This is a genomic window from Gammaproteobacteria bacterium (assembly GCA_016195665.1).
Taxonomy (GTDB): Bacteria; Pseudomonadota; Gammaproteobacteria; order SURF-13; family SURF-13; genus JACPZD01.
The window spans coordinates 1-57,671 of the sequence record JACPZD010000039.1 but is presented as its reverse complement, the minus strand read 5'-3'; the positions used below and the strand labels follow the sequence as shown (position 1 = coordinate 57,671).

Genomic DNA, 57,671 nt, shown 5'->3' with positions numbered 1-57,671 from the left:
CGCTGGCCTCTTGCCCGAGACGATTGAACGGCTGGAAAAGTTGTACGAGTTTTTCGGGAGACAATCCTTCACCGGTATCCTGCACGCTGATGCGTATGCGTTTTGCGGTGCTCGCGCTGCAATCCACGATGACCGTTCCCCCCTCCCGGTTGTATTTGATCGCGTTGGAAAGAAGGTTGATGAGAACCTGCTTCAAGCGGGTCCGGTCGGCCTTGATATAGAATGGGCAGTCGGACGGGGGAAAGGTCATGCGGATGCCGCTTTTTTGTGCCTGCGGTTCGATCATGGCCTGGCATTCGAGCATGACGTCAACCAGCGACATGGATTCCAGCGACAGTGACAGCTTGCCGGACTCGATCAGCGCGAGATCGAGAACTTCGTTAATCAACTCCAGCAGATACCATCCCGCCTTAAGAATCTGGCCAATGCTTTCCTTCTGGGTGGGCGTTGGCAGCGGCGAACCGGACTCCATTAATTGGGCGAAACCGAGGATCGCATTGAGCGGGGAACGCAGCTCATGGCTCATACTGGAAAGGAAATCCGATTTCGCGAGGTTGGCTTTTTCCGCCGCGGCCATGGCGTTGGTCAGCTCCGCTTCCACCTGCTTGCGCACGGAATTATCGGCGCCGATCAACAGATAGCCGATAATTTCATCATAATCATCGCGCAGCGCCGTGATCGACACGATCGCCGGAAAGCGGCTGCCATCCTTGCAGATATAGGTCAAATCATAGCTGTCTTCGATCCCGCGCGAAGCCTTGAAGGCCAATGCCTCGAAGCCCGGCGTAATCGGAGTGGCCAGTTCGTGGCTCAAGGCTTGAGCGCGCGCCTTGACCTCCTGCGGATCATGAATGTCGCTGGGGTTGATCTTGTTCACGACTTCAGCGGCCATATAACCCAGCATGCGCTCGGCGCCGACATTGAATAATTGAATGATGCCTTTCTCGTCGGTGGCAATAATCGAGAAGTTGGGGCTGTTGAGAATCGCGTTCTGTAACGCCCCGGTTTTAAGCAATGCCGCTTGGCGCCGAACCTCGGTGAGGCCAGCCGCCGTGCTGGCCTCGTTGTTGGGCATGGCTGAATCGCAGTTTTTTCCGGACATGGCCGACTCCGTGTAAAGCGTGAAATGGTCTGGAGGCAGATCACGCGGACGGGGTCGCGAGAAAGGCACAGAAATACTAGCTGGTGCTCAGTCTACTTATACTCTAATGCCGCCAGATATAAACGTATATTTTGTTTGAGGGTGCCGCGGGATACGCCCAGTCCGTGATCCATTGGAGCGGTCGGCGTCTAGCGAGCGGTGCTTCGAGCGGCTACGCCCTGGTTTCATGGCTATCATCCCCCTCATCCCCACTGCCCTCTGTGCGCTGGCACACATAAGGCTGTTTTAAATGCCTTGGCGGTTCTGTACATCGCAGAGCAAGCGATCGAATTCTTTCTTGACTACGGCGTAGCACTCGCACACGCGCGACTCCAGGCCCGGCCGGTCGAGGACAGTGATGTGGCCGCGGCGGTAGCGAATACACCCCGCTTGCTGCAAATGCCCGGCGGCCTCGGTGATACCTTCACGGCGCACGCCGAGCATGCCGGCAATCAATTCCTGCGTCATGGTCAATTCATTCGCGGGCAAGCGATCGAGGGTCAGCAACAGCCAGCGGCACAGTTGCTGCTCCACCGAATGGTGCCGGTTGCACACCGCAGTCTGCGCCGTCTGCGTAAGCAGCGCCTGGGTGTAACGCAGCAACAAGCGCATCATCAGCCCGGCGCGATTGAATTCCTGCATCATTAATTGCGCCTTCAGCCGATAGCCGTAGCCCGCAGTCTGCACGACAGCCCGGCTGGGCGTGGTTTCGCCCCCCATGAAAAGCGAAATGCCGAGTATGCCCTCATTGCCCACACCCGCGATTTCGGCCGATGCACCACTCTCCATGATGTATTGCAGAGACACGATGGCGGTCGTGGGGAAATAGACATGTTGCAATTTGCCGCCGGATTCGTAGAGGACTTCTCCGAGCGGCATCGCGACCAGTTCCAGATGGGGAGCCAGGCGCTCGAATTCGGCCGTGGGCAGCGCAGCGACAAGATGATTTTGATTTGGGCTATTCGCGTCAGCCATATACAACCTCTACCCTCCAATCCCCCAGCACAAGATTGTACGACGCCAACATGGCCACTACAAACATAGTGTAAACGATCCACCTCCCCTATGCATGACACCGCACAGAGTACATTGGCCGTCAACCTGAGCGAGTTGCCGCTCGCCGGACTTGCAGGACAATCGCGCTATGTACGCCAGCGTACAGACCCGCCAGCGGATCTGGCGCAACCTTTTCACATGCCCACAGAGGAAGTGGGCAGCGTCTTGACAGTTCTCTCCTTGGGTGCGGTTCGCCGCACCATTTTTTACCTGCTCACGGCTCTCTTACACTCACTGTGACGAACCGTAGCCTTATGTACGTCACCGCACAGACTGCGTTTGGTTTTGCGACTAAGGTGCTATTTCCAATTAGGAGGTTCTATGAAAACAATCCAAGTAGTTGTCGCAACGTGTCTCGCCGCGACTGCGTAGCTGGCATCCGCCGGAGTTGACGTTGGAAAGATGCACAGAGCGGGGACACCGGCTGAAATAGAAAGCTCGATCGGCAATTCCGCCCATTGAGTGAGTTACACATGACAGGAGATGGAGATATGAATTGGGATATCGTTGAAGGCAACTGGAAGCAGTTCAAGGGCAAGGTGACTACACGGTGGGGCAAGCTCACCGACGATCACCTCGACGTGATCGCCGGGAAGCGCGTTCAGTTGGCGGGCAAGATTCAGGAAGTCTATGGCATCACCCAGGACGAAGCCGAGAAGCAGATCAAGAGCTTTGAAAGGCTCAATAAGGACTATAGCCCGACAAGCTCCACTTAGCGTCAGCTTTCGACTATGCATTATTCCCGTGTCACCACATAAATATCAGCGATGCCAAGTACCATTGTATGACCGAGGCGAATGCGCCGTACGTCAAGTAGTAAGCCGCACTCGACCGGGTGCGACTCCGTATAACCCGATGTTTAACACAGAGGTATTCCAATGAAAACGATGCAAAGATGTGCAGTCGGTACGGTTGCCGTGGCAGTACTGCTCGGCTTGGGCGGTTGTGAGGGAATGACGACGCGAGACAAGAACACCGCGATCGGGGCCGGGGCCGGGGCCGTCGGGGGCGCCGTGCTTACAGGCGGCAGCGCCATCGGAACGGTCGGCGGTGCGGCGGTCGGTGGCGTCATAGGCAGCCAGGTCGGAAAATAGCACAGCAATAATAAACAGGCGCGCGAGTCGGTCTGCATCCCATGCGGCCGCCTCGCCAGCCGTCTCTTGTATATAGATTCTTATCGTGAAGGAGAATCATATGGGATTTGATCCCCTGGGAAACGGTATACCGGGAACTCCCCTCAACTCAGGGCTGAGCCATTCTTTTCGATCCGGGTCAGACGAGATTTTTTAAGGAAACACTCTGCCCGAATGAATTCGACCCTACACATATTTAGCCTGGGTTTTCGTGGCGAGGCGATTGCAGGGCCGCCTTATGTGCGGCAACGAACATACTGCACAGTGGTTGTTGGACTAAACTGTTTTTAAGGTTTCGCCCACCTGACAAACTCTCGCCGCACGACGAGAGTATTTATTTTAGTCCCTATCGGGACGGTGGATAACCGGTAGCTGAACAGGCTCTTAATTCAGTCAACGGGCGTTCAATGGGCGCTGGGTTTTCTGCGATCAGTTTCTCTGGGGAGGTTCAAAATGAAGCGTAACAATTTTATTTTTTTGGCAGTAAGTATGGGATGGCTCGCGCTGCTTTACGGGCCCTCCTTGGTACATGCCGCGACCGCGCCAAACCTTGGAACGACTAGCACATACGGTGTCGTTTCCAGTACCTTCACCAACTCCAACACCGCGCCGCAAACGATTATCAATGGCACTGCTGGTTTACCCGCAGTTTGTTATACCACGGCGCCCGTAACACCTCCGCTGACAGTTACCGGCACAACGGTTGTACCTTGTCCTCCCGCGACAGGAGTGGATCTACTCGCCGCCTTGGCGGATGTGAATGGTCAAGCCTGTACATTTCTCGGCGCGGGTGCGATTGCCCTAGACTCGGTAATTATCGGGGCTAATCCGCCAGGAACTATCCCCCCGGGTGTTATTTCAGCGGTGGCGCAATGAATGTAACTCTAGGCACGACCGTGACCCTCAGCGGCGCCGGTGTTTACATCTTCAGGCCCGGTGGGGCGCTTAACACAGGAGACAATTCCCTCGTTACCCTGGCCGGCGGGGCCTGTGCTTCCGATGTATTTTGGGCGCCCGTCGGCGCCACGACGCTGGGAGCAAACGCTGCGCTATCGCTTACACCTACGTTCGTGGGAAATATCCTTGATAATGCTGGTATCACGATAGGACATTTTGCAAACTTGACTGGAAGAGCTCTGGCATTTAGCGGAACAGTCACGACAGATGCAAATACCATTACTGTCCCCACTTGCGCCGGATTCGTGGGCGGCACCGGAGCCATCCCTACGCTCTCCGAGTGGGCGATGGTCATGTTTGCCGCGCTCCTGGTTATCGTGGGCTTCGCCGCGATGCGCAGAAGGCAAGCAATATAATCGTCGCGGCTTCTTACCCGGCGGCAAAAAATGCTCGAGACACTAGTAGTCATCTTGATTGTCCTGTGGCTGGTGGGTTTGCTCTCCTCGTACACCCTGGGCGGATTCATTCACGCTCTCTTGGTCATCGCGGTCGTGGTGATTCTGATTCGTGTCATTCAAGGTCGAAAGCCTCTGTAGCAACCCCGGAAGGGATCTATGCGGCGCGGATTCAGAGGTATCACTTTCAGGAGAAGATGAGATGAATGCAATCAAAATCGTGGCAATCGTGTTGATCGTGGCGGGCGCCCTGGGGCTGGCGTATGGCAAGTTCAGCTACACCAAGGATACCCAACAGGCCAAGCTGGGCTCGCTCGAACTATCGATCAAGGACACGAAGACAATCAATGTCCCGGTCTGGGCCGGCGTAGGGGCCATCGTAGCGGGCGCGCTACTGCTGGTTGTGGGCAAGCAGTCCTAGGAATATCCGCCATGAAAAACAAATACCTTACAACGAATCAAGGCGTCCCCGTCACCGACAATCAGAACTCACTGACCGTGGGTGAGCGTGGACCGGTCTTGCTGCAAGACGTACATCTGATTGAGAAGCTCGCGCACTTCGACCGTGAGCGCATCCCGGAACGCGTGGTGCATGCCAGGGGCGCGGGCGCCCACGGTTACTTCCAGGTGTATAAAACAATGGCGAGCTACACGCGCGCAAATGTTTTTCAGGACCCGGCCAAGCAGACGCCGGTGTTTGTCCGTTTCTCCACGGTGGTGGGGGCGCGGGGGTCAGCAGAAACAGTGCGTGACCCCAGGGGTTTTGCTGTGAAATTCTATACCGAAGAAGGAAATTACGATCTGGTTGGTAACAACCTGCCCGTCTTCTTTATTCGGGATGCCGTCAAGTTTCCCGACATGGTACATGCCTTTAAGCCCGCTCCCGATACGAACATCCCCACCAGCTCGTCCGCGAACAGCCGCTTTTGGGACTTCATCTCGCTGACTCCCGAATCCACCCACATGATCGTCTGGCTCTTTTCCGACCGTGGCACGGTCAAGAGCTTCAGGAAGATGGAGGGGTTTGGCGTCAACACCTATAAGTGGGTAAATGCCGAGGGCAAGGCGATCTACGTCAAGTATCACTGGAAACCCGCCGCCGGGATTGAAACGATAGATCGCGGCGAGGCGACCCGGCTTGCCGGGGAAGACCCGGACGTCGCCACCCGCGACCTGCATGACACGATTGCCTCCGGCGCAACGGTGGAGTTTGAGCTGAAGGTCCAGACGATGGAGATCGCCGACGAATTGAAGCAGAACTTCGACCCTCTGGATGCCACAAAAACCTGGCCTGAAGATAAATTCCCGCTGATGCCGGTGGGTAAAATGGTGTTGAACCGCAATCCGGAAAATTATTTTTCCGATGTGGAACAGGCCGCTTTCTCTCCGGCCGCCATCGTCCCCGGCATCGAGCTTTCAGCCGACAAACTTCTGCAAGGCAGGGTCTTCTCGTATACCGATACCCAGCGCTATCGGGTGGGCACGAACAACCTGCAACTTCCCATCAATCGGCCTTTGGCGCCCGTCAATAATAACCAGCGCGATGGAGCCATGCAGTATGCACCGCAGGGTGGCAGAACGGTGAACTACGAGCCCAATACGCTGGCGGGCGGGATGCCTTGTGAGGCGCCGCTGACAGGCACGCCTGCCGTTGATCACGTTGCAGCCGGTATCGTGCGCCAGAAAATCACTTTGGCCAATGACTACACTCAGGCAGGCGAACGCTATCGCTTATTCAGCAAGAAGGAACAAAATCATTTGGTGGATAACATTACCGACTCTTTAGGCAAAGCGGACAAACCCATCCAGCAGCGCATGGTAGATCACCTTACCAAAGCCGACCCTGAGCTTGGCAAGCGTGTTGCCATGGGATTGAAACCATAAAAAGAGAACACTGCGTTCCCAGCGGCGCCGCTGCCCCAGCCGCAACACACTTAATGGATTAGCAGGCTGTTGAAAAACAGCCTGCGAAGCAAAGCGAAAATCGCATTTTTCGCCTTGCGGGTTGAAAAAGCCCATGGACGGGCTTTTTCAACAACCTGTTAGCGCAGTTTCACACTTTACAACCAGCCAGGAGAAGCAACTATGGACCTAAATAAATATCTCGTAGATGCAAGCACTGTAGGTAATTGGGGTGGCCAAGATCAACTTGCTGCAGACAACCTCAATCGTATTTATAAGGCACTCCATCTCCGCATCAGTCCGATACTCATCGTCGGGAAGGAGCGGCAATGGGACCCCGAGCTCTACGATGAAATTATGAGTCATGTACTGGGCGCCTGGATGGACAAAGGCAGGCTGCTTGCTCTCACCGACGAACAAATCGAAGAGTATGTGGAATCCCAGGCAGCGATCTACCATATTCCTCCGGTGCCACCACCCGTACCGGACAACGTTGAGGTTATGAAGGCGCCGGAAGCGGCGAACTGACTTCGCTGTTACAGACCGCGAATACCCATTTCCTGACGCACGGGACCTATCCGAAATTCTGTGTTCAAGGTGACTCCACCAACACGTAAGCAGCTTGAGTACCGACGCCGCAGAGTTTTCGTTCTCCGTATTGGCTCCCGCCCATGGCATCACCGGCAGGCCCACCTTATGTGCGCCACCGCACCGACTACGCCCGGTTGTGCGGCTAGACTGTCTCTAAGGTTTTTCGAAGGAGAAATGAAATGTCATTAGGAACGATACTGTTGGTAGTTTTGATTCTGATGTTGCTTGGTGCGATTCCAACCTGGCCGCACAGCAGGGCGTGGGGTTATGGCCCCAGTGGCGCTCTTGGATTGGTGCTGGTGATAGTTTTGATTCTGTTTCTGCTGGGCCGGATATAACCTGCTAATTCAATTTTTCTTTCCGGCGGCGGATACCCGTCGAAAAGCAAAGCGCGGGGGCGAAGTTCGGATTTTAGCATCGCGACAAGGGTGTGTCGTAGGAACCCTTTATGTTTTCAGCATTGAAGGGTATTTGGCTTAATTATATATTTGGAGGGTTTCACCATGAATCAACTTAAAAATGTTTCTACTTTCTTCTTCGCCCTTATATTGGCTATTATGCTCGGTTGCGCCTCGACGGCAAAACATGAAGGCACCGCAGAGTATATTGACGACTCTATCATTACTGCCAACGTGAAGGCGGCAATTCTCAATGAACCTTCCCTGAAAGTGGCCGAGATCAACGTTGAAACCTTCAAAGGCGTGGTTCAGTTAAGCGGCTTCGTCCATGACAAGGCCGACATTAACAAAGCGGTCGAAGTTGCGCGCAAGGTCAAGGGTGTGAAATCCGTCAAGAATGACTTGCTGCGCAAGTAACAACACTAAATAGGCTGGCCGCGCGCCCTGCTGGACATCCTGTCCAGCAGGGCGCGCGATTATTTGACCACTGGCAAGTGATCGCTGGTGCTGAGTCAGCCGCGAAATGGTTGACTAGCCCAGGCAGCGCTTTCATACAGTAGCTTCATGAAGGGGAAACGTCATGGGTAAATATCTGATTGCGTGGCTGCTCGGTGTTCCGGTGTTTGTGTTAGTGATTGTTTATTTCTTTATGCACTAAACAAACGCTCAATGAGCTTTGGCCGTATAACCACATGGCGAGTGTGTGAAGGCTTGACTCCAGCATCGGAGGGTTTACGCTCCACTAATCCACGCCACCCTGCCTAGGACAAGGTGCCATGAACACCACTGCTATTTCATCTGCTGCACCCATGAACTCTGAACCCCAGGACGGCGCAGAAAACCATGCTGGAGAATCCCTGGCCAGTCAGGAGACGGTCGCGCCGGACGCTACACAGCAGCCCACTGTCCGCATGCCGGTTGACGTGCACAGCCTTTCGCTCGCGCTGCTCACGGTGGTTGCAGTCATCTTCGCGCTGTATTGGGCCCGTGCGTTTTTCATCCCGCTGATGTTTGGCGTGATGATCAGCTATGCGCTTTTCCCCCTCGTCAACTTGATGCAAAAATGGCGAATCCCGCGGGCAATAGGGGCCGCAGTGTTGTTGATGGGTATCGTGGGCGGGATAAGCTCTCTGGCTTACTCACTCAGCGACGATGCCGCCGCGACGATAGAAACTTTGCCCGAAGCGGCGCAGAAGTTCCGCCAGACGCTGCGCAGGGAACGGGGGACGTCCGAAAGCGCGATCGAGAAAGTGCAAAAAGCCACCACCGAGATGGAGAAGGCGGTGAGCGATACACCAACCCCGTCTCCCACCCCCCCGCAGGGGGTGACCCGTGTGCAAATCGAAAAACCCAAGTTTAATATTCAGGACTATCTTTGGGCCGGAACGATGGGTGCGGTCGGGTTTGCCGGTCAGGTCGTCATAGTATTGTTTCTCGCGTATTTTCTGATGGTTTCAGGCGACAGCTTCCGGCGCAAACTGGTCAGGATCAGCGGCCCCACCTTTAGCAAGAAAAAAATCACCCTCCAAGTGTTGGATGAAATCACCGGCCAGATTCAACGTTATCTGCTGGTGCAGGTATTCACCAGTCTTCTTGTGGGGGTGGCGACCTGGCTCGCGTTTATGTGGATCGGCTTGGAGCATGCGGCAATTTGGGGAATCGCCGCCGCGATATTAAATACTATCCCCTACCTCGGTGCGGTTATCGTTACCGGTGGCACGGCACTGGTCGCCTTTCTCCAATTCGGAACAGTAGGCATGGCGATCATGGTCTCCGGGATCTCACTGGTCATCCACAGTCTCGCAGGTTTATTGCTGACGCCGTGGCTTACCAGCCGGGCAAGCCGGATGAACGCGGTGGTGATTTTCGCAGGCGTGCTGTTTTGGGGCTGGTTGTGGGGCGTGTGGGGTTTATTGCTAGGCATACCCGTTCTCATGGCCATCAAGGCCGTATGCGACCATGTGGAAGATTTAAAACGTGTGGGCGAGCTGCTGGGAGAATAACAGGATGTCTACGCAACCTGGATGGAGTGCGAACGAGCTTTCAGGATGGATTGAGAAAAAAACAACCTTTCTTGATATGGATCAATTATTTTTCCGAACCATTTCTGTGAAAATGTAAGCGAGTTATAGCGGCTGCTATGCTACAGTGAATTCTCTCGAAATAGTGACCTGTGTGGCCGCCAAAGAGATTGCTTCGGGAGTGGACTGGCTCGAGCACTGTCCGGGAATTAGATTGAGAGTTGATGATGGTGTTACGTGAATGGCGGCACAACCGGTGTTTTTATTAAACCTGCAAAGAAGACATAAGGAGTAGGATATGGCCATTAAATCAACACAAGTTGTAAGGGATAGACTGATCAATGATTTCAAAACGGTTATGCACGACGCCGAAGAACTGATAAAGGTGACCGCCAACCAGACCGGAGACAAAATCGGCGCAGTGCGCGCACGGGCCGAGGAAAGCCTGCAAGAGGCGCGACGCAAGCTTGAGGAAGTGGAGAGCGACTTGATTGACCGGGCCAAGGCAGCGGCCGAGGTGACCGATGAACTCGTCCATGAAAACCCCTGGCAGGCGGTCGCCATTGCCGCAGGGGTGGGCTTTCTGCTCGGCATGCTGACCTCTCGCCACTAACCTCATGGCATACGACGACACAGATCCGGAACCGGCGCTAAGTCGGGCGACCGGTCTGCTGGCCACGTTGCAGCGGTTACTGGCAACTTTTACGGAGATCCTGCATACCCGGATAGAACTCCTTTCCACTGAGATGGAAGAGGAAGGGCAAAGGGTCCGCCAACTATTCATATACGGACTGGTGTCGTTATTTTTTCTCGGACTGGGCCTGCTGCTCGCTACCGTATTCATCGTGGTGGCCTTCTGGGAAACTCACCGGTTGTATGTGCTGGCCGGCTTCAGCGTCTTTTACCTGGGTATCGGCGCCATCGCCGCACTGGTGGTGCGTCACAAGCTCAGGACCCGGCCACGACTGTTTTCCGCCACCCTGTCCGAACTGGGAAAAGACCGTGAACGGTTGACATCCCGGTCATGAATGCGCGTATGGAATTTCTGCGACGGCGGCGCGAGTTCCTGGTGTCGCAGGCGGCGGCCCAGAGGAGTGAGGTGTCCTATGTCGCGTCCCACCTGCAAAAACGTTTGCGGTTGCTGGATATTGGATTTGCCGTGGTACAGGCGGTGCGTATCCATCCTCTGCTGGCGGTGACCAGCGCTACGTTGCTGTTGCGCACCCCCCGGAACAGGATGCTGCTCTGGGCCAGCCGTCTGTTCACTGCCTGGGAGTTGTTCGAAGCGGTCCGTAAGCAATGGCCGCGGCGCCAGGCCTAGCTCAAAATACAATCTCTGCCCAAAAAATTATCGCGACCTTTAACTGCGTCATAGCTCAATAAGGTCGAGTCCCGGCATGGCTGTTTAACCGCCAAGACGCCAACCGCGCTAACTCGCCTTGGCGGTTGATTTACTCAGGAGTCACAAAGCAAGGCAACAATGCTTATGACGTGACTCCTGAGTAAATACCCTGTTTTACCTACCCCCACCCTGTCCCGCCCCCTACATAGGGGGCGGGGACGTGACGTGAAGTGTAGCCTTACTTATTGACTTATGAGTAAATCGAAATAAGGGGACTCTGAATTGAAAGCGAGCAGCACAGCTATCTTCGGAAATTTACTCCTGTTGAAGACGCGCCTTCGCGGAAGCGGCATATCGCGCAAGCACCCTAATGAAGAGCCACCGCTGCGATCGGAGTTGTTCAGCGCCGATCAGATGAAGCAGCATGGCAAGCATCTCGCGGCCTCGCACACGTTGACATCGGGACGCACTCTGGGCCGGCTATTGATACGGCTGGCTGAAAATGAACGCGTCCTGATTGAAGTCTGCAATCTGCTGACGGCGTCGGTCAAGGCGAACCAGCGGATTACGCCGGCGGGAGAATGGCTGCTCGATAACTTTTATCTGATTGAAGAACAGATTAGCACGGCTAGGCGGCACTTGCCCAAAGGGTACAGCCGCGAGTTGCCCTGCCTGCTGAATGGCCCTTCGGCCGGACTGCCGCGCGTACATGACATCGCGCTGGAAACGATCTCGCACGGCGATGGGCGGTTGGATCGGGAAAGTCTCAGCAGTTTCGTGACGGCTTACCAGACGATCACCGCCCTCAAATTAGGCGAATTGTGGGCCATCCCCATCATGCTGCGGCTGGCGCTGATCGAGAATCTCCGCCGTGTCGCCTCCCGCATCGCCGCCGACAGGATGGACCGGGACGTCGCCGGTCATTGGGCGGACCAGATGACCGAGGTCGCCGAGAAGGATCCAAAAAATCTGATTCTGGTCATCGCGGATATGGCAAGGTCGAGCCCACCGATGACGACCTCGTTTGTTTCGGAATTTGCGCGACGCCTGCAAGGCCAGAGCCCCGCGTTGGCTTTGCCGTTGACGTGGATTGAGCAACATCTCTCGGAATCGAATCTGACGATCGAGCAGTTGGTTCAGTCCGGAACCCAACAACAGGCCGCTGATCAGGTCTCCATCAGCAACAGCATTGGCAGCCTCCGATTTCTGGGGGCGATGGACTGGCGTGAGTTCGTCGAGGCGACCAGCGTCGTCGAGCGGATGCTGTGCGAGGACCCCGGCGGATATTACGGCGAGATGGATTTCGCCACCCGTGATCGCTACCGTCATGTCGTGGAAAAGATCGCCAAGGGCAGCGGCCTGACCGAAGGCGAGGTGGCGCACAGTGCGATCCACCTTGCGCAGGAAGGCGCAGCCCGGAAAGGCAACGACGATCGCACGGCGCACGTCGGCTTTTATCTGATTGATCGGGGATTGCAGCAACTCGAACGAACGGCGAAGGTGCGCGTGTCCATCACCGAGGCGTTGCGTAAAACAGGACGCCGGTTCCCCTTGTTCCTATACGTGGGCGCAATCACGCTGATCACGGTGTTGTTTGCCGGAATCTTACTGGCAAAGGCTCAGGCCAATGGGTTATCTGATTGGCTGCTTGCGCTGATCGGGTTCCTCTCAGTCCTGTCCGCAAGCCAACTGGCGATAGCGCTGGTGAATTGGCTGGCGACGTTGCTGACATCGCCGTATCTGCTGCCGCGCATGGACTTCTCCAAAGTAATTCCCCCGCATTTCCGTACTTTGGTCGTAGTCCCGACATTACTCACCAGCACTCAGGGCATCGAGGATCTGGTTGAGGCGTTGGAAGTCCGGTTTCTGGCAAATCGGGATGAGAACTTGCACTTCGGTCTATTGACCGATTTTCAGGACGCCCATCAGGAAACGCTGCCGGAGGACGAGCCGCTACTGCGGCTGGTTGAAACACGGATCGGGGAGCTGAATGAAAAGTACAGCGGCGCGAAAAGTGACACGTTCTTTCTTTTTCACCGCCCGCGCCGCTGGAATCGGCAAGAGGGAGTCTGGATGGGCTACGAGCGTAAACGAGGCAAGCTCGCAGATCTGAATTCGCTGTTGCGCGACGGCGTGAAAGAGGGCTTCTCTCTAATTATCGGCGAGACAACCATCTTATCAAACATAAAGTACGTGATCACTTTGGACATGGATACGCAATTGCCGCGTGATTCCGCCCGGCAATTCGTCGGCGCCATGGCGCACCCCCTGAACCGTCCGCAATACTACGAAGACAAGCAACGTGTTTGCGAGGGCTACGGCATCCTGCAACCGCGCGTGAGCTCGAGCCTGCCTGGCACGAACCGGTCGTACTATGCCAGGCTGTATGGGGGAGAGTCGGGCATAGACCCATACACACGCGCCGTCTCCGACGTTTATCAAGACCTGTTCGGTGAAGGCTCGTTCATAGGCAAGGGAATCTACGACGTCGCTGCGTTCGAGCAATCGCTCAGAGGCCGCTTTGCCGAGAACCGGATACTCAGCCACGACCTTCTGGAGGGGTGCTATGCGCGCGCCGGGTTGTTGAGCGATGTGCAGTTATACGAGGACTATCCCTCTCTCTACAGTGCGGACGTGAGCCGCCGGCACCGCTGGATTCGCGGAGATTGGCAGCTTGTTCGCTGGCTGTTTCCAAGCGTTCCCGGTCCTGGAGGGCTTCGTCTGAAAAATCCGCTCTCGGCATTGTCCCGCTGGAAGATCCTCGACAACCTGCGGCGCAGTCTCACGCCGGCGGCGCTGACATTCCTGTTACTGCTGGGCTGGACGGTCTTGTCGCCGTTCTGGTTTTGGACCTTTGCGGTGATCGGAGTCGTCCTGCTTCCGGCCTTGCTCGTCTCCATTATGGAGCTGTTCGATAAGCCGGACGATATGCTGTTGCGCCAGCATCTCGCCACCGCCGTCCACTCCGCCGGACGGCGCTTCGCCCAAGCGGCCTTTGAGCTGGTGTGTCTGCCCTACGAGGCGTTCTTCAGTCTGGATGCGATCATGCGGACTGCGTGGCGGCTGCTGGTCACACACCAACGGCTGCTCGAATGGAATCCATACAGTGACCGGGAGCGTCTGAGTCATACCGGTCTCGTTGCTTCTTTCCGGACAATGTGGATCGCCCCCGTTATCGCCTCCGCTACAACGATGGTTCTGGCGCAGTCGAACCCGGCCGCGTTGACCGCGGCCGGGCCGATACTGTTCCTCTGGTTTGCCTCCCCCGCCATCGCCTGGTGGATCAGCCGGCCGCTCGCTCGCCGTGCGGCGAAACTGACGGCCGCGCAGATCCTCTTTCTCCGGAAAATTTCCCGCAAGACCTGGGCGTTCTTCGAGATCTTCATCGGCCCGGAAGATCATTGGCTGCCGCCGGATAACTATCAGGAGTATCGCGGAGCCACGATTGCGCATCGCACCTCTCCGACCAACATGGGGCTTGCGCTGCTTGCAAATCTGTCCGCGTACGACTTCGGCTACATTCCGGCCGGAGTACTCGTGGAGCGCACGGCGAATGCGCTACGCACGATGCAGGCCTTGGAGCGGCACCGCGGCCATTTTTACAACTGGTATGACACGCAGTCTCTGCAACCGCTGTCCCCTCGCTACGTTTCAACGGTGGACAGCGGCAACCTTGCGGGACATTTGCTGACATTGCGGCCGGGGCTGCTGGCGCTTCCCGATGACACGATTCTGGGAGCGCGATTGTTTGACGGGCTCCACGACACATTGGACGTTCTAATGGATGCAGCGGAAGGTGTCACGTCGGCCCCGCTCGCTCAATTCCGGAAGGATCTCGAATCCGTATGCGCTGCCCGGCCGGCCACACTCGCCGCAGCGCAGCGATGTCTGGCCCGGCTGGCAACAAGCGCCGCCCACATCGCCGGCAGCCTCGATGCCGCCCCTGAGAGCGAAGCGATTGGGTGGGCGCAGGCACTGGCCCAACAATGCCGGAGCGCTCTCGACGAGTTGACGTTTCTCGCCCCCTGGGTCGCGCTGCCCGCCGGGCCGAGCGGGATCAGCGATCTTCCCGGCCTCCGCGAGACACCCACGCTGCGCGAACTGGCGAAACTCGAGCTTGAGTTGCTGCCGTTAATCGAGCGCCGGCTCGACTCGGAGGCGACACCGGCGGAACGCGAGTGGCTTACCGAGATTAGCCGGCTGATTGCGGAAGCCGGTCGCCGCGCCCAGGAGCGGATCGCGACAATCGGGCGCCTTGCATTGCAAGCAAGCGAGATCGCAGACATGGAATACGACTTCCTGTACGACAAGGGGCGTCGTCTGCTGGCTATCGGATACAACGTGAATGATCTGCGGCTGGACTCCAGCTGCTACGATCTGCTGGCTTCGGAAGTGAGATTATGCTGTTTCGTGGCGATTGCACAGGGACGCCTGCCGCAGGAGAGTTGGTTTGCCCTGGGGCGCCTGCTCACGAGCATCGGTGGCGAACCGGTTCTACTGTCGTGGAGCGGCTCGATGTTCGAGTATCTGATGCCGCTCCTGGTGATGCCGACTTTTGATAACACGCTGCTCGACCGGACCTATAAGGCGGCGGTGGAGAAACACATCGAGTATGGGAGGCAGCGTGGCGTACCGTGGGGCATGTCGGAATCCGGCTACGACCTGGTGGACGTTCACCTCAATTACCAGTATCGTGCCTTTGGCGTACCCGGTCTGGGACTCAAACGCGGGCTCGCCGAGGACTTGGTCATCGCACCGTACGCCTCGGCGCTCGCGTTGATGGTGGCGCCCGAGGCGGCCTGCCTGAATTTGCAACGGCTCGCCGCCGAACGGCTGACAGGACGATTCGGCTTTTATGAAGCCCTCGACTATACCGCGTCACGGCAACGGCGCGGGCGATCGAGCACAGTGGTTCGGTCCTTCATGGCGCATCACCAGGGCATGAGTCTGTTGTCTCTGGCCTATCTGCTGCTGGACCGTCCGATGCAGAAGCGATTCGAGTCGGATCCCCTGTTCCAGGCGACCCTGTTGTTGCTCCATGAGCGCATTCCAAAAGCCACGGCGTTCTATTCGCACATCACCGAGCTTTCCGATATTCGTGCGACCTCCGGCGCTCCGGAGACGCCGGTACGCACACTCAACAGCCCCAACACGCCGGTACCGGAGGTGCAGTTGTTGTCCAACGGCAGATACCACGTGATGGTCACCAACGCAGGCGGCGGCTACAGCCGCTGGAAAGACCTCGCCGTCACACGCTGGCGTGAAGACAGTACGTGCGACAATTGGGGCACGTTCTGTTACCTCCGCGACGTGGCGAGCGGTTCATTCTGGTCAACCGCCTATCAACCCACCCTGAAGCAGCCCAGGCATTACGCTGTGATTTTTTCGGAGGGACGCGCGGAGTTTCGCCGCCGGGATTTCGTCGGCGATGGCGATTTCGATACCCATACCGAGATCGTTGTTTCGCCGGAAGATGATATCGAACTGCGCCGGGTGCGCATCACCAACCGTTCCCAGACACGCAGGACGATGGACATCACGAGTTACGCGGAGGTGGTGCTCGCAGTGCCCGCCGCGGACGCCCTGCATCCGGCGTTCGGCAATCTGTTTGTTCAGACCGAGATCATCCGCCCGCGGCGGGCCATCCTCTGCACTCGCCGCCCCCGTTCCCTCGGCGAACACACGCCATGCATGTTTCACCTCATGGCCATGCACGGAGCGGACCCCGGAGAGATTTCCTATGAAACGCAGCGCATGCAATTCATCGGTCGCGGACGCACCGTCGCCGATCCCCAGGCATTGACGGATTTCGCGGCGCTCTCGGGTAATGAGGGCTCGGTACTGGATCCGATTGCCGCAATCCGTTATCGAATAACACTCGATCCGGAACAATCGGTGATCATTGATATGGTTACCGGCATTGGCGAAACCCGCGACATCGTCTTAGGCCTGGTCGAAAAATACCAGGATCGGCGGCTCGCGGACCGCGTCTTCGATCTGGCATGGACCCATGCCCAGGTGGTGCTGCGGCAGATCAACGCCACCGAGGCCGACGCGCAACTTTATGGACACCTGGCCAATTCCGTCATCTACGCCAATGCTTCACTGCGCGCCGACGTGAGTGTCCTCCTCAAGAACCGGCGCGGACAATCCGGTCTATGGGGCTACGCCATTTCCGGCGATCTGCCGATCGTGCTGCTGCAGATTGGTGACCCGGACAATATTGATCTGGTACGCCAACTGGTGCAGGCCCACGCATACTGGCGCCTGAAGGGACTGGTGGTGGACCTGGTGATCTGGAACGAAGATCGCGCCGGTTACCGGCAACTACTCCAGGAACACATCATGGGGCTGATTGCCGCGGGCGTCGAGGCCAATATTGTGGATCGGCCGGGCGGAATCTTCGTACGCCCTGCGGAACAGATACCCAACGAAGACCGCTTTCTGCTGCAATCGGTCGCGCGCATCATCATCTCCGACAGCCGGGGAACCCTGGCGGAACAAATCAGCCGCAGTGGCCTGAGAGAAGTGCGCATTCCGCGCTTCAAACCGACCCGGCGTCATCGCCCCGAGGCCCCGGAGGGTGCAGCAAGGCCGCATCGCGATCTGATTCTCTTCAACGGACTCGGGGGATTTACTCCCGACGGACGCGAATACGTGATTACGACCGCACCCGGACAGGTGACGCCCGCGCCGTGGGTGAACGTGCTGGCGAATCCGCAGTTTGGAAGCGTCATCTCGGAGAACGGCCTCGCCTATACCTGGAGCGAGAACGCCCACGAGTTCCGCCTCACCCCCTGGCACAACGACCCCGTGTGCGATTCGAGCGGAGAAGCCTTTTACCTCCGCGACGAAGAGAGCGGCCACTTCTGGTCTCCCACGCCGCTTCCCAGTCGCGGAGCGGGTTCCTACGTCAGCCGGCACGGATTCGGCTACAGCGTCTTCGAGCACGCCGAGGATGGCATCCGCTCGGAGCTGTGGGTATACGTGGCCCTGGACGCAGCGATAAAATTCTCGGTGCTCAAGGTGTATAACGAGTCAGGCCGGCCGCGCCGGCTTTCCGCCACGGGCTATGCGGAATGGGTGCTGGGAGATCTGCGGCCGAAATCGGCCATGCACGTGACCACCGAGGTGGACGCCCACAGCGGGGCGCTCTACGCGCGCAACCCCTACAACACGGAGTTCACCGATCGGGTAGCGTTCTTCGATGTGGACGATACGACGCGGACCTTAAGCGGCGACCGCACTGAATTCCTCGGCCGCAACGGCACGCTCAAGAATCCGGCCGCAATGGGCCGGTCGCGCCTCTCCGGCAAGATCGGGGCGGGCCTGGATCCCTGCGCCGCTATTCAAGTGGCCTTCGAGCTGGCCGCCGGACAAGGGCGCGAGATCACATTCAGGCTCGGCATGGGGCATGACGTCGGCGACGCCGGCAACCTGGTGCGTCGCTTGCGCGGACCCACTGCCGCGCGCGAGGCGCTGGAAAAGGTATGGCAGTACTGGAACCACACTCTCGGCGCCGTGCAGGTGGCAACACCCGATGAATCCCTGAACGTGCTGACCAACGGCTGGCTCTTGTATCAAACGATCGCGTGCCGTCTTTGGGCGCGCAGCGGATACTACCAATCGGGCGGCGCATTCGGTTTCCGCGACCAGTTGCAAGACGTGATGGCGCTTATCCACGCCGAGCCGCAGCGCGTGCGCGAACACCTGCTCCTCTGCGCGGGCCGTCAGTTCCTGGAAGGCGATGTCCAGCATTGGTGGCATCCCCCCATGGGCCGGGGCGTGCGTACGCATTGTTCGGATGATTACCTCTGGCTGCCGCTGGCGACGTGCCGCTACGTTCTGAACACCGGGGACACCGGGGTGCTGGATGAATCCATCCACTTCCTCGAAGGCCGCCCCGTCAACGCAGAGGACGACTCGTATTACGATCTACCCGGCCGGTCTATCGAGACGGCCAGCTTGTACCAACACTGTGTGCGAGCCATCCTGAGAGGACTCAGATTTGGTGAGCACGGCCTGCCGCTCATCGGCTCCGGCGACTGGAACGACGGCATGAATAGGGTGGGCAAACACGGCAAAGGCGAAAGCGTCTGGTTGGGCTTTTTCCTTTGTGAAGTGCTCACACAGTTCACTGGCCTTGCGCGCCTGCATGGTGACCCATCCTTTGCCGAACGTTGCGAAGGGGAGCGGATTCGGCTCACCCGGAATATCGAGCAAAATGGCTGGGATGGCGAGTGGTACCGCCGCGCCTACTTCGACGACGGCACCCCGCTCGGCTCGGCGAGCAATCCAGAATGCCAAATTGATTCGATTGCGCAGAGCTGGTCGGTGCTATCCGGCGCGGGCGATGCCAAACGCTCACGGATGGCAATGAAAGCGGTAGATGAGCGCCTGGTGCGCCGCGACCACGCACTCATCCAACTCTTGGACCCGCCCTTCGACAAGTCGAATTTGGATCCCGGTTATATAAGAGGGTACGTCCCCGGTGTGAGAGAGAATGGCGGGCAATATACCCATGGGGCAATCTGGGCGGCGATGGCGTTTGCCGCATTGGGCGACAGCCGGCGCGCGTGGGAACTGTTGACCATGATCAACCCGGTGAACCATGCAAAGTCTCCGGAGGGTGTGGCGACCTACAAAGTGGAACCGTACGTCGTCGCGGCCGACGTCTATGCGCTCTCGCCGCACACCGGCCGCGGTGGATGGAGCTGGTACACGGGCTCGGCCGGCTGGATGTACCGGCTGATCGTGGAATCACTCCTGGGGTTGAGACTGGAAGTGGACAAACTGCATTTCGCTCCGTGCCTCCCTGTGCACTGGAAAGCGTTCAAGATACACTATCGGTACCGGGAGACGGTCTATCATATTGCCGTGACGCAAACTGAAGCCACCGATGCTTCGCAGCGCGACACCATGCGCGTAACAGTGGATGGCGTCGAACGTCCCGACAAAATCATTCCACTGATAGACGACCGCCAGGATCACGCGGTCGAAGTGAAAGTAATGGCACTATCCTCAGTTCACTCATAACCAAGGAGATAAACATAAACATGAACATGACTCTAAGTCTCGCCCCGCTGGTTTCGCTGATCGCCGGCATTCTCATTCTGGTTGTACCTCGTCTACTGAACTACATCGTCGCAATATATTTGATTATTATCGGCTTGATCGGGCTGTTCGGGGGGAGTGGTTTTCATATCCGGTAATAGCGGGCGCCAATCTGCCGGCAAGGTCGCCACGTGGCAGAACATAGACTGTAAGGGGCCTGCCTTATGCCTCCAAACCAGCCGCGCCCGGTGCCACAACGATATCCCCATGAATCAGAAGATTTTTGATCTTGGCAGGCGATCAATCACCGAGTGCGGAATAATACAGGTGAACATTGGCGTCGATATCAAGGGCAGCCCGACCACTAATCAAGTCAATCTATGTTCGGTAACGCACAGAACAACCTTGGCTTTCAGTGTAAATATGATCATGCGAGCCTTGGATTTTAAGGTTTGCTGATCAGTTGATTTTTTAAGAACAGGATGAAAACTCGCAAGACGTGGACCAACAAATGGGCTGTGATGCGAAAAGTATACGTAAATAGCGGAGCGGTGCCTGCGTGGCGCCACTTGGACCTCAGTAAAACACCCTTTCTATCAATCTCAACGTGGAGACTCAAAAATGAATAAATCACTTCTCATAGCTGTACTAACCACCCTGCCATTATCCATGCCGCTTGCCTGGGCAGATGAGGCTCATCGCTCCGACATGGAAAAGACCCCGTCCAAGGCCATGACAGACCAGGACAAACAGATACAGATGGGCAAAATGCAGGAGCACATGCTCCGGATGCACGAGCAGATGCACAAGATCATGGATGCGAAAAATCCGCAGGAGCGCGAGCGGCTTATGCAAGAGCACTCAAAGATGATGCAGGACGGCATGCACATGAAGCAGGGCATGATGGGCGGCCATGGAATGATGGGCGGCGATGCCAAGGACGGCAAGATGGATGGCGGTATGAAAGGCATGTAAAGGACCCGCACGGCACAGCGTGACGCGCTGTGCCGCTGCCCGCCAGCGGTTTACAAGGGTTGAGGGGCGCAGCACAACGCAAAGTTTTTTTGGAGGCCGCCATGGATGTAACGATCATCGCGACGAAGGCTTGTACGCATCGTAAAAACCTGGAAAAAGAACTCAAATTCTTGCGGATTCCGTACCGCGTATGTTTCGTGGAAGACTGCGACCTTGTTCAAAAATTCGGCATCCGGCATTCGCCGAATCTGATGGTGGACGATGAGGTCGTGTTCCTGAAACAGCCGACAGAAGTGGAGCTGCGCGCCTATTTCGACATCAAACATAAACCCGGCGCGAAATGCCAGATTTATCACTCATAGAATTTTAGTAGAGCCCCATGAAGTCAACACTCCGTCACATCGCTATGCATTGGGCGACATGATCATCGTCGGCGAAGGTACAACAACTTAAGGGCATATTACCATGTAGTTTTTATTCAACCCTTTGGAAAGAGGCATCACCATGCAAACTGAACTTTTAAAAGTAACGGGAATGACCTGCGGCGGCTGCACCAGCAATGTAACGCACGCGCTGAAGGCGATTACCGGAGTCGGTGACGTAAAAGTGTCGCTCGCTGCCGGCGAAGCCACGGTGCAATACGACGAGCGGCTGACCTCGCCTGAGCAACTACAATCGGCCGTGAGAGACGCGGGCTATGGTGTGAATACCACCAATACTACTCCGGAACCTCAAGGCAAGGGTGGCTGCTGCGGCTAACTTGCGCCGAGACTTCTTTACCCACTGTTACAGGAACACGCCATGACAAGTTGTCTCTTCACTCGCACACACATGGGCAACGACATCGTCAGATGAGCAAGAAAGCCCACGAAACTGAATCGAGCGGGCACGCGCCCTCGATTTCGAAAAAGAGCTATAAGAACAGCCTGCGCAAGCTCCAGATCGAACTGGTCAAGCTGCAACGGCACTTCATCAAATGCGATGACAAGATACTGATCATCCTGGAGGGCCGGGATGCGTCCGGCAAGGATGGCACGATCAAGCGCATTGTCCAGCATCTGAGCCCACGCGAAACCCGCGTTGTCGCCCTCGGCAAACCCTCTGACCGGGACCGTACCTCTTGGTACTTCCAGCGTTATGTTCCTTATTTGCCAGCGGCCCAGGAACTCGTGCTGTTTAACCGCAGTTGGTATAACCGTGCCGGGGTGGAGCGGGTAATGGGTTTCTGCACCGAGGCCGAGTACCAAGAGTTCATGGGCTCTGTGTCAGAGTTCGAGCATATGTTAGTGCGCTCGGGAATCAAGCTCCTCAAGTACTACCTTGACATCAGCAAAACAGAGCAAGAGAAACGCTTGGATGAGCGAAAGAGTGACCCACTCACACAATGGAAAGTCAGTACGCTTGACGACCTGGCGCTCAAGAAATGGAAGCAGTATAGCCTGGCTCGCGACGAGATGCTGGCACACACCCACAACGCCATCGCACCGTGGACCCTCGTGCGCGCCGACAACAAACATCTGGCGCGGCTCAACATCATCAAGGATATGCTCGGCCGGCTTCACTACACCGGCAAAGATGAGCGACTGATCCGTCCTGACCCACAAATCGTATTTGCATACGATGTCTCAACCATCGAAAACGGCCAGCTTGCAAAGTGATCGGAGACGTAACAAGATATTTTGAATATGAAGACCATTAAGGAGGCGCGATGAAAACGAGCGTTATTGAAGTGCACGGCTTGCTGTCGGTATTGGGCGGGGACGAAGTGGAGAAGCGGATTGGCAAGGTACCGGGTGTCGAAAGCGCTACAGTGAATTTCGCTGCGGGAAACGCTACAGTGCGCTACGACGAAACCCGACTCGAAGTCGCCGATATCAAGGCGGCCTTCCGTCAACGCGGACACAGTCTGCAGGTGACCGACCCAAGCATGGAAGCGAACACAAGCCAGTACGCAAGCGTGAGGTAGTGCCAACGCCGGACGCGCAGTCTCCACCTCCCTCACCCACTGCGTCGAAAGCATTTCCAGCCGTGCCTGCCGCCTCCGCAGGCAGCGAGCAACGGGACAAGACGATTCTCCTTGTTGGCGACCGCCAGGAACACACTGTCGAGGTGAGCATACACCTCCACGCGGTCATAGAATAACCGCACCCAAAATCGCCGAAGGTGTCTGGCAGAACAACAATGCGGTAATGTCGTTTACTTCCCCCACGTCGCAAGCATGGCGAGCACCGCGAGCGCCATCACGGCCGTCGCCAGCCAGCCGAGAATCCGGAGCCGGCGCGTGACCACAAATTGTCCCATGACATCCGGTCTCGCCGCCATTAGCATCATCACTACCATGATGGGCACTGCAATGACGCCGTTGATGACGGCGCTCCAGAAGAGGGCCTTGATAGGATCAATGGATGTGAAATTAAGCGCCACGCCCAACAGGGTCGCGATGGCCAGTATCGTGTAAAAATCTTTCGCATGCGGAAGCGTGCGGCCCAGACCGATCCGCCACTTGAACGCCTCCGCCACGGCGTATGCGGCCGAGCCGGCGAGAATCGGCACGGCGAGCAATCCCGTGCCGACGATCCCTGCGGAGAACAGCACGAACGCGAATTCGCCGGCCAGGGGACGCAGCGCCTCCGCGGCCTGGGCGGAGGTTTGAATGTCCGTGACGCCATGCAGGTGCAGGGTCACAGCAGCCGTCAATATGATAAAGAAAGCGACGAGGTTGGAAAAACCCATCCCGATGCAGGTGTCGATCTTGATGCGCCGCAGGTGGGCGCGAGCCTGTTCCGGCGCGTCCTTCAGCGGTTTCTCGCCTTTCGCTGCTCTCTGCTCCTCCGCCTCCTGTGAGGCCTGCCAGAAGAAGAGATACGGGCTGATGGTCGTGCCGAACACGGCAACCACCGTAACCACGTATTCCGTTTTGAACGACACGGACGGCATCAGTGTGCGCAAAAACACCTCGCCCCATGGCACCTCGACGACGAACACAGTAGCCACGTAAGCGAACAGAGCCAAGGTCAGCATCTTCAGAATGGGCGCATAGCGCGGAAAGGGAATAAAGATTTGCAACACCAGAGACACCACGGCGAAGGCTATCGCATACCAATGCGCCGGTCCGCCGATGAGAAGCTTCAGCGCAGCCGCCATCGCGCCGATATCGGCGGCGATGTTGATGGTGTTTGCAATCAGCAGCAGCCCGACGAGACCGTAGAGGAGCCAGGGAGAGTAATGCCGGCGGATATTGGCGGCGAGCCCGTTGCCCGTCACCCGGCCGATGCGGGCGCTCACGCTCTGGATTCCGACCATGAGGGGGAACGTGAAGAATGCCGTCCACAGCATCCCATAGCCGAAACCGGCCCCCGCCTGGGAATACGTGGCAATGCCGCTTGGATCATCATCCGCCGCCCCGGTGATGAGACCTGGCCCCAGCCTTTTCCAGAGCGGCTTCTTTTTCAGAATGACAGTCTGATTATTCTTCATGGTCGCCCACTTTATTGCCGGATATCCCGTAACAACACAGCCGACTACTTGCCAGCCGCAATTTTATCCAGATAACGCTGCCGATAGGTACTTGCCCACCAGCGCTCAATTAACCTCTCTGGAAAACCTGGGTTAGCTCAGGAGAGGCGCTGGAACCGAGATGACCACCCACTTGGGTTAAGCGCCCCCATGCTGTGTTCGGGACAGATCATTCGAAAACGTCTTCTGCTGACTCTTCACTGCTTATCGTGCCCCACTACGAGGCTATGTTCGGACAATTGCTCGAACAAGGTCGTACCCTCCCTCACTATAGCGATCCCGAGACGGTAACTGCCCGGTGGTATGCCATGCAGATTCACAAGAGCGGAGAACTGACGGCATGGCTGAAGCAGTACCTCCCTGTACCGAGGCCTGGAGTAACGCTCGGCCTTGAAATAGTACTTCCGATCCTCGGCAGCAACGACCACCAGGGTTTCAGTGTTGCCACACCACCCATCTGACAGCCGGGCATCCCCTCTGACGGCAATGACCTTGTCCTGGAACCTGATTCTCGCGTACTTGAAGGACAAGCTGCTTGGATCACCTATAGATAACTGAGACACATCGCGTGGTAAAGCCACTTTGCCCAACTGTGAAGGATAGGTATAGGTACCCAGTTTCCCGTTTAGAGTTATCAGATGGTTTGCCAATCTGGCGGTAGGAAAACCATCCTCTGAATAAGGCGTTACGCCCGCTATGTGATAAAAGTCCGCGTCGTGGACAGCGTCAATGCGCTCGCTGGTGGCCAGGGCATAGGCCAGAGGCGTCCCATATAAATAAACCAGGCTTGTTAGCGTCATGAACGCATAGAAAACAGCCTGTTTCAACTTTTCCCTGTCCACGAACATCTCCAGTATTGCCAGGTAAGTCACCGAGGCAAACAATGCAGAATAGAGCCTGTACCGGCTGATGGTGCTGTAATCGTAATCAAGGCTGCCACGCCCGATGGCGATAGATAGCATTGTTCCTACGAGCCACCCTCCGAAACAGAATAGGACGATGTTTTTTTTCCAATACTGCCTCCTCAGCAAGACCAGCCAAGCGCCAATCAGCAGTAGCCCGATTGGCAAGGACAAACGCGAGAATGCACACCCCAGCAGATTCACCCAAGCCTTCGAAATCAGATAAGCCGCCTGCATGGGGCTCTCATAGCCGGGGACTGCCCCTGGGCGAGAGAAGTCCCAGAAGTACAGCCAAAACGACAAGACCGTGAAGAGCAGGAAGAGGAGCGCCATTCTGTAACGTTTAGCCAGCCCCAGGGCAAATGTAGCTACCGGGAATACTATCAAGCCGTTTGATTGGGAGAAGACAGCTAAGATTCCTCCAGCCGCACTCGCTGGGACGGCCAGACCCGGGGCACGGTTATCTGCCAGGAAATGAAATGTAACGAGCGAAAAAAACGCCGCTGGATAATAGAGCAACGCGCCGCTACTCCAGAAAGACGCCTCGTAATGGATGAGCGAAAACAGCAGGATTGCCACGGGTAGCACAACTATTTTATTGCTACGATAAGGCGAATGCCAGATCAACAGGACGAACAAAAGCACCAGAAAGACGTTGCCCAGAATGATCAGGAATGTAAAATTAATCGTCCCGAATAATGCTTGTGAAAAAAACATCGCCAAACGTGCCACAACGATGCGATGCTCGGTTTGCGGCCCTCCATCCCAGGCAGGCTGGGATAAAAACAATAGCAACTGCTCTTTTATACTCGCTGACTGAGCAAGATAGTGCTGATACCCCAGAAATTGGATAAAGTCATCCATCTTCGGGACGTTGAGCGCAAAGCGCGACACCATCAAGCCATAAACCACGATGAGCAACCCGATGAACCCGGTCGCCAGGAGATTTACCTTCCGAGAGCCCACTATATCCAGATAAGTGTTGCGGATAGTTGTTTCTGGGTTCACTTGCTGCTGCATCAGGATTTCCATGATCCTTCTCGAATAAAACCATTATGCAGGCACTGCGAAAACACGTCTGACTCTACGCATAACCGTAAGCGCCCGGATAATGCTGGACACCACAACCACTCAGCCGATATTATCCGTCGCTATGATACCCGCCACGAGTGGGCTCTGCACATTGACGCCCGAAACTCGTCCCAAAACCAAATGTTCAATTCGATTAAACAAGCACTCCGAGCAGCTAGTGGCTCACCCTTCGCAATCGCTGCCTTAGGCGCCGTGATTACCGGGTTTTCCTTTTTCCCCGGTTATCTGTCTCTTGACTCAGCTTATCAATATTGGATGGCAAGAACAAACTACTTTGACGGTGTTAACCCCACATTCTATATACTTTTGTTTTCGTTGTCAGAAAGCATTTTTAAATCATCGTATGGGATGTTTCTTTTGAATATAACGATCTACTGGACTGGATTGCTCATCTTCTCTTACGTCCTGAAAGCGTCGGGATTTAAGAAGATATTCTTAGTCATCTTAGCCGGTATCTGGCCTCCCACCTTCATGTTGTTGGGCCATGTCTGGACTGATACAACCCTGCTTGCGGCGCTGACTCTTGCCTCCGCCCTGCTTGGCCTGATCGTCATAAGCCGAAAGCGCCGATATTTTTTGATTATGGTCATTCTATTGGTTGTAGCGGGTTCGATACGGCATAATGCACTACTGGCCGTACTGCCGCTATTCTGGCTGGCATGGAGATCAACTTTCCAAGCAGCAGACCGATCTCATGCCGTGCTAGCCACTTTGGTATTTGCGCTCTCTGTCGTCGCATTAGGACAAATGCTTGATCGCGTCTTGGTCAAGGAGGCCCGATCAGTCTGGCCGGTAATCGCTTTATGGGATTTGGCGGGAATCTCCGTCAGGGTCGATAAACTGCTGCTACCCGAATTCACGCATCAACCCGGCCTAACTGCTCAAGAACTCAAAGAAACCAAGGCCTACACGCCCTACTCCAACACCCCTCTTTACACCCTGCCCCACCACTGGGTCAGGGACGGCATTGGCGGGAAACCCTATTCCAGAGATGAACAAATCGCACTTGCCTCAGTCTGGGCCAACAGCATCCTAGCCCATCCAAGCGCATATCTGGAACATCGAGCCATGCTCGCACTAGGCTTATTCGGGCGCCATAATTTTGAGCAAGGCGGTGGATTGGTGTATGCGTTCCACATCGTTTCGTTTAAGGACAACCCACCCGTCATAGCGAACGATAGCTTGCTAACGAAGCAGGTCGAAAAGAGAATTATGAGGTTGCGCAAATCATGGATATTTTCCCCACTGCCTTACATATTGATATGCCTAGGTGCAATCCTGATCTCCAGGCGCTTCACAAGCCATCCACTCGCGGGGGTATCCATCGCTACAGCGACCAGCGCGCTGTTTTACGTAGCCCCACTGGCCATCATCGCTCCCAGTGCCGAACTGCGCTATTGCGGATGGCTATTTCCAGCAGCACTCCTGAGCCTGCTCCTTGCGTGGACTGCACGACAAAGTGAAAAATCTCTCGATAAGTCACTCCATCGAAATGCTTAACTATTAACCAGTTCCTCTGCCAAGCACTTATTCCCACCCTGCTTCTTGGCCCGATACATCGCGGCGTCGGCGCGTTCGAACAGGGTTTCCGGGGTGTCGTCAGCGGCACATTGGGCAAGGCCGCCGGAGATGGTGATGGGGACATCCTGGTCACGGAAGTGGAAGTGGCAATTTTCAACGGCGGCGCGCAGCTTCTCGGCAACCAGCGCTGCGGTATCGAGCGGCGTAGCCGATAACAGGACAACGAACTCCTCACCGCCGTAACGAACCAGGAAATTGGTCCATTGATCGCTGCGCCTTCATTGAGTCCATGCTTAGTATCTATACATAGCGACAGAAATCGTAGCGAGCGGATTTCAGGCGGGGGCGGCGGAGCGCAGGAACCGGAGTGTACATAAGAGTACATGAGGATTCCGAGCACCGCACGCACCCGCATCAAAGCCGCGCAGTAGATTTATGACGCTATGTATAGGGACCTCTGAAAAACCCCCCCTTTTTTGACTACTGTACACTATACTTCAAGCAGTAGAAACCCAATGAATCAGAGGTCTCCGATGCGACGCGACGCGATCCAGAACAGCTTGTTTGACAGTGTGGTGATGAGCCAGGCGGGACGCCGCACCACGGAGTTTCTGGATCGGGTCGAGACGCTGATTCCGTGGGACGAGATCGTCGCGATCGTGTCGTTTCGGGACGCGCCCCGCCAGAAAGGCGGTGCCCCAGGGTATCCGCATAAAGTACTGGTGCGCTGCATGCTGTTGCAACAGTGGTATGGCTTATCCGACCCACAAATGGAAGAACAGCTCCGCGACCGCCTGTCGTTCCGGCGCTTTGTGGGCTTGGGGTTTGATGAAGCGATCCCGGACGAGACCACGGTGTGCTTGTACCGCAAGAGCCTGGTGGACGCCGGTGCGTGGGACCCCCTGTTCGCCGTGGTCAACCGTCATCTGGATAGACTGGGTGTATTGGTAAAACAAGGCGCCCTGGTGGATGCCACGATCCTGGAGGCGCCCAAGGGCCGCAAGAAAGAAGACGAGAGCAGCACGCGCGATCCCGAAGCCGGCTTCACCAAAAAGAATGGCAAGACCTCCCACGGCTATAAAATGCACGTGGCGGTAGATCACAGCGGATTGATCACGCACAAAGAGACGACGGCCGCCAACGTCCACGACAGCCGGAAGCTTGAACCGCTCATCGCCCACGAGACGGTGGCGGTGCATGCGGACAGCGCGTACAAGAGCCGGGCGGTGGATGAAGTCCTCGCCGGACGCGGCATCAAGAACGGTATCGTGGAGAAGCGCGTGCGGGGTCAGGCGGCGTTGAGCGAAGAACAAAAACAGGCCAACCGCGTCAAGTCAAAACTCCGCGCGCGGGTCGAGCATCCCTTTGCGTGGATTAAAAAGCCGTTCGGCAAGCTGATGGTGCGTTATCGTGGCCTGAAGAAGAATGCCCAGCACCCGAGCCTGCTGTGTGTGGCATATAATCTCAAGCGTGCGGCGTCGATGGTGTGTCCAGTGTAGGACAGGTGCGCCCGCCATCCGTCCGCGAAGGACGATAAAGCCGGTAAAACAAAGGAAAAACAGGTCAAACCGAACCAAAAACATAAATAACATCACCCGCGACATCTATTTTTACCGCTGTACAACAGCGACTATCAAAAATACGGGGGTTGTTCAGAGGTCTCTATAATACCTAATAAATTTTAGCGATACTAACATTATCAATAAACGTAGTTTTATCCCCAGACTGGTCTGTAGCTATAAAGCTTATTTGACGAGACCCGGCTGTCGCGACATTAAAATCAATAGAGTGAGATGAAAAACTGATACCTGGTGGTGTGAAGAAAAGCTTTTCAATCCCATCAAGTCTTAAACTAATGGGCTGAATTTGTCCCGCGCGCCTCGCGGCCTTGAAAGAGAGTCTATACCCTCCGGGTGCCGCAAAGTGTACGTTCTGAGATATACCCACACCAGTTCCGCTTGGAAGAAAAGCTGTATTGTCCCCATCAGGCGCTTTTGTAGCCCCCCACGCGCTGCCGTCTCTTTGGACCCCAGAAGCACCTGAAAAAGTCCATCCAGTGGGGCTTGGCGTGTAGACAAATGCATTAAACCCAGGGGCGAAACGGTGTGCCTCAAAACTACCGTTGACAAGCATCACCGGTGCCCATGTTGCAGTAACAGGGGATTTTCCTATAAATACAGAAAGATTGTCAATTGCTATTCCGGTAGTTACGTTGTTGCTATTTCCCACCACGTTTACTTCGGTACCTACATTGATACTCGTTAACCTATATTTTTTTATATCAGTTGAGAAATTTATATTGTTCCTGGCACGAAGCGCGGTAACCGCATCAAGAAAACTTTGTCGAGGAATATGAACACGGAAAAATTGCCTCCCAAAGGGCGTTACATTTTTCATTGAGGCTGAAAATGGACTCCTAGTAGCGTAGCACGTATTTGAGAGTAGTGGCACTGAAACAAAAGGAGTGCCGGTATCGTGAGCCGTTGTTTCTGATCCATTACCATTTCCCAAAGCGCGCGAGTCAGCTATCTGAATAACATACGGGAAGACATTGCCAAATTCATCTTGAAAATATGCTCCCCATCCAATTCCAGCACTTGCTGTTCCTTCTGTAGTTAATAGTTTGTTTCTTAGATAAACCTGAAATACTAACTCAGAAAAGTGGTCATCTAGCAAGGGGTTATTGTTTGCCGCCCAAGGGTATGTATTGTTACTATATATAATTTGATGAATAGCGTGTGGGCCACCCCCCTGGATAGGTTGTGTATGAGGAAATTGTTTTGTATTAATCAGTATCCCTACAGCATTAAAGTTCCCACCAGATTGCTCTTCGTATCCAAACTGGAAAGCGTTAGGCGGGAAAAGTGAGCTGGAGCTGTAACCTTTTTGATATAGGGTATTGACACCCGTATATATGTTTAAGTTTGGAAAACTACTTACATCAGCTTGATGCGCTAGGGCGTAGCTACCTGGATCCCCCATATGCTTTATCCCTAGGTAGGACAGTCCATCCGCGGGTTGTAACTGAGTATTTGAGTTAAGTATTCTATTCAAAGCCATGTCAGTGGATGCGGGAACCTGGTTAGTAATGAACCGGTCAATGGATAATTGGTTGTAACGAACCGTATCGTAGTAACACTTCCCTTCGGTAAATCCTAAAGAAGGGAAAGCAAACAAAACACCCACCAAGCATAACCGTTTCGTTAAACCTGACAACTTATGTGCGTGATACATATGCCTTATCCTCCATTAATAGTAAACATATCGAATAAAAAAACCCTTAAAAATACCCCGACACAGTAGATAAGTTGCTTATCTAAGCAATCTTCTTTTCTTCTTCGAGACATTGATTTCCGCCGTTGCGCTTGGCCCGATACATCGCGGCGTCGGCGCGTTCGAACAGGGTTTCCGGGGTGTCGTCAGCGGCACATTGGGCAAGGCCGCCGGAGATGGTGATGGGGACATCCTGGTCACGGAAGTGGAAGTGACAATTTTCAACGGCGGCGCGCAGCTTCTCGGCGACCAGCGCTGCGGTATCGAGCGGCGTAGCCGGCAACAGGACAACGAATTCCTCACCGCCGTAACGCGCGAAAAAATCGGCTTCACGAATCTGCTCCTTGAATAATTGCGCGATGGTGACGAGGGCCTTGTCGCCGGACTTGTGGCCATACGTATCATTGATTTTCTTGAAGCGGTCTACATCCCAGACTATCAGCGTGAGCGGGGTTTGGTAGCGCTTCCAGCGTGCGTATTCCTGCTCCAGCCGTTCCCGGTAGGCCAGACGATTGTGTATTCCTGTCAGACTATCCAGCAATGCCAGCGTATGCTCTTTCTGCAGGTGGGAGCGTAGCACGCTGGTTTCATGCTCCATGTGCTGCAATTTTTCGGTCAGGGTCTGAACGTGATATTCGGCCTGTTCGGCGCGTTGCTCCTCGGCGCGGCGGTATTCATTCAGATGCTGGTGGATAGCCTCTATACGTTCTCCGATCATGAGTTTTAGCTGGCCGAGGTCGGCGGCCTCCTGCACATTGCTGGCCATGCCTTGCACCTGCGCCTGGATCACCTCACCCAGTTTACGCCCACCGTGCAAGGCCTCGACACGCACACGTTCACTGCCTTGCAATTGTGAATCCAGATCTTGCAATCTCTGGGTGAGCTGTTGGAGGAAACCCTCGATCTCCTGTTTTTCGCGCTGAACTTTGGCGCGTTCATCCACCACCAGATTGGCGATAGTCTCCAGTATTTCAGGCAATTCCTCGTCGCTGACTTGCTGCTCCAGGCGCGTCTTTAATGATTCGATGCGCTCGTCCTGACTGGTGATTTCCAACCGTTCGAGTAATTGCACCAACACCTCATGCAGAGCGAGCGGGGTGGGTTGCTCGACAGGTTGCTCTTCTTGCTTTTGCAGACGATACGATGCGCTGATAAGGGCGGCGATATCGTCGGTAAGGCGCTCCCACTCCGACACGGCGAGGTCCGCCGTGGCCTGCTGCTTTAATATCGCCAGGCGCGGCTGTGAGGGCTCCGGTAAGGTTAGATTGCTCAGCAACCTTGATATCAGATCAAAGCCATCGGGCGCAGGTGCTGACTTGACCGGCGGCGCGGCGGGTGTCGCAACGGGCGGCTCGAGGGGTGAGGCGCTAGACGCGGCGAGGGGTGAGGCGTGAGGGGTGAGGGGTGGGACGTCATCGCTCTTGCCGAACAATCTGCCGAACAGCCCTGCCTTGGGTGTGTCAGTGCGCTGTTCTGTCTTGCGGCCTTCGGAGATTTCTTCTGCACCTTCCGAGGCCGCCAGTGTAAGGGCCTCGCGCACCAGTTCGGCAAAATCCCTGGGCAACGTCTTGTCGTTTTTTGCACCCTTGTCGCCCAGGCGCATACGCAGCGCCTTGACCTTCCTCCCCATGCCCCGCGGGAAACTGAGCGCGTCGAGCAGTTCAAGCAAGACCTCGCCGGGCTCGGGGCCGGACCTTTTGCCGGCGCCGTCGCGCCGGTCCTGCCGCAATACCGCATCGCCGAGCCGTTCGATAAGGTTCTTTAGCCCCAGACTGTCACGGCCGTCGCGAATCGCGTTACGCAAGGTTTCTATTTGCTGATTGAGATCGGGGTCGCCGCTCGCCACCATCGTGAGGCGGGTGATGCAGCGCCGCAGCAGCCCTTCAACTTCAGACCATTGTTTTTCCTTACGCTCGACCTGCTCCAGGCTGTCGTAATATTTCTGCTTCCAGCGGGCAATGCTTTCAATCTCTTCGGCCACCACTATCCCCTCCTAGTACGCACCCAGATTTATCCCTTCCGGAAGGCTCACCTCAATAGAGATCGGCAGGTGATCGGATAGGCTGGAATGCAATACACGTGGGTTGCTGACTTCCAGAGAGGGCGTCACCAGGATGTGATCGAGATTGCGTTGCGGCCGCCAACTGGGAAAGGTCTTGACCCGGTATTCCGGTTCGCGCAGGTGTGTACGCTTGAAAAGGATTTCCATCTCGCGGCTGTGCAGCTGGCAATTCAGATCACCCATCAACACCACGTGCTCGTGCTCATTGACCAATCCGCCGATGTACTCAAGCTGCAACAGGCGGGCCCGTTTGCCGAGGGCGAGGTGCACATGAAACACAATCAATTCTTCACCCGGGCCGCCGTAGCGGGCCATCATGACGCCGCGCCCCGGAATGAAGCCCGGCAACTTGTGTTCGGCCACCGCGCTGGGGCGGAAGCGGCTCAGCAGGACATTGCTGTGCTGCGCGAACTGACCCAGGTCACGGTTGGTTTGACAATACCAATAGGGGAAATGCCCCCGGCCGGCCAGATATTCGGCCTGATTCACAAACCCGCTGCGCAGACTGCCGGCATCCACTTCTTGCAGGGCGACGATGTCGAACTCGCTGATGAGATGGGCGATCTTGTCCAGATTGCCGAGACTCTGCGCATGAGGCAGGACATGCCTCCAGCTCTGTGTGACATAGTGATGCGGACGCGTGGTCGCCATACCCGCCTGAATGTTGTAACTCAGCAGGCGCAGTTGCGACCGCAGTCCTTTATGCGTCTGCGGCGCCATAGCAGTCTGGCTCATAGCGGACAAATCATCTCACCCAGTTTCTCAGCGAGTTTGAGATTTTCTTTGTAGTCTACAGGACAATCTATAATACTCACTGTGTTATCGGAAATCGCCCGTTTCAAGGTCGGTAATAACTCGCTCGCCTGTTCAATGCGGTAACCCTTGGCGCCGAAGGCCTCGGCATATTTGACGAAATCCGGATTACCGAAGCGTACATGGGATTCGCGCCCGAAACAATTCATTTGCTTCCACTGGATGAGGCCGTAGGCGTTGTCCGTCCAGACCAGGACCACGATCGGCGCCTTGATGCGTATGGCGGTTTCGATCTCCTGTGAATTCATGAGAAATCCCGCATCACCGGTGACCGCCACTACCGCGCGGCCGGGCCGCGCGAGACTCGCCGCGATGGCGCCCGGCACCGCGATGCCCATGCTCGCAAAACCGTTAGAGATGATGCAGGTATTGGGATGTTCGCAACGGAACATGCGCGCCATCCACATTTTATGCGCGCCCACGTCACAGACCACGATGTCCTCCAGCCCCAGCGCGGTGCGCAAATCCCAGATGATCTTTTGCGGCTTGAGGGGAAAATCGCTGTCATTGCTGTGCAGGGCCATCTCCTCCTTGAGCGCACTGCGCAGGCTGCGAAGCTGGTGGCCCACATGGGGCGTGGCAAGCGCCGCGATCCGGTCGAGGCTCAGCTTGATGTCCCCCACCACTCCGACTTCGACGATGTAACTCGCATCCACCTCCGCGGGCGACATGTCAATGTGGATGATCTTGCGGTCGCGGGTCGGGTGCCAGAGGTAGGGATGATATTCCACCAGGTCATAACCCACACAGATGATGACATCGGCCTCCTCAAAACCGCAGCTTACATAATCGCGCGCCTGCAGGCCGGCGCTACCCAGCGCCATGGGATGCTTGAACGGGATTACCCCCTTGGCCATGAAGGTGTTGGCGACGCCGATGTTGAGCCGGCCGGCGAAGTCGGCGAGTTCACGCGAGGCGCCCGCCCGCACCACCCCGTTACCGGCCAGGATGATCGGATTCCGCGCCGCGGAGATGAGCGCAGCGGCTTCAGACACCCGGCCGGCGGGAGGTTCCGGTGTCGTCGCCGCCTGACGCCGCAGCGGCGCCTCGGCCACTTCCAGTGCGGCGATATTCTCTGGAAATTCAATAAAACAGGCGCCCGACTTTTCCGCCTGGGCGAGCTTGAAGGCCTTGCGCACCACCTCCGGGATGATCTCGGGTTCCAGGATCTGGGTGGCGTATTTGGTGATCGGCTGAAACATATTCACCAGATCCAACACCTGATGCGATTCCTTGTGCAGCCGGGTGGTGCTGGCCTGCCCGGCGATGGCGACCAGCGGCGCGCGATCCATATTGGCGTCGGCCACGCCGGTGACCAGGTTGGTGGCGCCCGGTCCCAGGGTGGAGAAGCACACGCCGGCCTTGCCCGTCAGCCGCCCGTACACGTCGGCCATAAAGGCCGCGCCCTGCTCGTGACGGGTAGTGATAAACTTGATAGGAGAATCCAGCAGGGCGTCCATGACCGCGAGATTCTCCTCGCCGGGGATGCCGAAGATGTATTCCACGCCTTCATTCTCTATACATCTGACAAACAGTTCGGCGGCTTTCATGGTGTGGTTTTATGTTGTGTCGCGGGACGGGTTGTTCGTTTGCCGCAGAGTCTTTATGCTATATTTAATAAGAATTAAGGAGCCTAGCCATGACCTCGGAACAAATCGCCCTCAGCCAATTTCTCAACCAGCAATATCTATGCGAGTCCCTTACCCTCAAGGAAGTCAACATCCTGCTCGATTATACCGAGCTGGTGAGCTTTCACAAGAAAGACATTATCGCGAATATCGGTGAAGTGGGCGAGGCGCTGTATTTCGTCGTCAAAGGCGAGGCGGCGCTGATGTATGACGAGGGTGGCGAAGAGATCGAGGTCGGCCGGATGAAGGAAGGCGAGCTGATGGGCGAGATGTCGTTCTTCGACCGCAAGCCGCGCCTGGTGCGGATGCGTGCGATGAGTGAAGACACGCAGGTGCTCAAGCTCCCCCGCGTCAAATATCAACGGCTACGGGTAGAGCACCCCTTCATAGCCGTGAACCTGTTAGAACACGCCATCATCAGTCTGGATCATTTGATCCGCCGCGTCAGCATGGATTTGGCGACGTTTGCGAAGTATATCTACGGCGCAGGACCTAAATGAGAGTGAGACGTGAGGGGTGAGGGGTGAGACACGCAGCTTCGCAGCGTGACGCTTTTTTACGCCTCACGCCTCACGCCTTACAGTCTTTACGCCTAACTCCTCACGCCTCACTTTTTTCTAACGCCTAACGCCTCACTTTCTTCTAACCTCTCACTCATGCCGCAACACTTCCCGGCCGCGCGCTTTATATCCGGCGCTCACACGCTCTCCCAGGCGCCTCCCGATACCGGGAGGGAGATTGCCTTTGCGGGTCGCTCCAATGCGGGTAAATCGAGCGCCATCAACGCCCTCACCGGGATACAGTCGCTGGCGCGTGTCAGCAAGACCCCCGGCCGCACCCAGCAGCTCAACTTTTTTGAACTAGGGCCGCAGCGCCGCCTGGTGGACCTCCCCGGCTATGGTTATGCAAAGGCCCCGGAGCGCAGCCGGCGTCACTGGACGCATACCCTGGAGCAGTATTTGGCAAGCCGGCAATCGCTGTGCGGCCTGGTGCTCATCATGGACATCCGCCATCCCATGACCCCGGCGGACCTGGAGCGGCTCGACGCCTGTTTCGAGGGGGGGCTGCCGGTCTACATCCTGCTCAGCAAGGCCGATAAATTGAGCAGGTCCGCCATGCATCTCGCCTTACGCCATGTAACCGCGGGCTTAACCCAGCGTTATCCCGGCTATGATAAACAGGGCGTTGAATCTCAACCGCTTTTTGAAGTACAGGCGTTCTCTGTCTTAAAGAAAATGGGGATTGACGAGGCGAAACAGCGCCTGGCGAGCTGGCTGGAGCTCTAGTGGGCCGTCGCTCCTGCGCGTCCTGTGACGTACAGGGACGTACTAATGTCGCGGGAGGCAGGATGCCGAGAGCGACCGCCCGCGACATTCGCAGAACCCTTCGCTGCCGCTCTTCCCTACGCAGCAAAAAAAGCCCCGGTTCTAAGGGGGGAAGAACCGGGGCCAAACAATTGTCCGGGTGGGGGACACCGGACAATTAACCCGTTTAGGGAGAAAACGGGGAGCGCTAAGCGCTCACAGGATAAGACTAAACTGCCTCAAAAAAGTTCACTCCGACATTACGCGATTTATGAATCCTTTTATTTCAATCACTTAGGCCACAGCCCTCCTTAAAACAAGAAGCGCGTCAGCGGAATTTGCCTTCCATCGGGCAAAGTGAGGGTGGCCGTGGTGGTGCTGGTGAATTGCAATGCTACCGCACCGACATTAGTGGGCGGCTGGCTAGGCGCTTTGTAAGCCCCGGTCAAGGTCTGGCCGTTGGCAAACTGGAGCCAACTGCCTTGGTAGAGCGTGGGTGAGGTCATGCCGCCTGGCGAGACATACCAGATCGGATTTCCGCTGCTATCGTACATATAACCCGCCATAAACAGGTTATTGCCCTGCACCTCGATGGCAAAGCCGCGCCCGCTTTCGGCCTCATTCCACCACCAGCCGGACTCGGGCTGGAAGCTGGGCGAGCCTGAGCCAAAGGGGAACCGCTCGATGGGCATGGTCCCGCCCGGCCAGGTTAGCGTGCCGTGGCTGGCATCGCTGAATTGGAGAGTGATAGTGCCTGCAGAGCCCGTTGGTGTGTTGGATTTATATTGGCCGGTAAGGGTCTGACCGTTGCCAAAGGCCAGCAGCGGGCCGCTGTAGGTGCTGACGTTGGTCATGGGGCCGCCGGAGACGAGCCAGGTGGCGCGGCCGTCATCGGCATACAGGTAACCGGCCATGAACAGGTTGTTGCCCCGCACTTCAATAGAGAAGCCGCGGCCGCTCTGGTCGGGATTCCACCACCAGCCGGGCTGGGGCAGGCCGGAGTCGCCCAGGTAACGGGCTAGGACGAAGTCGCCGTCAGTGGCGCTGCTATTGTAGCTGGTGCCTACCAAGACCATCTTGCCGTCGGGTTGCAGGACAGCATCTCTCGAGGCATCAATACGTCCAAAGTCGGTGGTGCGCTTGCCACCGGTACCGAAGCTGGTATCCAAACTCCCGTCAAGGTTATAACGCACCAAGGCGAAGTCGGCGTTGGTGGTGGTTCCTGTAGCGCCTGCCGCAATAATTTTCCCGTCGGGTTGAATGATAAGACTACCAGCTCCATCGAAGGAGCCAAAGTCCGTTGTCACCTTTCCGCCCGTGCCGAAGCTGGTATCCAGACCGCCACTGGAAGTATATCTTGCCAGGGCGAAATTGCCCAACGTTCCTCCCGCACCGCCAGAATAACCCGCCGCGACAATCTTGCCATCAGCTTGCAGTTTGATGTCAACCGCTTCGTCGAAACCGCCGAAGTCGGTGGTGACGCCGCCGCCGAGTCCGAAGCCGCTGTCCAGCGTGCCGTTACTGTTATAGCGAACCAGGGCAAAATTGGCGTCACTAAGGCTGACGGTAGCAGTAGCCCCCGCAGCCAAAATCTTGCCGTCAGGTTGCAGCACCAAGGCGTCAATAACTTCAACCGCTCCAAAGCTGGTTCTCTGCAGGCCCGCGACACCAAAGCTCAAATCCAATGTACCGTTCGGGTTATAACGCACCAAGGCGAAATCACCCAGGTTACTGGGAGTGGTAGATAATCCGCCAGCGATGAGCTTGCCGTCCGGTTGTAGGGCTACGGCATAGGCGAGATCGTATCCGCCGAAGTCAGTGACGAGCTTGCCGCTTCCGCCAAAGCCGCTGTCCAGACTGCCGTTAGGGTTGTAACGCGCCAGGGCAAAATCACCGCTGCTGCCGTTAATAGTGTAGCCTACTACTATAATCTTCCCATCTGGCTGAATCGCAACGGCCTGAGCCACATCCTCTGCTCCAAAGTCGGTGGTCACCCGGCCGCCTGTGCCGAAGCTGGAATCCAGGCTGCCGTCGGCGTTGTAACGCGCCACCAGAAAGTCCGTGCCGTTCTCCCCCACCACCACAATCTTGCCGTCGGGCTGCAGGGCCACTGCATTGGCCTCGTCCGAGCTGCCGAAAAAATTAGTGACGACCTTGCCGCCATTGCCGAAGGAGGGATCAAGATCTCCCGGCGCGGCGTAGGCGCATAATGGCGCCAACGCAGTGAGAGTCAGCATCAGAAGAGTTGATAAGCAGCGTGATGGCATTTGGCTTAGAGCATATCCATAAATAGTTCCCCTGTGTCCCTTGCGGTGAAAAAGCTTCACCGCGGAGGACGCGGAGGAGAAACAAATCCTTCTTGATTCCTCTGCGCCCTCTGCGGTAAATTATTTATGGATAAGTTCTTAGTCTCATTATGTGAATTCCGTTGCCTAAATTGTGCCTTGGGCGCCTGCCAACATCAATGCGCCTCATCCCAATTATTTCCTACCCCAATATCCACCACCAGGGGCACTGAGAGCTTTGCTACTTCGGACATCAAGCGCCGGATCGGCTCTCTGGCCTGTTCTAAGGCCTGTTCGGCGACTTCAAAGACCAGTTCGTCGTGCACCTGCATGATCATCCTGGCGTCTAAGGCCTCACTATCCAGCCACTCCTGCACGCGCAGCATGGCGAGTTTGATGATGTCGGCCGCGGTGCCCTGCATGGGGGCGTTGATGGCGGTGCGCTCGGCGTATTGACGGCGCTGCGCGTTGCTCACGTTGATCTCCGGCAGATACAAACGGCGGCCGAACAGGGTCTCGACATAGCCGAGCTTGCGGGCCTGTATGCGAGTCTTATCCATGAAGGCCTGCACGCCGGGGTAGCGCCTGAAATAGCGGTCAATATAGTCCTGCGCCGCGGCGCGATCCACACCGAGTTGGCGGGCGAGACCGAAGGATGACATGCCGTAGATCAAGCCGAAGTTGATCGCCTTTGCGCTGCGCCGCTGTTCGGTGCTGACCTCTGCGAGCGGCACGCCGAACACCTCGGCGGCGGTGATCTGGTGGATGTCGGCCGCCTCGGCGAAGGCGCGTATCAACCCCGTATCGCCGGACAGGTGCGCCATGATGCGCAACTCGATTTGAGAATAATCGGCGGCGAGAATTTTGTAACCCGGTTCGGCAGTAAAGGCCTGGCGGATACGCCGTCCCTCCTGGGTACGGATGGGAATATTCTGAAGGTTGGGATCGCTGGACGAAAGCCGGCCGGTCGCGGCGACTGCCTGTTGGTAGCATGTGTGTATACGGCCGGTGCTGGGATTGATTTGCTCGGGCAACGTATCCGTGTACGTGGATTTGAGTTTACTGAGTGCGCGGTGTTCGAGTATGAGTTTGGGCAACGCATAGTCCAGGGCGAGTTCCTGCAACACCGCCTCGGCGGTGGAGGGTTGACCCTTGGGCGTCTTCTGCAACACCGGCAGACCCATCTTATCGTAGAGAATCTCCTGGATCTGCAACGGCGAGCCGAGATTAAACGGCTGCCCTGCAACGTCGTGGGCCTGCCGCTCAAGTTCCTGCAAGCGCGCGGCGAGTTCCTGGCTTTGCTGGCGCAGCATCGCGGCGTCTATCCGCACGCCGCTCAGTTGCATCCGCGCCAGCACCGCCGCGAGAGGCATCTCGATCTCGGCGTACAGTTTATGCAGGCCGGGCAGCGCGATGATTCTGGGCCACAGGACTTCATGCAGCCGCAACGTAAGCGCGGCGTCTTCCGCGGCATGGGCGGCCGCCTGTTCGATGGGGATTTGATTGTAGCTAAGTTGCTTCGCGCCTTTGCCGGCGAATTCCTCGAAATTGGAACGCCTGCCGCCGAGATATTTGTAGGCGAGTGAATCGAGGTCATGCCGCGTTGCGGTGCTGTCCAGCACATAGGACTCCAGCATGGAGTCGTAACAAAGGCCCGCGAGCTTGATGCCGTGATTGCGCAGCACGCACATCGCGTATTTGAGATCGTGTCCGAGTTTCGGCAATGCTGCGTCCTCAAGCAAAGGGCGCAGACGCTCAAGCACATCATTCAGCGACAATTGCTGCGGAGCATCGGCATAAATGTGGCCCAGCGGAATATAAACGGCCTCATCAGGCCAGGCAAAGGAAAGACCGACGATCTTGGCCTGCATGTAATCGCCAGTGTCCGTCTGTACACTTATACAAATGAGCGGGGACTGTTCCAGCTTGGCAAACCACTCATTGAACTGCGTGGGGTTGGTGATGATTTGCACGGGTGAGGGGTGAGGGGCTTGAAACCTGTGAGGAGTGAGGAGTGAGGAGTCATCACGCCTAACGCCTAACGCCTCACCCGCACCCCTCGCGCCTAACGCCTCACCTTTTTCTAACTCCTTGAGCCAGCCCTTGAATTCCAGACGGGTATACCACTCGCGCAAGGTTTCCAGTTCCGGGGAACGCCGCTTAAGACCGGTAACGGACACAGCGAGCGGCACATCGCATTTGATGATGAGCAACTCGCGTGACATGGGCAGTTGGGGCAATGCGGCGCGCAGATTCTCGCCGACCTTGCCCTTTATCTCACCGGCATGCGCGATGATGTTGTCGAGCGAGCCGTATTGCTTCAACCATTTCACCGCCGTCGTCGGTCCCACCTTGGCGACACCGGGAACATTGTCCACCGGATCTCCCACCAGGGTGAGATAATCCACGATCAGGTTGGGTGGAATGCCGAACTTCTGCTCCACACCGGCCGGATCGAGCACCTGATTCGACATGGTGTTGATGAGCGTGACGTGTTCGTTGACAAGCTGAGCAATATCCTTGTCGCCCGTGGATATCAGAGCAGGAATACCCTGCGCCGCCGCCTGCGCGGCCAGCGTGCCGATGACATCGTCGGCCTCGACGCCTTCTATCATGAGCATGGGTAACCCCAGCGCCTGTATAATCGCGTGTAACGGTTCGATCTGAACGCTCAGATCATCCGGCATACTGGGCCGGTGCGCCTTGTATTCAGGGTAGAGGTCGTCGCGAAAGGTCTTGCCCTTGGCGTCAAACACCAGCGCGACGTAGTCGGGGTCGTAATCGGCCAGCAGCTTGCGCACCATGTTGATGACGCCGTACGCCGCGCCCGTCGGCTGACCCTTCGAGGTCATCAACGGCGGCAGCGCGTGAAATGCGCGGTAGAGATAAGACGAGGCGTCTATCAATACCAGGGGTTTGATCTTGCTCATAGTGGGGCTGTGGCGTGAAGATTTTTTAATGAAGATGCTAGTCTAATGCAAAACCGCGGCCTCAAACATCTGTTCGTGCGTTGCGCACAGGCGCCGGTGCGGCGCTGGCATATCATCTATCCGCTGGCGATGATGGCGTTGCTATTTTGGCTGTCATCCATCCCCGGCACTCTCTATCCCGATGACCCGCTCGTATATCGGTTGTTTGTATGGGTGCCGCCCAACGTGCAAAACCTGCTGCACGTTCCCGTGTTCGGCGCGCTCGGCTGGCTCGCGGGTTGGGCGCTGCAAGCCTGGACGCCGAGTGTCTTCGCAGCGGTCGCCACTGCCTTTATCTGGAGCGCGGGATACGGCGTGCTGGATGAGTGGCATCAATCCTTTGTCATCGGCCGCTATAGCTCGCTTTCCGATGTGTTGCTGGATATGGCGGGAGTAGCGCTGGGATTATGGCTGTTCAAGCGGGCGCGTCAGTCCCTTAAAGCCGTGGTGAAGCCTGAACTTTAGGCGGATGATAGGCCTTGGTAAAATACAAGGGTCTGCTTTTGGTCTCGTCAAACATGCGCCCAAGATATTCGCCTATTACGCCGAGCGTGAGGAGCTGTATCCCTCCCAAAAACAACACCACCACCATCAATGAGGGATAGCCTTGCACGGGGTCTCCGTACACCAATGTTTTGTAGATCACCCTGACCGCGTAGATAAATGCCGCCAACGACGTGAGCACTCCTATATATGACGCCAGCTTCAGCGGGGCGATGGTAAACGAGGTGATACCCTCCAAGGCCAAATTCCACAGCCGCCAATAATTCCATTTCGTTTCGCCCGCAAAGCGCGGATCGCGGCGGTAAGGCACGGACTTTTGCGGATAACCTATCCAGGAGAACAGGCCCTTCATGAAGCGATGCTGTTCCCGTAATTGTTTGAGCGCATCCACCGCCCGGCGGCTCAGCAGACGGAAATCGCCGGTATCCGCCGGAATCTTGACCCGGCTGACTTTCTGAATCAAGCGATAAAAAGCGCCTGCGGTCGCCTTTTTCAAATAGGTTTCACCATCTCTCGCGACACGTGTCGCATAGACCACATCGTAGCCCTCATGCCACTGCTTTATCAGCTCTGGAATCAATTCCGGAGGATCCTGGAGATCTGCATCTATCACCACCACCGCCTCACCCAGGGCGTGATCCAATCCGGCGCTTAGCGCAATCTCCTTACCAAAATTGCGGCTCAACTCGACGACCGCGACTCGCGGGTCCTGCTCCCTCAACCGGTATAACACCTCCGGCGTATTGTCTGTGCTTCCATCGTTGACGAAAACGATCTCGGCGGGAATGCCGAGGGTGTCCAAGACTTTGGAAAGGCGGCTATGGCATTCCTGCAACACCGCCTGTTCGTTGAAGGCGGGCACGACTACCGACAGCAGTATGCCGGCAATCGCCGTTTGCCCCGGCTTAATATTTTGTTCCATGGCCGGCTCCCTTGAAAGTCCATAATCTGTTGCCTAAAAAGGTCCAAATCAATATGACGCCGGTGGCGATCACCTGACTCAACAGATAATGCAGCTTAAAAAATTCAATCGCAACGGCCATCATCATGGAGTTTATGGCGAGCCCTATAAAGGCAATTGCAAAAAACTTCAGTATTGCCTGCTTGTGAGGGATATCGCTTTTGAACGTAATCCGGTAGTTTAGGAAGTAATTGACGAAGCCCCCCACAATGAAGCCGTGAACAGAAGCCGTCACCGGATCGAATTTGAGGAATTGAACCAGCAGAATCAGCGTAAGGTATTGGGCGGCGGTTCCTATCGCGCCGACCCCTGCGTAGCGGATAAACTGGGTTATAAGATTTAGAGGGACGCCGTCTGCTGAGAAACCAAGGGCTGTTTTGGATGCCTTAGTTGGCTTTGTTCCCACACTCACCTCACCCCGTCAGACACCTTACCTATCTTTCACTACTGAACGCCGGCGGTATTATAGCACTTTGCTGCGTCTTGGATCCTGCCTGACAACAGCCTTGGTATCTCCATCACAGCAATCAGCAGCAGAAAATAAAATAGCAGCATAAGGCGCGGCGCATCAAGCGGGCTGTTAACCGCCCCCACCACCAGCATGCCCCCAAGCGCGGCCAGGACTGCACCGGAAAACAGTTCACCCTGACGCATTCTACTCACCAACCTCATCAGAGCGGCAATGACTAACAACCCGGTTGCCACTACGCCTATCCAGCCTTGCTCAAAGAATAGATGCAGCCAGAGATTTTCAATGTGCCAGGGCCAGTGATTATCGGTCGAAAACAACCAGCGTGCGTTTCCTTGGGAAAAATCGCCGTTGCTGATGAGATCAACTCCGTCCGGTCCGATGAGTTGCACATTATCCACATCCACCACCGTATGTGATTGCGGAACGTAGAGCGACAGTTTGACCGGACGGCGCAGGAACCACCAGCCGGCACCGGTCTCGCCCGAATCAAAGGCGATGGCATGCCGCTCCCAGCCCGGATTCGATATATTTTTACTGAGCCACACGCAGCGGTAAGAATACAGTAATCCTTTCTCGCACACCGGCGCGGACAATAGCGCCCCGGGAGTTGTACTGCGGGCGTCGAAGGACAAGAGGTAATGCTGGTGCGGATTCAGCGCGGCAGCCTGATTGAGGTAAAGCGCATCGCCGGAATACAGCCGCAGAAAAATATTACCGTCTTCCGTTTCGTAGCGATAGGTGGCCAGCATGACTCCTTCGGAATTTTTTTTGGAATAGATGCGCGGATAACTGCCGAGCCCCATACCGAACCATTGCGTCAGCCCATCTTTATCCATCATACGCAGTGCGTCACTCCAGTGTGCAGTTCTGATACCGATGTCTTTGCCGGTTTGACTGAAACGCGCTTGCATATATCCGCCTTGATATACCGCCAGCGCCGCAATCCCTATTGCCGTCGCCACGGCGATGAGGGCGGCGGCTCTCGGCATTTTTGCTTCCTTGTGTCTGATCGCTTGCAGCATAGCGGCCACGCTCATGATAGTCGCTGCCACGGCGAATGCCAGATACGCGCCTCTGGAGTAGGTAACCAGCAGCACATAACCGCCGAGGCAGAACAACAGCAGCGCAGCGCCACGCGTCCACCCATCTCGGGTGGTGATGAGCCAAAGCGCGACAAACGGCAGTGCGGCGTTGAGATAAGCATCTATATAGGCCCCGCCGACGTGCATCCCAGAAAAAGTGGCACTGATGCGGTAATCGCTGGTGAAGTCAAATAACCCCGGAAAAACCAGTCTCTCCCACAGCGCCACAGTGGTTACGGCAAGCAAACCCAGCACCATACCAGCTGTAAAATGTTTACCAACCTCTACCCCTTGCCTCACGGCATGCAGCCAGAGCGGGAGCAGCGCCACGGCCCAGACAAAACCTTTAAGAATCCTGACGGCGTTGTAATGACTGTAATAGTTAGAAAAGGCGTTGGCATCCAGCGCTTGCCAAGGCAAAAGTCCGATCAGCGCACTGATGCCATAAGACGCCACTGCAAATAAGAGCAATACCACAGAGATTTTGGATATATCCGTATGCCATTCACTGGGGAGCCTCCATAGGCCTACCGCAAGCGTGACCAGGACGAAAAGATCAAATTCATCCAGAAAGAACCATCCTGACCAGGGCGCCAGGTCCAACACGGGGAGCAGAGCGGGAATTACGATCAGCCAAAGCGCCGGCCGCCGCCATAGTGCCAACCCATACAAAATCAGCGCCGCCGCCAACCAGACAGGCTTCAGCGGATAATACAACAGAGCAGCGGGGACAACGGCAGCCGCGAGCAGCGCCACCAGGCGTAATGCCATGCGCCCTAGATCGAGGCCCTTAGCGATGTGATGCGCCATGACATCGGCCTTGACCGCCGACATCTTATCCGGCCCTTGCGTAAACCAGCGGGCTATCCTATCAGTGAGTATGTAGGCAAAGCCCGCCGCCAGTGCAGCGATGAGAAGATCCGTCGGATCAGGCCGTTTAGCTTCCAGAAACAACCGGCTCGACTCCATCAATAGCGCGATGAACGCGCCGATCAATCCTGCCGTCACCCCGCCAGCGTTTCCGGAATAATGAACACGGCGTTGCGACCAAGCCCAATAGCCGAGACCCGCAGGCAGATACATCGCTACAGTGACCAGGAGGCTACGCAAGGCTGTGGTTTCGCTCGTGTAGTAGTGATAATAAAACGGGATGAATCGCAGCGTATCGAGCTTGGCAAGCGCCTTCTCGATGCTGATCCAATCAGCTCTGAACCAACCACTGACCAGCGCCAAGCCGAGCAAATATAAGGGCAGCATCAACAACACGGCTGGGCGTAAATAGCCCTCCAAACGCCTGAAATTGGCCACACTGGCGAAATTGAATAGCTTTAATCCGGCCGCTACGCCTACGGCGCGTGTCAGCACCGAAATACCTTCGGTGACGCCTGAAGCAAGGAAGAATTGCAGCGTCTCAATGACCAGACCGAGCAATGCACCGAGCAATAATGCCGGAAACAATCCGTGGCGTGGTTTAGCAAGGTACTTGCCAAACAATGCTCCCAATGGCGCCACAGCAGCGGCTTCCGCCATGAGTTTAATCAGACATAACAACCGGCTGTTACAGGATGCGGGCCAAAAACTCACACTGTCCGCGGCATGCTCTAATTTCCAGGAAATCTCCGAGGCCGACACTAAAAAGTCATAAGGGAACACACTGATGATGAGATAACCAAGAGCATACAGCACCATCAGTGCGCGCATAGCATTGGCGCCCCCCACGGCCACTTCAACCCCCAGCCGCGTGAGTCTTTTGCCGGTTACCTGCCATAGAAAAATCCCACTCGCTGCACCCAATAATTCAGCGATGAGATCGTTGAGCGACACGGTACGTGGCGGAAAAAATTGCTGGCTGAACTCCACGCCAAGGGCAATAAGCGCGGAAAAGGCGAACACCAACAGGGCGGCAACAAGGGTTCCAATGAGTGACCTATTCCTGCTTCCCAGCAAAGCTGCACCTATGAATCCCAGCGGGATGTACAACAGAATGTTCGCCACCCAGTCGGCGCGTGATCCAACCCCTAATCGCAAATAAGGGATGTTGGTAAAAGACCGCCATGCCTCGGCGAGAGGATGATAGTGGAAATCCAGCGGCACAAGACTGCCGTATATGACAAACGCCAGATAGATCAAACCGGCATAGAAGAGCCGGCGGCTCGGTATCAGAGCGTCGCTCCGAGGCGCTAAGTGGTTAGGCTGTAGCTTGCCCTCTGCAGTCACTTTGTACCAAGGTTGACGCGGAACCCTGCTCAACATACGGATCTGCCTGATCGAACAGAAGATGAAACCTCTGCGCTCTTCAAGGCCGTCATGGACGCGAGCGTAGACAGGATTACAATCAGCGGCAGATGATGACGGCTGCCGCTTTCAAAGACACTGTCTATCGCAAAGAAATAGATCACACTCAACATCAGCAGGATCACTGCCGGGTTATCAGCCGCGCCGGTGCTGTGGTAACGCCGAAGCATTATCAATAGAAGTATCCATATCGCCAGCCAATAGGCGTTACTCAGCGCCTTAATGAGCGGATAACGCAAATCCGTTATCCCCAGACCTCTTTTCAGTGTTTCATAGACGCCGTTCGCGTCGTCACCCAGAAACAGGATTTGTTTTTTCACGGCGAGCACGAGAAATGACGCAGGATTTGCCACGATCCATTCCTTGGCCCATTGATAGCCCAGTTTGTTGCGCTCTATTTCACCGTATTGCCACAGGTCACGTTCACCCACCGGTGTATAACCACCCGTCGCGAGCGGATTATTGGCCCTATAAAAGACATCGCCGCCATTAGTGGAAATCAACACGGGGGCATTAAAAATCGAATAATTTCTGACCGCCCATGGCGTAATGACCACGCTCATACCGAGCAATATTATGGCCATCCTTATGGCAGATTTACTCCACTTGTCAGAGGTCAAATATTCATATAGTGCAAGCACGGCAGGAAACAACAGCAGGGAGGGCTGTGTCAAACTTGCAAAGCCCAGCGTAGCGCCTGTTAGCAATGAAAATATCCCGCCCTGTTTGACCGATCGGGTGCTATACATATATAACAGCAGCGCTAACGGCAACAAAAGCACCAGCAGCATCTCTTTGCCCGCCACAACGGTGGAGAAGATGGCGTTTGGCCACAGTGCGACAATGAGCGTCGAGAACCTCGCCACCGCCTCGTTGAATAGCAGTTGCGCCAGTCTCCAGGCAATCAGGATACTCAGGGAGTAGGCGAGAAGATTGATCAAAACAATGACCCACGTCTTGGCGCCCGTCAACATGAAAACGGCATAGAGGGCAAAGGGGTATCCCGGTGGCCAATAGGCATAATTTCCTACGGCGTCACGATAATAACCAAACTTCAGCAGCCTCTCCGCCAGACCAAAATACGTTGCGCCATCGGAACTGAGCGGCGCCGGAAAGCTCACTGCCCACATATATCTCAACAATACCCCCATCACTATCAACGATATCAACCACACGGTTACGGGTATTCTCGTCAGATTATGAATGGGACGTTGTATCAGAGCTGCCAGCCATGAATGATGCCTCCAAACAAAAAACAGCAGCAAACCGGCTGCAGCGGCGCCTGAGACCGTGCCAAGGGAACTTATCTCCCCCCCTAGGAGGGTTAAACTCAATTTTGGGATGCTGAATAGGGCGAGCACGATGATGCCGGCAAATACCCAAAAAATGCTCGTATTTAAAAATATTTTTTTCATTATGCGCAGCCCTTCAAATATAGAGGTTGCCCGGCATGCGTTATCCAATTAGAATTAAGTGGATAACAATGTGATTTTACTAGTTTTCATCTGTAATAACTTGACGATGTCGCCTAGAGGGCGCCTAGAGCCAGCCACGCGATCCGAATAGGTAACATATAGAACCTCATGACTGCCCTCCCCTCTCCCCACGGCGGCAAACTGACCGAGTTGTTAGTCTCTCCGGCAGAGGCGGCTCAATATAGGGCCGCCTCCAAGGATTTTCCCTCCTGGGATCTCACCGCCCCCCAGCTAAGCGATCTTGAACTCTTGCTAACCGGTGCGTTTTCACCGCTGATAGGGTTCATGAATCAGGCCGACTATGCAAGCGTGCTCCAGCACGGCCGGCTTGCAAATGGCCTGCTCTGGCCGATACCTATTATGCTCGATGTGACGGAAAAATTTGCCGAGGGGCTCTCAGCGGGCCAGCCCATCGCATTGCGCGACCCGGAAGGCGTTCTGCTTGCCGTGATGCAGGTAACGGACATCTGGAGACCAGATAAGTCATTGGAAGCCACACAGATCCACGGTTCTCGGGATAACAGCCATCCCGGAGTGCATTTCCTGCTGCATCAAGTTCATCCCGTTTACCTGGGCGGCCGTGTCTTCGGCATCGAACTGCCGGCCCATTATGATTTCATTCATTTACGCCTCACCCCGAGAGAAGTGAGAGAGGCGTTTACTCGCGCCGGCTGGCGTAAAACAGTCGCCGTACACACGCAGCAACCCATGCACCGCGCTCAGATTGAAGCAGCCGCGTTTGCCGCCAGGATGGCCGAGGCAAATCTCTTTATCCATCCCGTAGCGGGACCATCGAATCCGGGGGACGGCGGGCATTACACACGCATACGTTGCCATGAACAAGCATTAAGATATTATCCGGAAGGGAGCGCGCTGCTATCATTGCTGCCGCTGCCACTGCGCCATGCGGGCCCGCGTGAGGCGCTATTGTTCGCCATCATCCGCAAGAACTTCGGCTGTTCCCATATCCTCATGATGGACTCGGCGGGGGGCATAACTGAACATTCGGATCAGCCGCTTTCCACCCATCAAGTCGCTCCCGGCGTCCTGCCTCTGACGTACAGGGAAGAACTAATGTCGCGGGAGGCAGGACGCCGGGAGCGACCCACGACATTAGTAGAACCCTTCGCTGTCGCTCTTCCCTGTACGTCAGAATTAGGCATTGAGATTTTGCCTGTACACAACATGCTTTACGTGGAAGAGCGCGCGGAGTATCTCCCCAGCGATCAGGTAAAACCAACGCAACGGGTCCTCGCTCTTTCAAATACCGAATTGACGAGAAGGCTCGCGGAGGATCTGGAGATTCCCCCGTGGTTTTCCTACCCGGAGATCGTGGCGGAGTTGCGCAGGATTCATCTTCCGAAATATAGACAGGGCGTTACCCTCTTTTTTACCGGCCTGTCCGGTTCGGGAAAGTCCACCATCGCCAGGGCGCTGCTCGCCAAGCTGATGGAGCTCGGAAACCGCTCGGTGACGTTGCTGGACGGCGACGTGGTTCGTAAACACCTCTCTAGCGAACTGGGATTCTCGCGCGAACACCGGAACTTGAACATCCTGCGCATCGGTTTTGTGGCAAGTGAAATCACCAAGCACGGCGGGATTGCGATTTGCGCGCCAATTGCGCCTTATGAAGCGACGCGCAGGCAGGTCAGGGAGATGATGTCTGCCTACGGCGGCTTTATCGAGATCTATGTTTCCACCCCGCTGGAAATCTGCGAAAGACGCGACCGCAAGGGCCTCTACGCCAAGGCCAGGGCGGGATTGATCAAGGAGTTTACCGGGATCAGCGATCCCTATGAAATACCCCAAGATGCAGAACTCGTCATAGACACCCAGGATTACTCTCCCCTGGAGGCGGCGCAACTGGTGTTGAACAAATTGGCCATGGAAGGCTATCTGCGTTAATGCCGCATCATATTCCAGTCACTATTTTCAAACAGGCAGAGACCTATTTTGCAGATGTGGTATAAATTGGGACAATCGTAAATGTCGGTATTAAAACCCCATACCGAGCTGTTTACAGGGGCGCAGCTTGCATTATGGCCGGACCTGGCCCAGGTTCCGCATGATTTTGTCTTGTATGGCGGAACAGCCCTGGCAATCCGATTGGGTCATCGAGTATCTGTGAAGCAATGGGGCCTCTAAAAATGAAAACCGAGCCTATAACAGACTTACATAGGGTTGCGTCCAGGCTGTTCTGGTGGAAATCACCGGAGGATGCACTAAGCGATCCGCTGCGCTTTCTTGCACAGGTCATGATCTACGGAACAGCAGAAGATGTCATCATTGCCAAAAGATATTTTTCGAATAAAGACTTCCTGGAAGTGTTGAAGCAGCCCCCTGCGGGGACGTTTGACGCGCGCTCCTGGACTTATTGGAACCTGATGCTTGATAAGTATCCTCCAGCGCCATTGCCAAAACGGCACTCTGTAGCGGCGTAAGCTGAAAAATAACCCTTTCTCAAAATCTGATCATTATCACCGTTGTTTATAATACTCAGGAAAACATGATCAACGTCATCAAAAACATCGCAGACTACCGTGAGCTTATAGCCGTACTCGCCTGGAAGAACATCGCCGTTCGCTACAAGCAGTCCTACATGGGCATCCTTTGGGCTGTGCTCAAGCCCATTGTACTGGTGCTCATCTTTATGATTCTGCGCAGCATCGTCGGCATCGACAGTGGCGCCATCCCCTACCCCGTGCTCACCTATTCGGCATTAACAATCTGGATCTTCTTCCAGGAATCCGCCTCGGAAGGGGTCACCAGCGTAGTCGGCAACGCCAACCTCATCCGCAAGATCTACTTCCCGCGTGAAGTCTTTCCGCTGACCAGCGTGATTACCAAATTGGTGGAACTGTCCATCAGCCTCTTGATACTCGCCGTTCTCATGGCCTGGTATGGCATCGTCCCCACCTGGCAGATCCTTTGGCTGCCCTTGCTCGTGCTCTACGCAATGCTGGCTGCCCTCACCATCGCCTTCATCGGTGCAGCCCTAAACGTCTATTACCGCGACGTAGCCACCGCCCTGCCTGTGCTGCTCTCCCTCATGATGTACATGTCACCGGTGATCTACCCGCTGGCGCTGGTCAAGGACAAGTTACTGGTACAACAAGCCGCCGGCGAATGGTCCAACACGCTCTATACCCTGTTCACCCTCAACCCCCTGGCCGGGCTGATCGACGCCTTCCAGAACATCTCCCTGCGCGGCCTCCCGCCGGATGCCGGCGCCCTCCTGCCCGGCCTGGCGCTCACACTGGCACTGTTGCCATTCAGCTATCTGTATTTCAAACGCGCCGAATCGTATTTCGCGGACGTGATTTGACGGCAGGGAAAGGCAGGGATTAGGGGATAGCGATTGGGCATTGGATAAGAGCAATGGTGCAAAGCTACAAAGAGCTGATCGCGCATCAAAAGGCTTACCAGCTCGTACTCGCGGTCTATGAATTGACGGGTTCTTTTCCCCCGGCGGAGCTTTACGGACTGACAGCCAGATGCGGCGTAGCGCGGTATTGATGCCGTCAAACATCGCGGAAGGCCACATGCGAGGAACTAAGGAATACGTTATGCCCTTTAAACTACCCGCTACCCGCCATTAACTAATCGCTATCCCCTATTCGCTATTTTATTGTGTTTTGGCGATTGATGTTATAGAATCATCGCATCATGACATCAATTTAAGGAGACATGAAATGAGAACAACACTGGATATCGATGAAGACGTTCTGGTGGCGGTGAAGGAGCTCGCCAGGCGTCAGAATTTGTCGGCTGGGCAAGTGGTGTCTCAGATGCTGCGGAAGGCGCTGACCGGTCAGGCCGGGCAATCCACGGCCCCGGAAGATGCAGGTTCGGGAGCTCAAACTGTCGCGGGGTTTCGCCCTTTCCGGGCGGGTAAGGCTGTCGTAACGAACGATGCGGTCAATCGCCTGCGGGAAGCTGAAGGCCTGTAGTGCGTGCCTTGTTGGACGTTAACGTCCTGATCGCGTTGCTTGACGGCAGTCACCTGCATCATGATCTTGTAACAGATTGGCTTGCCGGCCATATTGATGAAGGTTGGGCTTCGAGCCCAATCACTCAAAACGGATGTATCCGTATCCTTTCTCAGCCGGGTTATCCCAATCCGGTTCCCGCCGCAGCAGTGGCCAAGCGACTTGCAGAAGCGGCCCAGCACCCGTCTCACGCATTCTGGGCTGACTCCATCAGCTTGTTGCAATCTGGATACCTGATGTGGGAGCGGATTCTGAGTTCTCGGCATGTAACCGATGCCTATCTGTTGGCGCTCGCCGTCCAGCAAGGCGGGCGTTTTGTCACCCTGGATCGGGGTATTCCCCTTGATGCCGTTGGCAGGGCATTGCCTGAGCATCTCGTGGTCATCTCTTAATCTGTTTACGGGGGAGAAAAGCGACATGAAATGCCCTGAACCCACAGTTTGACAGATCGTTATGAGAAGGTTATCCTCCTCTTGTCTTTCCTAATATCCTACCTTTGGATGATGCAATGAAAAGTAAGGTTAGTCTTACTATAGACGAAGACCTCTTGCGTTTTGCCGAAAGCGCTATGCCCGGCAAGAATCGCAGCGCCAAAGTGGAGGAGGCGTTACGCCGCCTGAAGCACTTCGCCGAAGAGGGGGCAATCCGAAATGAACTTTCCAGCTACTATTCCCGCCTGAGCGTCAAGGAGCGGGAGCAAGAGGAACAAGAGTTTGCCTTCTGGCGTGATCTGGGTAACAACGCTCCACCAGGCGCCGATACATGAAGCGTGGCGAGATATGGGTAGTGCAACGGCCTGAGTACCCGAAACCGCGGCCCGCCGTGATTTTATCCATTAACCCTATCAATGATCTGCACCCTGATGTCATCGTAGTGCCTATTACCGGAAAACCCGCACCGTTGCGCCCGCATATTTCAGAACCATTCCTGGACAAGGCAAGTTACGTCAAGTGTGAGACGGTAACAGCCGTATACAAGGGCCTCTTAAAGCAGAGACTGGGTATGCTGTCGGCCCGCTCTCTGGCAACTGTCGAGAAAGGTGTAAAAACCGCTTTGGGATTAACATGATTAGTCTGCAAACGCAGCAGATCCCGACGAAGGACATAGATCTGGCGGAAAAACGTTTAAAGGAGTGGCATCGTGGCGAAACGTAACCCTTATACCGGTTCTGACTTTGACGACTTTATTAAAAGAAGAGGGCGTCTATGAAGAAGTGCAAGCCAAGGCGCTCAAGCACGTGCTGTCCGAGCAGCTCGAAGACAGCATGCAAGCGGCTAAGCTGACCAAGGTCGACATGGCGCAAAAAATGGAAACGAGTCGATCTCAACTCGACCGGGTGTTGGATCCCAACAACACGTCGATCCAACTGGATACGCTCATCAAAGCGGCCAGGGCGGTTGGCAAGGTTGTCGAAATCAAAATCAAGAAGGCGCCAAAACCTTCTCACGCCTGACCGATCATTAGCAACACCTTAGTCGAGGACGAAGATGCCGCTCGCTATTACGCAGGGTGTCCAGGTGCATCCCTTGGGTCAGCCGAGAAAACTATGAATGCTCGTTTATCTCATTTTAAGATCCCATCAGTCTTGGAAGATATTTATAACACAGAGCCCGACCATCAAAAAACTCAAATGACCGGCAACGTATGGCCTACACGCCACCGACTAAGCGCTATGCACTATCCGCCATACCCTTTAAACTACCCCCTATTCATTAATAACTAATCGCTATAAGAACCGAGAATTGGTGTCTGACCATTTGACTTGAGAATAGTGGAGGTATGGTATGAAGACGGTCGATCGCATTTATGAGGAAGCAAGAGCCATACCCGAAACGGTGCAGAGAGAAGTGCTCGATTTTGTCGAGTACTTGGTGCATAAACTTCAAAAAGAAAACGCTGGCTGGTCTGAGCTATCCGTGGCTGCGGCGTTGCGTGGTTTAGAAGACGAAGTGTGGCCTGAGTATCGGAACGAGGATATGAAGGAGAAATGGCAGTGACACGTCCAGGGAAGGATTATAGGGAGCCAAGTAGGGTGCATTCCATGCCACACAAAACGGTGCGTATAACGCGCCCGTGTGACTAACCGCTAACTGCTAATTACTGAATTAAAATGTCCATCATCGAAGTCAGCCACGTCACCAAGGAATACGAGCAGGAGCAACTCACCAGCCTTAAGCAGACGGCCCTGGACGACAGCACCAGAAGCTGACTCAGCCTCGAACGCTTTTGCAGGAGCGGCTTTGGCCGCGAAAACCGAGAGCCGGGTGCCTGACCTCACTCAACACCCCTCGACAATGCGCATTTTGCACATGTTACTAACATTCTGATAAAATTCAAAAATTAGTTCCCGGTTTAGGAGTTGCGCATGCCAAGTTCTCAGTGGCAGCTTGAACGTTACGACTTGCATCACGACCTTTAAATGAAACTTACCTCCGTGCTTCGAACATTCGCGTTTCTACTGATTGCGTCATTGATCGCTGGGACAACTTACGCCCAGGATAAGATCGATTTTCACAACGGCCGCGAGGTCGCGGCCAACGAAGTTCTCGTAAAATTTGCGACTCCGCGTAACGAACCGGACGACAGCGTCAAGCAGACCGAAGATATCGAGGTGAGTGAAAGAATAGGGGATGGCGAGGTTCATCGTTTGCGTTCGCGCAGCAAGAAAGTTGACGCCCTCATCAAGAGCCTTAGGTCGCGTCCCGATGTTGTTTTTGTGGAACCGAACTACATCGTCCATCTCTTCGATATCCCCAACGATCCGAGCTTCCCCAGTCTATGGGGGCTTCGGAATACCACCACTCTCGGCGCCGACATCAGCGCTGTCCCGGCCTGGGATATTTCGGTCGGCTCCGCGGCCAACGTCGTTGCGGTCGTCGATACGGGGACCGACTACAGTCACCCGGATATCTCTGCCAACATGTGGTCGGCGCCGACGTCGTTCAGCGTCAGCATTGGCGGCGTGACGATAACCTGTGCGGCCGGCACTCATGGCTTCAATGCGATCATTCGCACCTGCGATCCGGCTGACGACAATAATCACGGTACTCATGTCACCGGCACCGTAGGAGCGGTTGGAAACAACGGCATAGGTGTGGTTGGCGTCAACAGAGTTGCGCGCATCATGGCAGTGAAGTTCCTCGATTCTACGGGCAGCGGCACGATTTCCGACGCGATTGACGCAATCGAATTTGCGATTCAGGCGAAGAACGCATTTGCGCCGACTGGCGCAAACGTCCGGGTTTTATCAAACAGTTGGGGCGGCGACGGCTTTTCGCAGGCGCTGCTAAACGAGATCAATCGCGCCAACGCGGCGGACATGCTGTTCGTCGCGGCTGCCGGCAACTCGGGAACGAACAACGATACGACTCCGGCATATCCGGCGAGCTACCAGGCCAACAATGTCATTGCCGTCGCGGCGACCGACATCAACGACAATCGAGCGTCATTTTCCAATTACGGGGCACTGACCGTGGATCTTGGTGCGCCGGGTGTGAGTATTCTGTCGACAATCCAGGGAAACCGGTACGGCTATATGAGTGGCACCTCGATGGCGACGCCGCATGTATCGGGAGCAGCGGCCTTAATCCTTTCCCGATGCTCACTAAGCACCTCACAACTTGTCACCAATATTCTCGCCAATGTTGCCCGCGGCCCCCAGCAATCTTGCTGCCAGCGCCTCTCCCAGCGGGCCGATCAACCTAAGTTGGACGGACAACAGCAACAATGAAAGCGGCTTCAAGATCGAGCGCAAGACCGGGGTGGCCGGCGCCTATGCCCTGATCGCCACCACCGCGGCCAATGCGCTGAGCTATGTAGACAGCGGGCTGGCCGTTTCCACCACGTACTACTATCGCATCAGCGCCACCAATGCCTCGGGTGACTCGGCCTATTCCAACGAAGCGAGCGCCGCCACCGCTGCGACGGCTTCGATCAACGTGGCCCTCGCCGCCAATGGGGGAGTTGCTTCGGCTTCAAGTACCTATTCGAGTGGCTATCCTGTGCAGGCGATCAACAACGGGGATCGCACCGGAGCCAACTGGGGTGCGGGCGGAGGCTGGAATGATGCGACTTATAAGGTTTATCCCGACTGGGTAGAGATCGATTTCAACGGCCTCAAATCAATCAGCGAGATCGATGTGATCACCGTCCAGGACAACGCTCAGAGTCCGGTTGAACCGAGTCAGGCGATGAGCTTCAGCCTCTACGGCATCACCACCTTCGACGTTCAATACTGGAACGGCTCTGCCTGGGCGGCTATTCCCGGGGGTTCGGTCACCGGCAACAATCAAGTCTGGCGGCAATTCACCTTTGCAAGCATCAGCACCGGCAAAATCCGGGTGCTTGTCAACAACTCAGCGTCCAAGGACTGGAGCCGCATCGTTGAACTCGAGGCGTATGGGGTTAGCACCCCCGTGACTGTGCCCGCGGCCCCCAGCAATCTTGCTGCCAGCGCCTCTCCCAGCGGGCCGATCAACCTAAGTTGGACGGACAACAGCAACAATGAAAGCGGCTTCAAGATCGAGCGCAAGACCGGGGTGGCCGGCGCCTATGCCCTGATCG

The 57,671-nt window shown here is 55.8% G+C and carries 52 protein-coding genes, 1 other RNA gene and 2 pseudogenes (1 of these 55 running past the window's edge); 38 read left to right on the top strand and 17 right to left on the bottom strand.

The window, feature by feature from the left end; genetic code table 11:
- Together HY028_11540 and HY028_11535 are read right to left on the bottom strand one after the other, a co-directional pair.
- Positions 1-1,102, bottom strand: partial view of a response regulator gene (locus HY028_11540; GenBank protein MBI3345465.1) — the 5' portion only. The gene continues 617 nt to the left of window position 1, outside the view; the window shows 1,102 of its 1,719 coding nt (coding positions 1-1,102); it begins with the start codon at positions 1,100-1,102; its stop codon lies off the left edge, out of view.
- Between the two features lie 285 nt (positions 1,103-1,387).
- Positions 1,388-2,116 (bottom strand): Crp/Fnr family transcriptional regulator, encoded by a 729-nt coding sequence (locus HY028_11535; GenBank protein ID MBI3345464.1) that lies wholly within the window; start codon positions 2,114-2,116, stop codon positions 1,388-1,390.
- A 572-nt stretch (positions 2,117-2,688) separates the two neighbouring features.
- On the opposite strand from HY028_11535, the gene HY028_11530 reads away from it, so the two are divergent.
- The 21 genes from HY028_11530 to HY028_11430 all read left to right on the top strand — a co-directional run bounded on the left by HY028_11530 (position 2,689) and on the right by HY028_11430 (position 22,931).
- Positions 2,689-2,913 carry a CsbD family protein gene (locus HY028_11530; protein MBI3345463.1) on the top strand — a complete coding sequence of 75 codons (225 nt, stop codon included), beginning with the start codon at positions 2,689-2,691 and terminating at the stop codon, positions 2,911-2,913.
- Positions 2,914-3,075: 162 nt separating this feature from the next.
- Complete coding sequence (locus HY028_11525; GenBank protein ID MBI3345462.1) at positions 3,076-3,291, top strand: glycine zipper 2TM domain-containing protein; 216 nt, start codon at positions 3,076-3,078, stop codon at positions 3,289-3,291.
- 492 nt (positions 3,292-3,783) lie between these two features.
- Positions 3,784-4,206 carry a hypothetical protein gene (locus HY028_11520; protein ID MBI3345461.1) on the top strand — a complete coding sequence of 141 codons (423 nt, stop codon included), beginning with the start codon at positions 3,784-3,786 and terminating at the stop codon, positions 4,204-4,206.
- Entirely contained in the window at positions 4,203-4,643 is a 441-nt protein-coding gene (locus HY028_11515) for an IPTL-CTERM sorting domain-containing protein (protein ID MBI3345460.1), read from the top strand. Before HY028_11520 ends, HY028_11515 begins: the two co-directional genes overlap by 4 nt.
- A gap of 30 nt (positions 4,644-4,673) precedes the next feature.
- Positions 4,674-4,823, top strand: coding sequence for a lmo0937 family membrane protein (locus HY028_11510; GenBank protein MBI3345459.1), 150 nt, complete (start codon positions 4,674-4,676; stop codon positions 4,821-4,823).
- Positions 4,824-4,884: 61 nt separating this feature from the next.
- The gene (locus HY028_11505; protein ID MBI3345458.1) at positions 4,885-5,103 is read left to right on the top strand and encodes a hypothetical protein; all 219 of its coding nucleotides are present in this window, start codon (positions 4,885-4,887) and stop codon (positions 5,101-5,103) included.
- Between the two features lie 11 nt (positions 5,104-5,114).
- Complete coding sequence (locus HY028_11500) at positions 5,115-6,566, top strand: catalase (protein ID MBI3345457.1); 1,452 nt, start codon at positions 5,115-5,117, stop codon at positions 6,564-6,566.
- Between the two features lie 201 nt (positions 6,567-6,767).
- Positions 6,768-7,112, top strand: coding sequence for a hypothetical protein (locus HY028_11495; protein ID MBI3345456.1), 345 nt, complete (start codon positions 6,768-6,770; stop codon positions 7,110-7,112).
- A gap of 242 nt (positions 7,113-7,354) precedes the next feature.
- Positions 7,355-7,513, top strand: coding sequence for a DUF3309 domain-containing protein (locus HY028_11490; protein MBI3345455.1), 159 nt, complete (start codon positions 7,355-7,357; stop codon positions 7,511-7,513).
- 165 nt (positions 7,514-7,678) lie between these two features.
- A complete protein-coding gene (locus tag HY028_11485) occupies positions 7,679-7,990 on the top strand; it encodes a BON domain-containing protein (protein ID MBI3345454.1) in 312 nt (103 codons plus the stop codon).
- A gap of 392 nt (positions 7,991-8,382) precedes the next feature.
- On the top strand, positions 8,383-9,576 hold the full coding sequence (locus tag HY028_11480) for an AI-2E family transporter (protein MBI3345453.1): 1,194 nt from the start codon (positions 8,383-8,385) through the stop codon (positions 9,574-9,576).
- 316 nt (positions 9,577-9,892) lie between these two features.
- Positions 9,893-10,207 carry a DUF883 domain-containing protein gene (locus tag HY028_11475; protein ID MBI3345452.1) on the top strand — a complete coding sequence of 105 codons (315 nt, stop codon included), beginning with the start codon at positions 9,893-9,895 and terminating at the stop codon, positions 10,205-10,207.
- Positions 10,208-10,211: 4 nt separating this feature from the next.
- Positions 10,212-10,622, top strand: coding sequence for a phage holin family protein (locus HY028_11470; GenBank protein ID MBI3345451.1), 411 nt, complete (start codon positions 10,212-10,214; stop codon positions 10,620-10,622).
- Positions 10,623-10,630: 8 nt separating this feature from the next.
- Entirely contained in the window at positions 10,631-10,915 is a 285-nt protein-coding gene (locus tag HY028_11465; protein ID MBI3345450.1) for a hypothetical protein, read from the top strand.
- 435 nt (positions 10,916-11,350) lie between these two features.
- On the top strand, positions 11,351-19,972 hold the full coding sequence (locus tag HY028_11460) for a cyclic beta 1-2 glucan synthetase (protein ID MBI3345449.1): 8,622 nt from the start codon (positions 11,351-11,353) through the stop codon (positions 19,970-19,972).
- A gap of 20 nt (positions 19,973-19,992) precedes the next feature.
- Positions 19,993-20,148, top strand: a complete 156-nt coding sequence (locus HY028_11455) for a DUF3096 domain-containing protein (protein MBI3345448.1) — start codon at positions 19,993-19,995, stop codon at positions 20,146-20,148.
- A gap of 463 nt (positions 20,149-20,611) precedes the next feature.
- A complete protein-coding gene (locus HY028_11450) occupies positions 20,612-20,965 on the top strand; it encodes a hypothetical protein (protein ID MBI3345447.1) in 354 nt (117 codons plus the stop codon).
- A gap of 101 nt (positions 20,966-21,066) precedes the next feature.
- Positions 21,067-21,327 carry a thioredoxin family protein gene (locus HY028_11445; GenBank protein MBI3345446.1) on the top strand — a complete coding sequence of 87 codons (261 nt, stop codon included), beginning with the start codon at positions 21,067-21,069 and terminating at the stop codon, positions 21,325-21,327.
- A gap of 142 nt (positions 21,328-21,469) precedes the next feature.
- A complete protein-coding gene (locus HY028_11440) occupies positions 21,470-21,724 on the top strand; it encodes a heavy-metal-associated domain-containing protein (GenBank protein MBI3345445.1) in 255 nt (84 codons plus the stop codon).
- Between the two features lie 92 nt (positions 21,725-21,816).
- Complete coding sequence (gene ppk2, locus HY028_11435; protein MBI3345444.1) at positions 21,817-22,623, top strand: polyphosphate kinase 2; 807 nt, start codon at positions 21,817-21,819, stop codon at positions 22,621-22,623.
- A 50-nt stretch (positions 22,624-22,673) separates the two neighbouring features.
- Positions 22,674-22,931 carry a cation transporter gene (locus HY028_11430; protein ID MBI3345443.1) on the top strand — a complete coding sequence of 86 codons (258 nt, stop codon included), beginning with the start codon at positions 22,674-22,676 and terminating at the stop codon, positions 22,929-22,931.
- Between the two features lie 32 nt (positions 22,932-22,963).
- Here HY028_11430 and HY028_11425 read toward each other — a convergent pair whose 3' ends face one another.
- From HY028_11425 to HY028_11415, 3 genes are all read right to left on the bottom strand, one after another.
- Positions 22,964-23,113: a hypothetical protein gene (locus HY028_11425; GenBank protein ID MBI3345442.1), complete on the bottom strand. Its 150-nt coding sequence runs from the start codon at positions 23,111-23,113 to the stop codon at positions 22,964-22,966.
- Between the two features lie 48 nt (positions 23,114-23,161).
- The gene (locus HY028_11420) at positions 23,162-24,442 is read right to left on the bottom strand and encodes an Nramp family divalent metal transporter (GenBank protein ID MBI3345441.1); all 1,281 of its coding nucleotides are present in this window, start codon (positions 24,440-24,442) and stop codon (positions 23,162-23,164) included.
- A 236-nt stretch (positions 24,443-24,678) separates the two neighbouring features.
- Entirely contained in the window at positions 24,679-26,415 is a 1,737-nt protein-coding gene (locus HY028_11415) for a hypothetical protein (GenBank protein MBI3345440.1), read from the bottom strand.
- 252 nt (positions 26,416-26,667) lie between these two features.
- Between HY028_11415 and HY028_11410 the strand changes: the two genes are divergently transcribed.
- Entirely contained in the window at positions 26,668-27,975 is a 1,308-nt protein-coding gene (locus HY028_11410) for a hypothetical protein (protein ID MBI3345439.1), read from the top strand.
- Here the strand turns inward: HY028_11410 and HY028_11405 are convergent.
- Both HY028_11405 and HY028_11400 read right to left on the bottom strand, forming a co-directional pair.
- On the bottom strand, positions 27,972-28,247 hold the full coding sequence (locus HY028_11405) for a GGDEF domain-containing protein (GenBank protein MBI3345438.1): 276 nt from the start codon (positions 28,245-28,247) through the stop codon (positions 27,972-27,974). The two genes, HY028_11410 and HY028_11405, sit on opposite strands and share 4 nt — an antisense overlap.
- 60 nt (positions 28,248-28,307) lie before the next feature.
- Positions 28,308-28,381, bottom strand: a non-coding RNA gene (locus HY028_11400) — sX9 sRNA.
- A 148-nt stretch (positions 28,382-28,529) separates the two neighbouring features.
- Here HY028_11400 and HY028_11395 point away from each other — a divergent pair.
- Positions 28,530-29,495, top strand: a complete 966-nt coding sequence (locus HY028_11395) for an IS5 family transposase (GenBank protein ID MBI3345437.1) — start codon at positions 28,530-28,532, stop codon at positions 29,493-29,495.
- Positions 29,496-29,667: 172 nt separating this feature from the next.
- Here the strand turns inward: HY028_11395 and HY028_11390 are convergent, their stop codons facing one another.
- The 4 genes from HY028_11390 to HY028_11375 form a co-directional block, all read right to left on the bottom strand.
- Complete coding sequence (locus HY028_11390) at positions 29,668-31,230, bottom strand: hypothetical protein (protein ID MBI3345436.1); 1,563 nt, start codon at positions 31,228-31,230, stop codon at positions 29,668-29,670.
- A gap of 82 nt (positions 31,231-31,312) precedes the next feature.
- A complete protein-coding gene (locus HY028_11385; GenBank protein ID MBI3345435.1) occupies positions 31,313-33,250 on the bottom strand; it encodes a diguanylate cyclase in 1,938 nt (645 codons plus the stop codon).
- Positions 33,251-33,262: 12 nt separating this feature from the next.
- Positions 33,263-34,006: an endonuclease/exonuclease/phosphatase family protein gene (locus HY028_11380; GenBank protein MBI3345434.1), complete on the bottom strand. Its 744-nt coding sequence runs from the start codon at positions 34,004-34,006 to the stop codon at positions 33,263-33,265.
- Positions 34,007-34,062: 56 nt separating this feature from the next.
- Positions 34,063-35,694 (bottom strand): acetolactate synthase large subunit, encoded by a 1,632-nt coding sequence (locus HY028_11375; protein ID MBI3345433.1) that lies wholly within the window; start codon positions 35,692-35,694, stop codon positions 34,063-34,065.
- A gap of 89 nt (positions 35,695-35,783) precedes the next feature.
- On the opposite strand from HY028_11375, the gene HY028_11370 reads away from it, so the two are divergent.
- Both HY028_11370 and HY028_11365 read left to right on the top strand, forming a co-directional pair.
- A complete protein-coding gene (locus HY028_11370) occupies positions 35,784-36,272 on the top strand; it encodes a cyclic nucleotide-binding domain-containing protein (protein MBI3345432.1) in 489 nt (162 codons plus the stop codon).
- 156 nt (positions 36,273-36,428) lie between these two features.
- Entirely contained in the window at positions 36,429-37,058 is a 630-nt protein-coding gene (locus HY028_11365) for a YihA family ribosome biogenesis GTP-binding protein (GenBank protein MBI3345431.1), read from the top strand.
- Between the two features lie 329 nt (positions 37,059-37,387).
- Here HY028_11365 and HY028_11360 read toward each other — a convergent pair whose 3' ends face one another.
- Together HY028_11360 and polA are read right to left on the bottom strand one after the other, a co-directional pair.
- Positions 37,388-39,313, bottom strand: coding sequence for a hypothetical protein (locus tag HY028_11360; GenBank protein MBI3345430.1), 1,926 nt, complete (start codon positions 39,311-39,313; stop codon positions 37,388-37,390).
- A gap of 224 nt (positions 39,314-39,537) precedes the next feature.
- Positions 39,538-42,291 carry a DNA polymerase I gene (polA, locus tag HY028_11355; GenBank protein ID MBI3345429.1) on the bottom strand — a complete coding sequence of 918 codons (2,754 nt, stop codon included), beginning with the start codon at positions 42,289-42,291 and terminating at the stop codon, positions 39,538-39,540.
- Between the two features lie 45 nt (positions 42,292-42,336).
- Here polA and HY028_11350 point away from each other — a divergent pair, with 45 nt between their 5' ends.
- Positions 42,337-42,795 (top strand): VanZ family protein, encoded by a 459-nt coding sequence (locus HY028_11350; GenBank protein ID MBI3345428.1) that lies wholly within the window; start codon positions 42,337-42,339, stop codon positions 42,793-42,795.
- Here the strand turns inward: HY028_11350 and HY028_11345 are convergent.
- The 4 genes from HY028_11345 to HY028_11330 are packed head-to-tail and all read right to left on the bottom strand — an operon-like array spanning position 42,767 to position 49,107.
- Positions 42,767-43,756, bottom strand: coding sequence for a glycosyltransferase family 2 protein (locus HY028_11345; protein MBI3345427.1), 990 nt, complete (start codon positions 43,754-43,756; stop codon positions 42,767-42,769). The two genes, HY028_11350 and HY028_11345, sit on opposite strands and share 29 nt — an antisense overlap.
- Positions 43,740-44,201: a GtrA family protein gene (locus tag HY028_11340; protein ID MBI3345426.1), complete on the bottom strand. Its 462-nt coding sequence runs from the start codon at positions 44,199-44,201 to the stop codon at positions 43,740-43,742. The genes HY028_11345 and HY028_11340 overlap by 17 nt, the downstream gene beginning before the upstream one ends.
- A gap of 38 nt (positions 44,202-44,239) precedes the next feature.
- Positions 44,240-47,602 (bottom strand): VanZ family protein, encoded by a 3,363-nt coding sequence (locus HY028_11335; protein ID MBI3345425.1) that lies wholly within the window; start codon positions 47,600-47,602, stop codon positions 44,240-44,242.
- Positions 47,596-49,107: a glycosyltransferase family 39 protein gene (locus HY028_11330; GenBank protein MBI3345424.1), complete on the bottom strand. Its 1,512-nt coding sequence runs from the start codon at positions 49,105-49,107 to the stop codon at positions 47,596-47,598. Before HY028_11330 ends, HY028_11335 begins: the two co-directional genes overlap by 7 nt.
- Positions 49,108-49,227: 120 nt before the next feature.
- Between HY028_11330 and cysC the strand changes: the two genes are divergently transcribed.
- The 12 genes and pseudogenes from cysC to HY028_11270 all read left to right on the top strand — a co-directional run.
- Positions 49,228-51,024, top strand: coding sequence for an adenylyl-sulfate kinase (gene cysC / locus HY028_11325; protein ID MBI3345423.1), 1,797 nt, complete (start codon positions 49,228-49,230; stop codon positions 51,022-51,024).
- 242 nt (positions 51,025-51,266) lie between these two features.
- Entirely contained in the window at positions 51,267-51,560 is a 294-nt protein-coding gene (locus HY028_11320) for a hypothetical protein (protein MBI3345422.1), read from the top strand.
- Positions 51,561-51,625: 65 nt separating this feature from the next.
- Positions 51,626-52,444, top strand: coding sequence for an ABC transporter permease (locus HY028_11315; GenBank protein MBI3345421.1), 819 nt, complete (start codon positions 51,626-51,628; stop codon positions 52,442-52,444).
- Between the two features lie 53 nt (positions 52,445-52,497).
- Positions 52,498-52,718: pseudogene (locus HY028_11310) on the top strand (four helix bundle protein).
- A 93-nt stretch (positions 52,719-52,811) separates the two neighbouring features.
- Positions 52,812-53,069, top strand: a complete 258-nt coding sequence (locus HY028_11305) for a hypothetical protein (protein MBI3345420.1) — start codon at positions 52,812-52,814, stop codon at positions 53,067-53,069.
- Entirely contained in the window at positions 53,069-53,500 is a 432-nt protein-coding gene (locus HY028_11300) for a PIN domain-containing protein (protein MBI3345419.1), read from the top strand. The genes HY028_11305 and HY028_11300 overlap by 1 nt, the downstream gene beginning before the upstream one ends.
- 116 nt (positions 53,501-53,616) lie before the next feature.
- On the top strand, positions 53,617-53,874 hold the full coding sequence (locus tag HY028_11295) for a hypothetical protein (protein MBI3345418.1): 258 nt from the start codon (positions 53,617-53,619) through the stop codon (positions 53,872-53,874).
- Entirely contained in the window at positions 53,871-54,176 is a 306-nt protein-coding gene (locus HY028_11290; GenBank protein ID MBI3345417.1) for a type II toxin-antitoxin system PemK/MazF family toxin, read from the top strand. The genes HY028_11295 and HY028_11290 overlap by 4 nt, the downstream gene beginning before the upstream one ends.
- Positions 54,177-54,248: 72 nt before the next feature.
- Positions 54,249-54,561, top strand: a pseudogene (locus tag HY028_11285) (XRE family transcriptional regulator).
- A 331-nt stretch (positions 54,562-54,892) separates the two neighbouring features.
- Positions 54,893-55,105 (top strand): DUF2281 domain-containing protein, encoded by a 213-nt coding sequence (locus HY028_11280; GenBank protein MBI3345416.1) that lies wholly within the window; start codon positions 54,893-54,895, stop codon positions 55,103-55,105.
- A 422-nt stretch (positions 55,106-55,527) separates the two neighbouring features.
- Positions 55,528-56,838: a S8 family serine peptidase gene (locus HY028_11275; protein ID MBI3345415.1), complete on the top strand. Its 1,311-nt coding sequence runs from the start codon at positions 55,528-55,530 to the stop codon at positions 56,836-56,838.
- A partial coding sequence (locus HY028_11270; protein MBI3345414.1) for a fibronectin type III domain-containing protein occupies positions 56,750-57,671 on the top strand: 922 nt, incomplete at its 3' end. The genes HY028_11275 and HY028_11270, both read left to right, overlap by 89 nt.

Excerpts from the sequence above, each read along its gene's own strand:
- ppk2 (MBI3345444.1), top strand. The coding sequence starts at position 21,817 with ATGAGCAAGAAAGCCCACGAAACTGAATCGAGCGGGCACGCGCCCTCG.
- HY028_11395 (MBI3345437.1), top strand. The coding sequence starts at position 28,530 with ATGCGACGCGACGCGATCCAGAACAGCTTGTTTGACAGTGTGGTGATG.
- HY028_11475 (MBI3345452.1), top strand. The coding sequence starts at position 9,893 with ATGGCCATTAAATCAACACAAGTTGTAAGGGATAGACTGATCAATGAT.
- HY028_11465 (MBI3345450.1), top strand. The coding sequence starts at position 10,631 with ATGGAATTTCTGCGACGGCGGCGCGAGTTCCTGGTGTCGCAGGCGGCG.
- polA (MBI3345429.1), bottom strand. The coding sequence starts at position 42,291 with ATGAGCAAGATCAAACCCCTGGTATTGATAGACGCCTCGTCTTATCTC.
- HY028_11290 (MBI3345417.1), top strand. The coding sequence starts at position 53,871 with ATGAAGCGTGGCGAGATATGGGTAGTGCAACGGCCTGAGTACCCGAAA.
- HY028_11445 (MBI3345446.1), top strand. The coding sequence starts at position 21,067 with ATGGATGTAACGATCATCGCGACGAAGGCTTGTACGCATCGTAAAAAC.
- HY028_11305 (MBI3345420.1), top strand. The coding sequence starts at position 52,812 with ATGAGAACAACACTGGATATCGATGAAGACGTTCTGGTGGCGGTGAAG.
- HY028_11315 (MBI3345421.1), top strand. The coding sequence starts at position 51,626 with ATGATCAACGTCATCAAAAACATCGCAGACTACCGTGAGCTTATAGCC.
- HY028_11345 (MBI3345427.1), bottom strand. The coding sequence starts at position 43,756 with ATGGAACAAAATATTAAGCCGGGGCAAACGGCGATTGCCGGCATACTG.
- HY028_11515 (MBI3345460.1), top strand. The coding sequence starts at position 4,203 with ATGAATGTAACTCTAGGCACGACCGTGACCCTCAGCGGCGCCGGTGTT.
- HY028_11470 (MBI3345451.1), top strand. The coding sequence starts at position 10,212 with ATGGCATACGACGACACAGATCCGGAACCGGCGCTAAGTCGGGCGACC.
- HY028_11430 (MBI3345443.1), top strand. The coding sequence starts at position 22,674 with ATGAAAACGAGCGTTATTGAAGTGCACGGCTTGCTGTCGGTATTGGGC.
- HY028_11360 (MBI3345430.1), bottom strand. The coding sequence starts at position 39,313 with ATGCTGACTCTCACTGCGTTGGCGCCATTATGCGCCTACGCCGCGCCG.
- HY028_11535 (MBI3345464.1), bottom strand. The coding sequence starts at position 2,116 with ATGGCTGACGCGAATAGCCCAAATCAAAATCATCTTGTCGCTGCGCTG.
- HY028_11455 (MBI3345448.1), top strand. The coding sequence starts at position 19,993 with ATGAACATGACTCTAAGTCTCGCCCCGCTGGTTTCGCTGATCGCCGGC.
- HY028_11365 (MBI3345431.1), top strand. The coding sequence starts at position 36,429 with ATGCCGCAACACTTCCCGGCCGCGCGCTTTATATCCGGCGCTCACACG.
- HY028_11335 (MBI3345425.1), bottom strand. The coding sequence starts at position 47,602 with ATGTTGAGCAGGGTTCCGCGTCAACCTTGGTACAAAGTGACTGCAGAG.
- HY028_11480 (MBI3345453.1), top strand. The coding sequence starts at position 8,383 with ATGAACTCTGAACCCCAGGACGGCGCAGAAAACCATGCTGGAGAATCC.
- HY028_11510 (MBI3345459.1), top strand. The coding sequence starts at position 4,674 with ATGCTCGAGACACTAGTAGTCATCTTGATTGTCCTGTGGCTGGTGGGT.
- HY028_11525 (MBI3345462.1), top strand. The coding sequence starts at position 3,076 with ATGAAAACGATGCAAAGATGTGCAGTCGGTACGGTTGCCGTGGCAGTA.
- HY028_11375 (MBI3345433.1), bottom strand. The coding sequence starts at position 35,694 with ATGAAAGCCGCCGAACTGTTTGTCAGATGTATAGAGAATGAAGGCGTG.
- HY028_11280 (MBI3345416.1), top strand. The coding sequence starts at position 54,893 with ATGAAGACGGTCGATCGCATTTATGAGGAAGCAAGAGCCATACCCGAA.
- HY028_11350 (MBI3345428.1), top strand. The coding sequence starts at position 42,337 with ATGCAAAACCGCGGCCTCAAACATCTGTTCGTGCGTTGCGCACAGGCG.
- HY028_11505 (MBI3345458.1), top strand. The coding sequence starts at position 4,885 with ATGAATGCAATCAAAATCGTGGCAATCGTGTTGATCGTGGCGGGCGCC.
- HY028_11295 (MBI3345418.1), top strand. The coding sequence starts at position 53,617 with ATGAAAAGTAAGGTTAGTCTTACTATAGACGAAGACCTCTTGCGTTTT.
- HY028_11450 (MBI3345447.1), top strand. The coding sequence starts at position 20,612 with ATGAATAAATCACTTCTCATAGCTGTACTAACCACCCTGCCATTATCC.
- HY028_11520 (MBI3345461.1), top strand. The coding sequence starts at position 3,784 with ATGAAGCGTAACAATTTTATTTTTTTGGCAGTAAGTATGGGATGGCTC.
- HY028_11460 (MBI3345449.1), top strand. The coding sequence starts at position 11,351 with ATGAAGCAGCATGGCAAGCATCTCGCGGCCTCGCACACGTTGACATCG.
- HY028_11485 (MBI3345454.1), top strand. The coding sequence starts at position 7,679 with ATGAATCAACTTAAAAATGTTTCTACTTTCTTCTTCGCCCTTATATTG.
- HY028_11495 (MBI3345456.1), top strand. The coding sequence starts at position 6,768 with ATGGACCTAAATAAATATCTCGTAGATGCAAGCACTGTAGGTAATTGG.
- HY028_11440 (MBI3345445.1), top strand. The coding sequence starts at position 21,470 with ATGCAAACTGAACTTTTAAAAGTAACGGGAATGACCTGCGGCGGCTGC.
- HY028_11320 (MBI3345422.1), top strand. The coding sequence starts at position 51,267 with ATGAAAACCGAGCCTATAACAGACTTACATAGGGTTGCGTCCAGGCTG.
- HY028_11415 (MBI3345440.1), bottom strand. The coding sequence starts at position 26,415 with ATGGAAATCCTGATGCAGCAGCAAGTGAACCCAGAAACAACTATCCGC.
- cysC (MBI3345423.1), top strand. The coding sequence starts at position 49,228 with ATGACTGCCCTCCCCTCTCCCCACGGCGGCAAACTGACCGAGTTGTTA.
- HY028_11420 (MBI3345441.1), bottom strand. The coding sequence starts at position 24,442 with ATGAAGAATAATCAGACTGTCATTCTGAAAAAGAAGCCGCTCTGGAAA.
- HY028_11390 (MBI3345436.1), bottom strand. The coding sequence starts at position 31,230 with ATGTATCACGCACATAAGTTGTCAGGTTTAACGAAACGGTTATGCTTG.
- HY028_11500 (MBI3345457.1), top strand. The coding sequence starts at position 5,115 with ATGAAAAACAAATACCTTACAACGAATCAAGGCGTCCCCGTCACCGAC.
- HY028_11530 (MBI3345463.1), top strand. The coding sequence starts at position 2,689 with ATGAATTGGGATATCGTTGAAGGCAACTGGAAGCAGTTCAAGGGCAAG.
- HY028_11490 (MBI3345455.1), top strand. The coding sequence starts at position 7,355 with ATGTCATTAGGAACGATACTGTTGGTAGTTTTGATTCTGATGTTGCTT.
- HY028_11275 (MBI3345415.1), top strand. The coding sequence starts at position 55,528 with ATGAAACTTACCTCCGTGCTTCGAACATTCGCGTTTCTACTGATTGCG.
- HY028_11370 (MBI3345432.1), top strand. The coding sequence starts at position 35,784 with ATGACCTCGGAACAAATCGCCCTCAGCCAATTTCTCAACCAGCAATAT.